51 protein-coding genes and 3 pseudogenes (2 of these 54 only partly in view) are annotated in these 57,671 nt (G+C 43.8%); 19 read left to right on the top strand and 35 right to left on the bottom strand.

Annotated elements, in window-relative coordinates; all coding sequences use genetic code 11:
• Positions 1–1,043, bottom strand: partial view of a molecular chaperone HtpG gene (gene htpG, locus ACTID9_RS07380; protein WP_441070563.1) — the 5' portion only. The gene continues 838 nt to the left of window position 1, outside the view; the window shows 1,043 of its 1,881 coding nt (coding positions 1–1,043); the start codon lies at positions 1,041–1,043; its stop codon lies beyond the left edge, outside the window.
• A 138-nt stretch (positions 1,044–1,181) separates the two neighbouring features.
• Positions 1,182–2,342: a PstS family phosphate ABC transporter substrate-binding protein gene (locus ACTID9_RS07375; RefSeq protein ID WP_441070562.1), complete on the bottom strand. Its 1,161-nt coding sequence runs from the start codon at positions 2,340–2,342 to the stop codon at positions 1,182–1,184.
• Positions 2,343–2,736: 394 nt separating this feature from the next.
• Between ACTID9_RS07375 and ACTID9_RS07370 the strand changes: the two genes are divergently transcribed.
• Positions 2,737–3,663, top strand: a complete 927-nt coding sequence (locus ACTID9_RS07370; RefSeq protein ID WP_441070561.1) for a DUF4180 domain-containing protein — start codon at positions 2,737–2,739, stop codon at positions 3,661–3,663.
• Between the two features lie 64 nt (positions 3,664–3,727).
• Here ACTID9_RS07370 and ACTID9_RS07365 read toward each other — a convergent pair whose 3' ends face one another.
• Positions 3,728–4,288, bottom strand: coding sequence for a CGNR zinc finger domain-containing protein (locus ACTID9_RS07365; protein ID WP_441070560.1), 561 nt, complete (start codon positions 4,286–4,288; stop codon positions 3,728–3,730).
• 119 nt (positions 4,289–4,407) lie between these two features.
• On the opposite strand from ACTID9_RS07365, the gene ACTID9_RS07360 reads away from it, so the two are divergent.
• Complete coding sequence (locus ACTID9_RS07360; RefSeq protein ID WP_441070559.1) at positions 4,408–4,860, top strand: pyridoxamine 5'-phosphate oxidase family protein; 453 nt, start codon at positions 4,408–4,410, stop codon at positions 4,858–4,860.
• Positions 4,861–4,884: 24 nt separating this feature from the next.
• On the top strand, positions 4,885–5,322 hold the full coding sequence (locus ACTID9_RS07355) for a VOC family protein (protein ID WP_441070558.1): 438 nt from the start codon (positions 4,885–4,887) through the stop codon (positions 5,320–5,322).
• 207 nt (positions 5,323–5,529) lie between these two features.
• Here ACTID9_RS07355 and ACTID9_RS07350 read toward each other — a convergent pair whose 3' ends face one another.
• Complete coding sequence (locus tag ACTID9_RS07350; protein ID WP_122917751.1) at positions 5,530–5,739, bottom strand: hypothetical protein; 210 nt, start codon at positions 5,737–5,739, stop codon at positions 5,530–5,532.
• 202 nt (positions 5,740–5,941) lie between these two features.
• On the opposite strand from ACTID9_RS07350, the gene ACTID9_RS07345 reads away from it, so the two are divergent.
• A complete protein-coding gene (locus tag ACTID9_RS07345) occupies positions 5,942–6,100 on the top strand; it encodes a hypothetical protein (RefSeq protein ID WP_441070557.1) in 159 nt (52 codons plus the stop codon).
• Between the two features lie 100 nt (positions 6,101–6,200).
• Here the strand turns inward: ACTID9_RS07345 and ACTID9_RS07340 are convergent, their stop codons facing one another.
• The gene (locus tag ACTID9_RS07340; RefSeq protein WP_441070556.1) at positions 6,201–6,758 is read right to left on the bottom strand and encodes a GNAT family N-acetyltransferase; all 558 of its coding nucleotides are present in this window, start codon (positions 6,756–6,758) and stop codon (positions 6,201–6,203) included.
• Between the two features lie 197 nt (positions 6,759–6,955).
• On the opposite strand from ACTID9_RS07340, the gene ACTID9_RS07335 reads away from it, so the two are divergent.
• Both ACTID9_RS07335 and ACTID9_RS07330 read left to right on the top strand, forming a co-directional pair.
• Positions 6,956–8,425 carry a flavin monoamine oxidase family protein gene (locus ACTID9_RS07335; RefSeq protein ID WP_441070555.1) on the top strand — a complete coding sequence of 490 codons (1,470 nt, stop codon included), beginning with the start codon at positions 6,956–6,958 and terminating at the stop codon, positions 8,423–8,425.
• 301 nt (positions 8,426–8,726) lie between these two features.
• Positions 8,727–9,257 (top strand): ECF transporter S component, encoded by a 531-nt coding sequence (locus ACTID9_RS07330; protein ID WP_441070554.1) that lies wholly within the window; start codon positions 8,727–8,729, stop codon positions 9,255–9,257.
• Between the two features lie 429 nt (positions 9,258–9,686).
• Here the strand turns inward: ACTID9_RS07330 and ACTID9_RS07325 are convergent, their stop codons facing one another.
• Positions 9,687–14,705 carry a fibronectin type III domain-containing protein gene (locus tag ACTID9_RS07325; RefSeq protein WP_441070553.1) on the bottom strand — a complete coding sequence of 1,673 codons (5,019 nt, stop codon included), beginning with the start codon at positions 14,703–14,705 and terminating at the stop codon, positions 9,687–9,689.
• A 1,559-nt stretch (positions 14,706–16,264) separates the two neighbouring features.
• Between ACTID9_RS07325 and ACTID9_RS07320 the strand changes: the two genes are divergently transcribed.
• Together ACTID9_RS07320 and ACTID9_RS07315 are read left to right on the top strand one after the other, a co-directional pair.
• Positions 16,265–16,534, top strand: coding sequence for a YunG family protein (locus ACTID9_RS07320; protein WP_441072477.1), 270 nt, complete (start codon positions 16,265–16,267; stop codon positions 16,532–16,534).
• A 75-nt stretch (positions 16,535–16,609) separates the two neighbouring features.
• Positions 16,610–16,939 carry a hypothetical protein gene (locus ACTID9_RS07315; RefSeq protein ID WP_441070552.1) on the top strand — a complete coding sequence of 110 codons (330 nt, stop codon included), beginning with the start codon at positions 16,610–16,612 and terminating at the stop codon, positions 16,937–16,939.
• Between the two features lie 74 nt (positions 16,940–17,013).
• Here the strand turns inward: ACTID9_RS07315 and ACTID9_RS07310 are convergent.
• The 9 genes and pseudogenes from ACTID9_RS07310 to ACTID9_RS07270 form a co-directional block, all read right to left on the bottom strand.
• A pseudogene (locus tag ACTID9_RS07310) lies at positions 17,014–17,682 on the bottom strand (NAD(P)-dependent alcohol dehydrogenase); the annotation flags it as partial.
• A 100-nt stretch (positions 17,683–17,782) separates the two neighbouring features.
• On the bottom strand, positions 17,783–18,874 hold the full coding sequence (gene tnpB / locus ACTID9_RS07305; protein ID WP_441070551.1) for an IS200/IS605 family element RNA-guided endonuclease TnpB: 1,092 nt from the start codon (positions 18,872–18,874) through the stop codon (positions 17,783–17,785).
• A gap of 195 nt (positions 18,875–19,069) precedes the next feature.
• A pseudogene (locus tag ACTID9_RS07300) lies at positions 19,070–19,171 on the bottom strand (NAD(P)-dependent alcohol dehydrogenase); the annotation flags it as partial.
• Positions 19,172–19,378: 207 nt separating this feature from the next.
• On the bottom strand, positions 19,379–20,197 hold the full coding sequence (locus tag ACTID9_RS07295; protein WP_441070550.1) for an alpha/beta hydrolase family protein: 819 nt from the start codon (positions 20,195–20,197) through the stop codon (positions 19,379–19,381).
• A gap of 47 nt (positions 20,198–20,244) precedes the next feature.
• Positions 20,245–21,234 (bottom strand): DMT family transporter, encoded by a 990-nt coding sequence (locus ACTID9_RS07290; protein WP_441070549.1) that lies wholly within the window; start codon positions 21,232–21,234, stop codon positions 20,245–20,247.
• A gap of 49 nt (positions 21,235–21,283) precedes the next feature.
• A complete protein-coding gene (locus tag ACTID9_RS07285) occupies positions 21,284–22,402 on the bottom strand; it encodes an FAD-dependent oxidoreductase (protein ID WP_441070548.1) in 1,119 nt (372 codons plus the stop codon).
• A gap of 101 nt (positions 22,403–22,503) precedes the next feature.
• Positions 22,504–23,331, bottom strand: coding sequence for an alpha/beta fold hydrolase (locus ACTID9_RS07280; RefSeq protein ID WP_441070547.1), 828 nt, complete (start codon positions 23,329–23,331; stop codon positions 22,504–22,506).
• A 298-nt stretch (positions 23,332–23,629) separates the two neighbouring features.
• Complete coding sequence (locus ACTID9_RS07275; RefSeq protein ID WP_441070546.1) at positions 23,630–23,983, bottom strand: Na-translocating system protein MpsC family protein; 354 nt, start codon at positions 23,981–23,983, stop codon at positions 23,630–23,632.
• Between the two features lie 50 nt (positions 23,984–24,033).
• Positions 24,034–25,467 (bottom strand): tetratricopeptide repeat protein, encoded by a 1,434-nt coding sequence (locus ACTID9_RS07270; RefSeq protein WP_441070545.1) that lies wholly within the window; start codon positions 25,465–25,467, stop codon positions 24,034–24,036.
• Positions 25,468–25,703: 236 nt separating this feature from the next.
• Between ACTID9_RS07270 and ACTID9_RS07265 the strand changes: the two genes are divergently transcribed.
• The 4 genes and pseudogenes from ACTID9_RS07265 (at position 25,704) to ACTID9_RS07250 (ending at position 30,923) form a co-directional block, all read left to right on the top strand.
• Positions 25,704–25,904 (top strand): hypothetical protein, encoded by a 201-nt coding sequence (locus tag ACTID9_RS07265; protein ID WP_441070544.1) that lies wholly within the window; start codon positions 25,704–25,706, stop codon positions 25,902–25,904.
• A 176-nt stretch (positions 25,905–26,080) separates the two neighbouring features.
• Positions 26,081–29,464 (top strand): restriction endonuclease, encoded by a 3,384-nt coding sequence (locus ACTID9_RS07260; protein WP_441070543.1) that lies wholly within the window; start codon positions 26,081–26,083, stop codon positions 29,462–29,464.
• A gap of 84 nt (positions 29,465–29,548) precedes the next feature.
• Positions 29,549–30,247: pseudogene (locus ACTID9_RS07255) on the top strand (IS5 family transposase); the annotation flags it as partial.
• A 295-nt stretch (positions 30,248–30,542) separates the two neighbouring features.
• Positions 30,543–30,923, top strand: coding sequence for an N-acetyltransferase family protein (locus tag ACTID9_RS07250; protein WP_441070542.1), 381 nt, complete (start codon positions 30,543–30,545; stop codon positions 30,921–30,923).
• On the opposite strand, the gene ACTID9_RS07245 is transcribed toward ACTID9_RS07250, so the two are convergent.
• From ACTID9_RS07245 to ACTID9_RS07215, 7 genes are all read right to left on the bottom strand, one after another.
• On the bottom strand, positions 30,877–31,176 hold the full coding sequence (locus ACTID9_RS07245) for an SDR family oxidoreductase (protein ID WP_441070541.1): 300 nt from the start codon (positions 31,174–31,176) through the stop codon (positions 30,877–30,879). The genes ACTID9_RS07250 and ACTID9_RS07245 overlap by 47 nt on opposite strands.
• Entirely contained in the window at positions 31,169–31,474 is a 306-nt protein-coding gene (locus ACTID9_RS07240) for an SDR family oxidoreductase (RefSeq protein ID WP_441070540.1), read from the bottom strand. Before ACTID9_RS07240 ends, ACTID9_RS07245 begins: the two co-directional genes overlap by 8 nt.
• 34 nt (positions 31,475–31,508) lie before the next feature.
• Positions 31,509–32,675, bottom strand: coding sequence for an SMP-30/gluconolactonase/LRE family protein (locus ACTID9_RS07235; RefSeq protein ID WP_441070539.1), 1,167 nt, complete (start codon positions 32,673–32,675; stop codon positions 31,509–31,511).
• A gap of 33 nt (positions 32,676–32,708) precedes the next feature.
• Positions 32,709–32,843: a zinc-binding dehydrogenase gene (locus tag ACTID9_RS07230; RefSeq protein ID WP_441070538.1), complete on the bottom strand. Its 135-nt coding sequence runs from the start codon at positions 32,841–32,843 to the stop codon at positions 32,709–32,711.
• Positions 32,840–33,178: a zinc-binding dehydrogenase gene (locus ACTID9_RS07225; RefSeq protein ID WP_441072475.1), complete on the bottom strand. Its 339-nt coding sequence runs from the start codon at positions 33,176–33,178 to the stop codon at positions 32,840–32,842. The genes ACTID9_RS07230 and ACTID9_RS07225 overlap by 4 nt, the downstream gene beginning before the upstream one ends.
• Positions 33,150–33,596 carry an alcohol dehydrogenase catalytic domain-containing protein gene (locus tag ACTID9_RS07220; protein WP_441070537.1) on the bottom strand — a complete coding sequence of 149 codons (447 nt, stop codon included), beginning with the start codon at positions 33,594–33,596 and terminating at the stop codon, positions 33,150–33,152. The genes ACTID9_RS07225 and ACTID9_RS07220 overlap by 29 nt, the downstream gene beginning before the upstream one ends.
• Before the next feature lie 89 nt (positions 33,597–33,685).
• Positions 33,686–34,528 (bottom strand): SDR family NAD(P)-dependent oxidoreductase, encoded by an 843-nt coding sequence (locus ACTID9_RS07215; RefSeq protein WP_441070536.1) that lies wholly within the window; start codon positions 34,526–34,528, stop codon positions 33,686–33,688.
• Positions 34,529–34,809: 281 nt separating this feature from the next.
• Here ACTID9_RS07215 and ACTID9_RS07210 point away from each other — a divergent pair, with 281 nt between their 5' ends.
• Positions 34,810–35,469 (top strand): TetR/AcrR family transcriptional regulator, encoded by a 660-nt coding sequence (locus tag ACTID9_RS07210; protein WP_441070535.1) that lies wholly within the window; start codon positions 34,810–34,812, stop codon positions 35,467–35,469.
• 1,187 nt (positions 35,470–36,656) lie between these two features.
• Here the strand turns inward: ACTID9_RS07210 and ACTID9_RS07205 are convergent.
• From ACTID9_RS07205 to ACTID9_RS07170, 8 genes are all read right to left on the bottom strand, one after another.
• Positions 36,657–37,511 carry an IS3 family transposase gene (locus ACTID9_RS07205; RefSeq protein ID WP_441072473.1) on the bottom strand — a complete coding sequence of 285 codons (855 nt, stop codon included), beginning with the start codon at positions 37,509–37,511 and terminating at the stop codon, positions 36,657–36,659.
• Positions 37,512–37,546: 35 nt separating this feature from the next.
• Positions 37,547–38,227: a helix-turn-helix domain-containing protein gene (locus tag ACTID9_RS07200; RefSeq protein ID WP_441070534.1), complete on the bottom strand. Its 681-nt coding sequence runs from the start codon at positions 38,225–38,227 to the stop codon at positions 37,547–37,549.
• Between the two features lie 98 nt (positions 38,228–38,325).
• Complete coding sequence (locus tag ACTID9_RS07195; protein ID WP_340963400.1) at positions 38,326–39,678, bottom strand: hypothetical protein; 1,353 nt, start codon at positions 39,676–39,678, stop codon at positions 38,326–38,328.
• Positions 39,679–39,741: 63 nt separating this feature from the next.
• Positions 39,742–41,058, bottom strand: coding sequence for a hypothetical protein (locus ACTID9_RS07190; RefSeq protein ID WP_340963399.1), 1,317 nt, complete (start codon positions 41,056–41,058; stop codon positions 39,742–39,744).
• A 179-nt stretch (positions 41,059–41,237) separates the two neighbouring features.
• Positions 41,238–42,188 carry a hypothetical protein gene (locus ACTID9_RS07185; RefSeq protein ID WP_340963396.1) on the bottom strand — a complete coding sequence of 317 codons (951 nt, stop codon included), beginning with the start codon at positions 42,186–42,188 and terminating at the stop codon, positions 41,238–41,240.
• Between the two features lie 105 nt (positions 42,189–42,293).
• Entirely contained in the window at positions 42,294–44,240 is a 1,947-nt protein-coding gene (locus tag ACTID9_RS07180; protein WP_340963394.1) for a DUF3732 domain-containing protein, read from the bottom strand.
• A complete protein-coding gene (locus tag ACTID9_RS07175; protein WP_340963393.1) occupies positions 44,237–44,719 on the bottom strand; it encodes a three component ABC system middle component in 483 nt (160 codons plus the stop codon). The genes ACTID9_RS07180 and ACTID9_RS07175 overlap by 4 nt, the downstream gene beginning before the upstream one ends.
• Positions 44,716–45,903: an ABC-three component system protein gene (locus ACTID9_RS07170; protein ID WP_340963391.1), complete on the bottom strand. Its 1,188-nt coding sequence runs from the start codon at positions 45,901–45,903 to the stop codon at positions 44,716–44,718. The genes ACTID9_RS07175 and ACTID9_RS07170 overlap by 4 nt, the downstream gene beginning before the upstream one ends.
• A gap of 258 nt (positions 45,904–46,161) precedes the next feature.
• On the opposite strand from ACTID9_RS07170, the gene radC reads away from it, so the two are divergent.
• The 4 genes from radC to ACTID9_RS07150 all read left to right on the top strand — a co-directional run bounded on the left by radC (position 46,162) and on the right by ACTID9_RS07150 (position 48,743).
• Entirely contained in the window at positions 46,162–46,770 is a 609-nt protein-coding gene (gene radC / locus ACTID9_RS07165) for a RadC family protein (RefSeq protein ID WP_340963389.1), read from the top strand.
• A 135-nt stretch (positions 46,771–46,905) separates the two neighbouring features.
• Positions 46,906–47,358 carry a helix-turn-helix domain-containing protein gene (locus ACTID9_RS07160; RefSeq protein ID WP_340963387.1) on the top strand — a complete coding sequence of 151 codons (453 nt, stop codon included), beginning with the start codon at positions 46,906–46,908 and terminating at the stop codon, positions 47,356–47,358.
• Positions 47,301–48,236: a hypothetical protein gene (locus tag ACTID9_RS07155; RefSeq protein ID WP_340963386.1), complete on the top strand. Its 936-nt coding sequence runs from the start codon at positions 47,301–47,303 to the stop codon at positions 48,234–48,236. The genes ACTID9_RS07160 and ACTID9_RS07155 overlap by 58 nt, the downstream gene beginning before the upstream one ends.
• A gap of 57 nt (positions 48,237–48,293) precedes the next feature.
• Positions 48,294–48,743, top strand: coding sequence for a hypothetical protein (locus tag ACTID9_RS07150; protein WP_340963385.1), 450 nt, complete (start codon positions 48,294–48,296; stop codon positions 48,741–48,743).
• Between the two features lie 72 nt (positions 48,744–48,815).
• On the opposite strand, the gene ACTID9_RS07145 is transcribed toward ACTID9_RS07150, so the two are convergent.
• Positions 48,816–49,898, bottom strand: a complete 1,083-nt coding sequence (locus ACTID9_RS07145) for a hypothetical protein (protein WP_441070533.1) — start codon at positions 49,896–49,898, stop codon at positions 48,816–48,818.
• A 276-nt stretch (positions 49,899–50,174) separates the two neighbouring features.
• Positions 50,175–52,130 (bottom strand): hypothetical protein, encoded by a 1,956-nt coding sequence (locus tag ACTID9_RS07140; RefSeq protein WP_340963380.1) that lies wholly within the window; start codon positions 52,128–52,130, stop codon positions 50,175–50,177.
• Between the two features lie 405 nt (positions 52,131–52,535).
• On the opposite strand from ACTID9_RS07140, the gene ACTID9_RS07135 reads away from it, so the two are divergent.
• Complete coding sequence (locus ACTID9_RS07135; RefSeq protein WP_340963378.1) at positions 52,536–52,745, top strand: helix-turn-helix domain-containing protein; 210 nt, start codon at positions 52,536–52,538, stop codon at positions 52,743–52,745.
• A 169-nt stretch (positions 52,746–52,914) separates the two neighbouring features.
• Complete coding sequence (locus ACTID9_RS07130) at positions 52,915–54,030, top strand: site-specific integrase (RefSeq protein WP_340963376.1); 1,116 nt, start codon at positions 52,915–52,917, stop codon at positions 54,028–54,030.
• Between the two features lie 534 nt (positions 54,031–54,564).
• Here the strand turns inward: ACTID9_RS07130 and ACTID9_RS07125 are convergent.
• The 3 genes from ACTID9_RS07125 to ACTID9_RS07115 all read right to left on the bottom strand — a co-directional run.
• The gene (locus tag ACTID9_RS07125) at positions 54,565–55,785 is read right to left on the bottom strand and encodes an IS256 family transposase (protein ID WP_441070532.1); all 1,221 of its coding nucleotides are present in this window, start codon (positions 55,783–55,785) and stop codon (positions 54,565–54,567) included.
• Between the two features lie 149 nt (positions 55,786–55,934).
• The gene (darG, locus tag ACTID9_RS07120; RefSeq protein ID WP_441070531.1) at positions 55,935–56,984 is read right to left on the bottom strand and encodes a type II toxin-antitoxin system antitoxin DNA ADP-ribosyl glycohydrolase DarG; all 1,050 of its coding nucleotides are present in this window, start codon (positions 56,982–56,984) and stop codon (positions 55,935–55,937) included.
• Between the two features lie 277 nt (positions 56,985–57,261).
• Positions 57,262–57,671 carry the 3' portion of a DarT ssDNA thymidine ADP-ribosyltransferase family protein gene (locus ACTID9_RS07115; protein ID WP_441070530.1) on the bottom strand. The gene runs 166 nt beyond the window's last position, so 410 of the gene's 576 nt are visible here — the last part of the coding sequence; the start codon falls outside the window, past its right edge; it ends in the stop codon at positions 57,262–57,264.

The following is a 57,671-nucleotide window of genomic DNA, read 5'->3' as shown; positions in this document are numbered from 1 at the left end:
CGGTCATGCTGCAGCATTTCGCGGGAAATGTTGAGCGACAGGCTCTCCGAATCGACCATCCCTTTGACGAAGCTGAAGTAGTCCGGCAACAGATCGGCGCATTTGTTCATGATGAGAACGCCGTTCGCGTAAAGCTCCAGCCCTTTTTCATACTCTTTGGAGTAATAGTCAAACGGGATGTTTTCCGGGATGAACAGGATCGCCTGATAGACGACAGCCCCATCCGCGCTGATATGGATATGCTTGAGCGGCTTGTCGAAGCCGTAATGTTTTTCCTGGTAAAAATTCTCGTAATCCGCGTCGGTCAGCTCGCTTTTGTTTTTTCGCCAGATCGGCACCATGCTGTTGATGCGCTGCTCTTCCACATAATCTTCGAACTCGTTGTCGCTGCCTTCCTTCGGCCGTCTTCCGGTCACGTCCATTTTGATCGGATAGCGGATGAAGTCGGAGTATTTTTTGATAATCGACTTCAGGCGGTACTGCTCCAAAAACTCGTCATAGCTTTCTTCTTCCGTGTTTTCCTTGATTTTCAGAATGATGTCCGTGCCCACGGCGTCTTTTTCCGCCGGTTCGATCGTATAGCCGTCCGCGCCGGTCGACTCCCATTTGTACGCCGTGTCGCTGCCGAGCGCTTTGCTGATCACAGTCACGACATCGGCAACCATGAAGGCGGAGTAAAAGCCGACACCGAACTGGCCGATGATGTTGTGGCCGTCCTTCGCTTCATTTTCGGTTTTGAACGCCAGCGATCCGCTCTTGGCGATGACGCCGAGGTGGTTTTCCAGCTCTTCCTTGGTCATCCCGATCCCGGTATCGCGGATGGTCAGCGTGCGGTTCTCTTTATCCGCAACAACTTTGATAAAGTAATTGTCTTTGTCAAAGACCAGGTTTTCGTCCGTCAGCGCTTTGTAATAAATTTTGTCAATGGCATCGCTCGCATTGGAAATCAGCTCACGCAAAAAAATCTCTTTTTGCGTGTAAATGGAATTGATCATCATTTCGAGAAGCCGTTTGGACTCCGCCTGAAACTGCTTTTTTTCCATGAGATAGTCTTCCTTTCCGTCTGTGAATGTACTGCAGGCAGCGCCGCCCGTTTCGGAGACGCTGTTAGCACTCTCAATCGACGAGTGCTATCCAATTCCTTTTATAACAGCAGGCAAATTTTATGTCAATATCCAGCCTTATCGATGAAGCGGCGTGTAGCCGGTCTTCTCGACCAGCTCTTGCCCCTGGGGCGACAAAATCCATTCGATCAAAGGGGCGACATGCGGGTTTTTGCTTCCTGCCGTCACGGCATAAAACTCGGCCGCAAACGGATACGTCTTGTTCGCAATCGTGCTAATGTCAGGCGTCACGCCGTCGATTGCGAGCAGGCGAATATCGCCGTTTCGCACCATTTCCGTGGCGAAATAAAGGAAGGAGTAACCGATCGCATTTTGGTAATTGCGGTAATCCGACGTTTTCGCGATGATCCCGCCCATGCCGGAGACGACATCTTCTTGCGGCGGCTTCATCAGCGTGCGGCCTGCCATGATTTTTTCAAGCATGGTCTGGCTTCCGCTGTTCTCCGGACGCTGAAACGCGCGAATCTCCTCATCACGCCCGCCGACCTGCTGCCAGTTGGTCACGTTCCCGGCGTAAATCTCCTGGATTTGCGCGCTGGACAGACCCGTGACCGGATTGGCTGCGTTGACAAAAAAGACGAAAGCTTCCCGGCCGATCGGCGTCAGCTTCAGCTCGACCCCTTTTTCTTTCGCCGCCTCCAGCTGCGCATCGGACGGGCCCGCCGCAAAAATGAGGTCTACCTTCCCCTCAATCAGGTTTTCGTAGGCAGTCGGCGTCGTGTTGACCATCACCTCGCTGTCATAGCGGTCGTACTGCTTTTGTGGATAAACAGCCTGGGCAAAAGCCGCATACAGCGGATAAAGTGCCGTCGCACCGTCCATTTTCGGCAAATCGGACGACAGCGCAAGCGTTGCAGGCTTATCCAGCACAGCCAGCCGCCCGCCAGGCTGAAACGGGCGGTAGGCATCCAAATCGACATCTTGCTCGCTGACTTTCGGAATGCTGTTTACATACGCTCGATTGATCTCATAGCCCGCTATGGTCAGGCCGATCAGCAAAGAGCAGGCCGCGAGCGCTCGGAACTGCACGCGAGGCCGAATCGGCACGAACGTTCGCACAATGACGAAAAGAGCCAGCAGCACCGCACTGCCCATCGTGACAAACGGATAAAACCGTCCGCCGCCAAAAAGCGGGGTCACCAGCATCATGAAGAACCCGATGAACAAGATGGCGGCCACAACCGCCAGACATCCAAAAATTTTTCCCAACAGCTCCATGTATTCGTTCCCCCTTCCCGTTTTTCTCCTTTCTTTACGTTACCAAAAGTTTCTTGAAATTGAAAATGTTGCTCTCGTGAACAAAACGAAAAGCCCTCAGGATGTCTCCCGAAGGCTTTTTGCCCTTTCGCCGGACGTGTTGAAAATGATCGAGAAGGTCGATCGTAACGAAAGTTAGCTGTCGGGCAAATTTTTTGAAAAAGGGGATTTCAGGGAATTTGCCCAATTAGGATGCCAGCACATCATGAAGTGGGGCGCGTATGAGGACGTGGTTTACTACGGGATGGTGAAATCGGATTTTGTCGAGACCACTAAAATCAATTGAAATGATTTTGCAATTACCAATAACGTATGTTACTGTTAACATACGTTATGAAAAACAGGAGTGACCAACATGTCGATCAAGCTCGCCATCTTAGGCATTCTCAGCTGGAAGCCCTCGACCGGCTATGACATCAAAAAAATCATGGAGGAGTCATCCTTTATGTACTGGTCGGGCAACAACAATCAGATTTACAAGTCGCTGGTACAGCTGCTTGACGAAGGCTTCGTCACCAATGAGGTGCTCCACCATGATAGCTCCCCTACCCGCAAGATTTACACGATCACCGATGCGGGCCTTGCGGAGCTGAAAGAATGGGTCAAATCCGATCCGCTGCCGCCGGAGCACAAAAACAGCTTCTTGACGCAGCTCGCGTGGGCCGATCTGCTGAGCCCCGCCGAATTGAACGATTTGTTGACCCGTTATGAGAACGAAATCAGCCTGCAAGTTTTGCTGCAGCAAGAAAAAAAGCGGCGCGGCTTGCTCGCTCCCAAGCGCTCGCCGCGCGAAAGCTTCCTCTGGGAGGCGATCCATGACAACATCATCGCAACCTACAAAAACGAGTGGCACTGGATTCAAACCGTCCGCAAACAGCTTGATGCCCAACCATTTTCCGAGGAGGCGAACCAAATGAAATACCGCGTATGCGAAAGCGGCGACATCCGCTATATCGAGTGCCAATCTGCACAGCCACCGCTCGCAACCGAACAAGATGCGCTCGATCTGATTGCCGCGTGCATCGAAAACGACACGAACCTGCTGCTGCTTCAAGCCGCTGCCCTTTCCGACGATTTTTTTAACCTGCGCACCGGCGCTGCGGGCGCGATTTTGCAAAAGTTCGTGAACTACCATGTCAAAACGGCAGCCGTTCTCCCCGACCAGCTGGAGCGAAAAGGCAGGTTCAAGGAAATGGTGCTGGAAGCCAACAAAGGCAGCCAGTTCAGAGTTTTTGCCACAGATGCCGAAGCGATTGCGTGGCTGCTCGGCTCGAATGGATGAGCAACCCGCGTGAACAAAATGAGCCAGCTTGCGAAAGCCTCCACATTTCCCAAGCTGGCCCCCTTCATTTTTGCAGCTTTTTTCGCGCATAAAACTCTGCGGCCTTTTGCCGGTTCCCGCATGTCTCCATGCTGCACCAGCGTCGTTTTCCCGATTTGGAAGTATCAATAAAATGAAGAATGCACTCCTCATGCTCGCATGAGCGAATCCGTTCCCGCGAAACGTGCTGCAGCGTATGAATGATGGAGTGGACGACCTGATACCGCACCTCATCGGTCATTGTGACTCCCCGGCAGATCAGTTCGAGCTTGTCTTCCGCGTGCGAAAGCGACAGGCGGACCTGCACGTTTTCCACAATGGACTGAAGCTGCAGGGTCCGTTTCGGGTCAACCTCTCCTCGCTCCAGGTCTGCCAATATCTCGAGGCAATGTGCACGAAGCGAACGCAGCTCTGCGATGATGCCTTGCAGCCCGTCCCCGCCCTTCTCCTTCGCCAGCAGATCATTTGCCAGCAGCCACTGCTCCGCTTTTTCGTCGTCATCCAGAAGGTCGACACCCCGTTTATTGACGGTATTCGCCAGGTTGATCCACAAGGCTCCCCCTAACACATAGCGCGTGTTTTCCATAAGATTTTCACCTCAAGAATAATTATAACCATAAAAACACCATTTACAAGTTAGAAGGTTCGATGTATGATATAACCATTAAACAATTAATTTAAAGGTTATAAAAGAGGTGAAGTTTGATGGAAGCAAGCGGCGAGCAATTTCTGCGGAGCAAGTTTCAGACGAATGGCATCCGGATCGGGCACAAGCTGTCTGATTTATTGAGCCGGTATGTGGAATCCATGGAATTTTTCTTCCTCGCGACAGCAGATCGCGCCGGCAATTGCGACTGCAGTTTTCGCGGGGGCGTCCCTTGTGTCAAAGTTCTCGATGACACCACGCTGATCTTCCCCGATTATCCGGGAAACGGCGCATTCCAAAGCTTGGGGAACATCGTGGAGAATCCGCATGTCGGCATGCTCTTCATCGATTTCACCCATCAGCAGCGGCTGCGGATCAACGGACAGGCGGAACTGCTGGATGACCCGGAGCTGTGCGCTTTGTTCCCGGGCAGCATCCAGGTGGTCAAAGTTTTTGTCGAGCAAGTGTACCGGAACTGCTCGGCACGGATTCCCAAGTTAACCAAACAATAAAATGAAAAGAAAGCTGGTGGACGTATGGCACTGACAAAAGGCGTGAACCATGTGGGGTTGAGCGTAACCAATCTGGAGGCTTCCAAACGATTTTTTACCGACATTCTGGAATTTGAGCTGTTGAAAGATGTGGAAGGTGATCATGCCTTTGTGACGGACGGCACGACGATGATCACCTTATGGCAGACAGCCGAACAAGCAGCGACCGTGAAAACAGCCGGCCTGCACCATCTCGCCTTGCAGGTGGAGTCCGTTGCCGTACTGCGCCAACTGGAAGCACGCATGAAACAAAACGGGATTCGCCTGCAATTCGACGGAATCGGCGTACGCGGCCAGGAAGGCGGCTTCCTCGCGCTTTTCTGCTACGACCCGAGCGGCATTCGCATCGAGCTTGCGACCTTGGAAAAAGATTTGACCGGCGGGGTGCCGATTATCGGGGGCTGCGGTGTGGTGGAGGAGTAACCGGTTCCTCTTTTGGGACACTATCGCAAAATGATTTTCATCAAGCGCTCTACGTCCTGCTGCCAGTAGCCCGGAACCGTTTGGCCCGCTTGCAGCATCAATCCGGTTTAGACCGAAAAGTACAAAAATAACAACCGCTCATGGTAAAAACGACATTCCGCAGCTGGAATGTCGTTTTGCGTCCTTTCCGATGCCTGACGCACGCCGCTAGCGCACACGGTTATCCTGTACAACAGGATTCGCTCCATTTGCGTCCGTCACTTTCACCAGCTCCTGCAAGCTGTTGACGATGCTCGCGACACGCTGAAGTTCGTTTTGAAGCCCATCCGGGTTGTTCACATGGCTTTTCATCGAGACCGCGACACCCTCCAGCTGGTCGGCGAGCCTGTGCACCAATGATACGTCAAATTGGGTCATCCCCATCCCTCCTTCCCTTATACTGTTCGGAAAAATGGAAGGATTTATTCCCGGGCGGATACTGTTTATTCCATGCCGATTGGCTGATGATCGAACTTTGCGTCTTTTAATAGCGGAAGTTTCCCCTCGATATATGGCCACCCCAAATTGCATAAGCACGCTCCCGATTCCACACTCTAATCCTGAAAGGAGGTGGGGAAAAATGGACGCGAAAGAACATGCTGCGAAAGAAGAGCCAACCGTGGCACCGAGCATGAACGGACACGATCCGCTCGAGGAAAAAGCCACTCCAGAAGAGGTGGAAAAAGGCGATTATACGTCTGTCACCAGGCTCTTTCTGGATCGCACGCCGGAAGATTAGATACGGGTACATGCCCGTTTCTTTTTTGTTCCTGCATACTGAAAAAATAAAACCGCTCACTGTCGGCAGCGGCGGTCATTCATCTCGTCATTCTTTATGTTCAGTTTTCCAAGACGGGCAGAACCGGATAGGCAGAGTCGGGCATCTCCGCTTGCACCCGCTCGAAAACATCCCGGTAAATTCCAAAAATCTCATGTTCGTCCGTAATGCCCGCATACAAATTTTGCAGGCGCGTTCGTTCTTCGACCGGCATTGCGCACGCATACGGGAGCTTGCTAACCGCCTTCAGCGATCGCGGATTGGTTTTGCGTACCAATACGATGGCGCACTCCAGCCCTTGCCGAAACACCTCCGCAAGAAAAGCTGCTTTCGCCCGCTGATTGTAGCCTTTTCCCCAATGCTCCTCAGCGATAATCGTGGCGAGAAACCCTTCCCGCGCAAACCGGTTGTAATTCCAAATCGCAATAAACCCGACAGGCTCATCCGCATCGTCCACGATGACACGCACAATGGAATCCGCTGCTTCCCTTTTCTCCATCAAGCTGAACCACAGTTCTTCAGGAGAGGCAGGCTTGATTCGCGAGTACATCCCCACCGCCGGATTGAGCAGGTACTCGAACAGTTTGAGCGCGTCTTTTTTCTCAGGCATACGAATCATCGAATCGCCACACCTCCAGTTGCTGTACAGAGATGTCTTCATCATCACATAGCAGCCAGCGGGGAATATACGCGCTCTTTTTGGATTTCTTTTTAAATTTTGATGAATGTGCGAATGGTGTCGGAACAAACCATACGATCACATCCGGGCGCTCTCATGAATAGAATAGGACGAATCGAGTTGGAAAGGAGGATACGATGCCACAGTCTTCCCCCCTTTCGGAACCGTCGATGGTCTCTATCATCCGAAACGGTTTGCAGAAAACAACTGCCCCAAAGCACATTGTCATTGTCGGTGCAGGGATGGCCGGACTGGTTTGTGCTTCTCTGCTGAAAGAAGCCGGTCATCAGGTCACGATACTGGAAGCGTCCGACCGGATCGGCGGACGAGTTTTTACGCTGCGTTCCCCTTTTTACGATGGACAATATGTGGAAGCGGGGGCCATGCGAATCCCGAGCACCCATCTTTTGACACTCGCGTACATATCGAAATTTCGCTTGCCCCTGAATGAATTCATCAACATGACGCCGAACGATCTGCTTTCTGTAAACGGTGTAAAGACGCGCCGGTGGATTTATCAGCAAAACCCCGACATTCTCCGTTTTCCTTTGGCCCCGCATGAACGGGGAAAAACCGCAGATGAATTGGCGCTCCTCGCTGTCAAACCTGTTATTGATTTTATCAACCAAGACCCTGCGAGCCATTGGCCGATTGTGACGAAGCAGTTTGACATGTATTCCATGGATTTGTTTATGCGGCACAATCCTGTTGGGCAGTCGTTGTCGGAGGCAGCGGTCAATATGTTCAAGGTACTGTCCGGCTTTGAAGGGTTCCCTGAACTTTCCTTTCTGGAAATTTTGCGAGACTTCATCCTCTTCACGCCGACCACCCGGTTTTATGAAATTTCCGGAGGTTTTGACCAACTTCCCTGTGCCTTCCTTCCGCAGGTGAAAGAATGCCTTCACACCAATTGCAAAATGACGGAAATCGCCCAACACGGTGACAAGGTTACGATAGCGGGTGTAAAAACGACATCGTCAGAGCCATTTCACGTAACCGCCGACTACACCATCATTACCGTTCCGTTTACCGTGTTGCAATTCGTCAGGGTGGAACCGAATCACCTGTTCTCCTACCATAAATGGAATGCGATCCGCCAGCTTCACTACGTTTCCTCGACCAAAATAGGCTTGCAATTTTCACGCAGGTTCTGGGAAGAAGAAGGCCTGTATGGCGGCCAGAGCGTCACGGATTTGCCCATTCGACTCTCCTATTTCCCCAGCCACGGTTTCGGCGGGAAAGGCGGAGTGGTGCTGGCCAGCTATACATGGGAAGATGACGCACTCCCGTGGATCAGCAGATCAAAAGACGAGCAGATCATGATAGCGCTCCGAATTATGGCCGACATTCACGGCGAGCAAGTATACAAGACGTTCCTCTCGGGAGCTGTCCTGAATTGGGATCTGAATCCTTTTTCTGCAGGCGCATTCACCATGTTTAAGCCCTTTCAGGAAACAGACCTTGGTCCTTACATTTCAACACCGGAAGGCAGGGTTTATTTCGCTGGGGAGCATGGTTCCGATTACCACGGCTGGATTCAAGGGGCCATCCAATCCGCCATCCGCACCGCCCATGCCCTGAACGAAGCCTCCCTTCAAGACGGGTGAGCTGAGCTTCTGCGGCACCTGCATGTGCTCCTTTTTGTCTCATGGCAAATTGATCTCACAAGAAACCCTTAGTCCGATGGAACTGATCAGACTGGAGGTTTCTATTTTTTATTGTCCGCTTGTCCATCATTTGATGGTGCACAACCAAAACGAAAAATTCATCGGGCAAGCTGCAAAACCGTCCTTTTTGTACATCTGTCCCGAATGCAATTCTGTACCTGTGCAAAATCATGAAATTAAGTGTTTATTAAGTAACAGATTCGGTGTATGATAAAGAAAAAACACAGAAAGAGGCAATCATATGGATTCTACATTCGCAACCAGAGAAGCATCGAAAACAAAAACGCTTGTCATCAATGCCCTTTTCATCGCTTTTACCCTTGCAGCCACCATGTTCATCAACCTGCGACTCCCGATCATGGGGAACGGCGGCCTCATCCACTTAGGGAACGTGCCTCTTTTTATCGCCGCTTTTGTGTACGGCAGAAAAACCGGAGCCATCGCAGGCGCTTTCGGTATGGGCCTCTTCGACCTGATCTCCGGTTGGACGGCTTGGGCACCGTTTACCTTCATCATCGTCGGTACAATGGGCTATTTGGCTGGTCTCATCTCCGAAAAAGTACCTGGCAAAAAAATGCTGGTCAACACATTGGCTGTTGCCGTCGCACTGGTGATCAAAATCGTCGGTTATTATTTTGCGGAAGTCATCCTGTACGGGAACTGGATTCAACCATTCGGCTCCATCCCTGGAAACGTGCTGCAGGTTGTGTTCGCGGGAATCATTGTGGTACCGCTCGCAGGACGTTTGAAAAAAATGATTGGGCAGCGATAGGCCTATCTTGAAACGAAGAAAAGTACCCTCTGGATGATTTTGCGCTAGAGGGTACTTTATTTTTTCGCTTCATTTACGGACTGCAGTCCCTCGAACTTGCCCCAGATTTTCCCTGAAATAAATCGTATGCAAATCCGGTATCCTTTTCTCAGACCCAGCGAAATGAGGAATTGTGATGACTCGCAAAGAAAAAACGTCGCATTATAATTGGTATGATCTATTTATCGAGATCTTCGCCCAGCTCTTATTTGAAATCATATGGGCTTCTTTGCGCGCCGTTTTTCGCCTCGCTGTCAGAGGGGTCAGTTCGCTTGTTCATTTGATTTCCTCTTGAAAAGCATGTTCCATCAAACAGAAGAGCGGCTCCTCAAGTAGCAGGATCTACTCTCGGAACAGCCCTTCTGAAGGTTTGTTACCACTCTACAGAATTTAGTTTTTGCTGCCTATCAACCGCTGGATCAGGATCGTCATCTCTTTTTGTGTGATTCCTTGATCAGGATGAAACGATCCGTCCGCATATCCTTTCATAATCCCCTGTTTCCTCACTTGCTCAATGATATTTGCCGCCCAATGCCCTCTTGTATCCGAAAACGTAATGGCTTCATTGTCAGATACCGAACTTTGTTTCCATTTGGCCATGATCGTTGCCATCTCGGCCCGGGTTACCTTGAGGTCCGGGTGGAATTGACCATGCCCATCTCCTACCATCAGCCCTGCACTGCTCACTTGCTGGATGGCATCGATCGCCCAATGCGTCTCTTGAACATCTGTAAATGAGAGGGCGGCTTGATGTTCTTTCTGATTTACGAGTTTCGCGAGTTCATAGGCAACTTCCGCTCTGGTCAAAATTCGATCCGGATCGGCGGAGGCCATTCCATTTATGGAGAGAATGGCAAAGGTACTGAATTTGTCAATTACGATCTCAATACCGACCAGTTTGCCTTTTTCATCGTATTTGAGCTGTCCGCGTTTGAGTTCTTTGTCTCCGTCCGTATGCTCGACGAAAACTGCCAAGGAAGCGAGGAATGAATCCAACTCCTGCGGTTGCTTCGGCAACGTGTTTTCGTCTAGCGGGAATACGACCTTTGTCGGGATGTTTCGATAGTTTGTTTCAATGGCCACAGGATTCCCGATAATCTGGAAAGCTTGGCCGTTCGCTGCTTGCCGGACTTCTGCTGCATTGCCTACTCGCTCGGCAACATCCGCTACTTCCCCAGAATTTTTCATGGGGACAATTTCAAAGTAGAGAGCATCTTCCGACAAGTTTGCCACCATTTCCTTGGGAATCGTGACCGTCGCCTTCGCTGTCTTGAACTCGAGAGATACGTCCTGCTTTTTCAGCCGATCAAGTGCGGTCTTGGAGAGTTTCACCTCGACTTTGTCTGCCGGATCATTTGGCAGGTCATCCACCACAATGCGGACAATGTCTTTTCCGTGTTGGGATGCTTCACGAAGGATTTCTTCTGCTTTATTGTTGTCGAGAAGCACCGAATCTACTTTTTCGCCGCTTGCGCTGATTTCTCTCGTGATCTCAATTTGTTCTTGCAAGGAGTTGTCGCTTCCTGCCTCCAGTATCGCTTGGCGGGTTGCAGCATGGTGCTCGTTTCCTCCCTGATTTGCCGCTGGAGAATCTCCCGAATGCTCAGTTTCAGATCCTCCACCCCCGCCGCTATCGTTGTCACGACCATCATCTTCACGATGTGCTTTATCGACGGTGACACTCACCTGTACCGTTTTGTTGTGGCTGTTCGTTATGTCAGCAGGCAGGTTCGTCAAGCTGCCATCGACGGTAAACTTTTGTCTCTTATTCACGTCGGGATCATAGTCCGCTCCATCTACGTCCCAGCTGACCGGCACCAGGATGAAGCTCTCATCATCCAGAATCGCTCTCACCTTTTTCGGCAATTCAAGTGCATTTGCTGTTTTGGCTGTCCCATTTTTCAAGCCTGTTATCGCTTCCGGATTGATCACATCTACAATATCTCGTTTTTCTTGACCATCTTCTGCGTTGACGGTGACGTAAATTTTCGCCGACTTTCCTCTTGTATTGGTAATTTCCTCAGGCAATGTGAGAATACCGTTGACAATGAAGCTTTGCGCTTCCTTGTTTGCTGGATCGTAGCTGGCACCTTCTACGTCCCACTTCACCCGTACTTGCATCGTACTGTCGTCATTAAGCGTCACTTCTACCGTCTCTGGTAGCCCGAGTGCCCCGGCTGTTTTCGGTGCCCCGTTTGGAAGATCGGTGATAGGGGACGGATCGGTTACTGCAACGATATTTCTCGTTCCTTCCACGGCAGCTTTTACAGTAACATGAATTTTTGCAGTAAGATTTTTCGGATTGTCGATCCCTGCAGGCAATTCAAGATTCCCTGTAATGCTGAAGGCTTGTGCTTTCTTAGCATCTGGATCATAATCCGATCCATCGACATCCCATTTGACGCTCACTTCTCTCGTGCTGTTGTCACGAAGTGTCACTTCCACACGCTCAGGAAGACCGAGCGCCCTGGCCGTTTTCGGTGTGCCATTTTCCACGTCTACGATGGGGGCTGGCTGCGAGATTGCTACAATTTCGATGCTCGCTTTTCCGTTCACGCTTACCTTGATGCTAGCACGCAGACTTCGGGAGTTGCTTACTCCGGTTGGCAAATGGTTGAGTGCTCCGTAAACCGTAAAAGTTTGGGGCTCCTCTTTGGCTGGTTCATAGTCTGCACTCGAAAGATCCCAATCGACAGCTGTCTGAATGCTGCGGCCATCGCTGAGTGTAATCGCTACCTTGTCAGGCAGGCCAAGTGCTGCGGCTGTTTTGGCTGTTCCATGCGGGACACCGGTAAATGGGGCCAGATGTTCAACAGCAGCAATATCCAATTGAGTCGGAGGCGCAGCCGTCGTCGCTTGGCTTACTCCGCTGTACAGCGCCTTGTTGCCCGCTTCATCTTTTACCAGCACGTTGAAGTAATAGGTCGTGCTGGGGGTAAGCCCGCTTGCCGTCGCGCTGGTCACATTCGCTGTCCAGTTTTGCGCCACCGTGCCATTTGCTTCGGCATTTGCTACAGTATCCAGGTTGTTGGTGGTCGAGTAGACCACTTTGTATTGCAGGTTCCCCGCATCTGTCACTGTATCCGTAGCGGCTGTCCAGCTAAGGTCCACACTGGTTGGGGTGGCTTGGCTCGCCGTGACGGTTCCGCCGTTTCCAACCACGGGTGCTGTCGTGTCTGGAGCAGCCGTCGTCGCTTGGCTTACTCCACTGTACAGCGACTTGTTGCCTGCTTCATCTTTTACCAGCACATTGAAGTAGTAGGTCGTGCTGGGGGTAAGCCCGCTTGCCGTCGCGCTGGTCACATTTGCTGTCCAGTTTTGCGCTACCGTGCCATTCGCTTCGGCATTCGCCACGGTATCCAGATTGTTGCTGGTCGAGTAGACCACTTTGTATTGCAGGTTCCCCGTACTCGTCACCGCATCCGTGGCGGCCGTCCAGTTGAGATCCACGCTGGTTGGGGTTGCTTGGCTCGCCGTCACGGTTCCGTTGTTTCCGACCACGGGTGCTGTCGTGTCTGGGGCAGCCGTCGTCGCTTGGCTTACCCCGCTGTACAGCGACTTGTTGCCTGCTTCATCTTTTACCAGCACATTGAAGTAGTAGGTCGTGCTGGGGGTAAGTCCGCTTGCTGTCGCGCTGGTCACATTCGCTGTCCAGTTTTGTGCCACCGTGCCATTCGCTTCGGCATTTGCTACAGTATCCAGATTGTTGCTGGTCGAATACACCACTTTGTATTGCAGATTCCCTGGACTTGTCACCGCATCTGTGGCGGCTGTCCAGTTGAGATCCACGCTGGTTGGGGTTGCTTGGCTCGCCGTGACGGTTCCGCCGTTTCCAACCACGGGTGCCGTCATGTCCGGAGCAGCCGTCGTTGCTTGGCTTACTCCGCTGTACAGCGCCTTGTTGCCCGCTTCATCTTTTACCAGCACGTTGAAGTAATAGGTCGTGCTGGGGGTAAGCCCGCTTGCCGTCGCGCTGGTCACATTCGCTGTCCAGTTTTGCGCCACCGTGCCATTTGCTTCGGCATTTGCCACGGTATCCAGATTGTTGCTGGTCGAATACACCACTTTGTATTGCAGATTCCCCGGACTTGTCACCGCATCTGTGGCAGCCGTCCAGTTGAGATCCACGCTGGTTGGGGTGGCTTGGCTCGCCGTGACGGTTCCGCTGTTTCCGACCACGGGTGCTGTCGTGTCTGGAGCAGCCGTCGTCGCTTGGCTTACTCCGCTGTACAGCGACTTATTTCCTGCTTCATCTTTTACCAGCACGTTGAAGTAATAGGTCGTGCTGGGGGTAAGCCCGCTTGCCGTCGCGCTGGTCACATTCGCTGTCCAGTCTTGCGCCACCGTGCCGTTTGCTTCGGCATTTGCCACGGTATCCAGATTGTTGCTGGTCGAATACACCACTTTGTATTGCAGATTCCCTGGACTTGTCACCGCATCTGTGGCAGCCGTCCAGTTGAGATCCACGCTGGTTGGGGTTGCTTGGCTTGCCGTCACGGTTCCGCCGTTTCCGACCACGGGTGCTGTCGTGTCTGGAGCAGCCGTCGTTTCTTGGCTTACTCCACTGTACAGCGACTTGTTGCCCGCTTCATCTTTTACCAGCACATTGAAGTAATAGGTCGTGTTGGGGGTAAGCCCGCTTGCCGTCGCGCTGGTCACATTTGCTGTCCAGTTTTGTGCCACCGTGCCATTTGTTTCGGCATTTGCTACAGTATCCAGGTTGTTGCTGGTCGAGTACACCACTTTGTATTGCAGGTTCCCCGCATCTGTCACTGTATCCGTAGCGGCTGTCCAGCTAAGGTCCACACTGGTTGGGGTGGCTTGGCTCGCCGTAACGGTTCCGCTGTTTCCGACCACGGGTGCCGTCGTATCTGGAGCAGCCGTCGTCGCTTGGCTTACCCCGCTGTAAAGCGACTTGTTGCCTGCTTCATCTTTTACCAGCACGTTGAAATAGTAGGTCGTGCTGGGGGTAAGCCCGCTTGCCGTCGCGCTGGTCACATTCGCTGTCCAGTTTTGCGCTACCGTGCCATTTGCTTCGGCATTTGCCACGGTATCCAGATTGTTGCTAGTCGAGTACACCACTTTGTATTGCAGGTTCCCCGTACTCGTCACCGCATCTGTGGCAGCCGTCCAGTTAAGGTCCACACTGCTGCTGGTTGCATGGCTCGCCGTCACGGTTCCGCTGCTTCCAACCACGGGTGCCGTCGTATCAGCATTAACGGCAGCACGAGTAGCTGAAATATCACCGACAGCTACAAATTGGCCGTTTGCAACATTTACAGTATAAAAATAGCCCGATCCTGCTGCACTTAACCCGTCTTTATTCCAGCTTCCTTTCAAATTGGTTGTGGAGTATAACGTCGCTTCATCCGCCCCTACCCCTACATATTCGCCATTCGTATATGCCAAAGCATATATATCATAGGGAGTAGCCGTTTTGTCCCAGGTTGTGGCTCCGTTCGCTTGTGTCAACAATGTTCCATTAGTTGACATAGCAACGAATTTCTGGTTATCGTATACCAACGCCCAAAAATCATCCACGGAATTTGAAGTCTCTCCATTCCAAGTAACTCCATCTGTAGAACTGTAGATCACCCCGCCTTTGCCCACAACGACGAATTTGCCATTGCCATAACTAACTTTAAACAAAGCATGACCGCTATCTGTCAATTTGTTGGACCAAGTTGCTCCTCCATCCGTCGAAGAACAGATTCTTCCTCCATCCCTTGAATTAACTCCGCCTACAGCTACGTATATGTTCTGATGATTGGTTACGGAATAAAAATTACCTCCCCCGTTATTACGGGGAACAATACAATTCGGGATTACGGTCCAATTCAACCCATTCATAGATGTAGCAATAAATCCGTCCATTTCGGACCCAAGGCTGTCCCCAGTCTCTCCTGTTAAAAAATAGGTGTGACTATCAGGAGAGTAATAAAGGCTTTGCCAATAAAATTTTGAAGAACCTCCAGAGATTGTAGTAGGTTGAGCAGACCACTTACCAGTGGCCCGATCCCGTTTATAAATATGATTTACCCCAGAACCAGAATCGCTCCCGACTGCCCACCAGTCTGCTCCATCATACGTTGCATCCATCAGCGTTTCGCTTGCACCAGATGGACTGATTACTTGCCATGTAGTATTACCTGAAGCAAATACCGTCTGATTTCCTTGATACATACAAGAAAAAATAACCATCACAATAAGAAAACAGGAAAGAAATCGGGACCCACGCTTATGCCGCATATCATTGCTCCCTCTCGTAAAATCGCTGACGGACTTGCTCTCTACTTTCATGAAAAAACTAATAAAACGAACGAATCCAGCTATTGAGCCACGTAATAGAGAGAATATTCACTGGCTCAATTTCGAAATCAGATGGCCCCATAGTTGCTCTTCCGAACAGACCGACCGTCGGTTTGTTCAGAGCAAACGTTCTCCTCCTTTCTGACTTTCCCCCTTGTGATTCAAGTTAGAATCTTCCGCCAAACAGTCCAGCAGATTTTCACTTTCTTGAATCGCATTAACCTGGCTACGCCATGCTTTTGGCTTAAGCCCCTGTTGCCCTTATACCGGATGAAAACTCATAAAATTCTTATCCGCATGAAAAAAGGGACAATTTCTTACCATGAACTCCATAGCGCAGGGAAAGGCAGGTCGTTTGTACGATATGATTGCAATAAAGATTATAGACAGATTCAAAATGCAAGTAAAGAGGCAGATTAGTCGCAAGTTTCATCACATCCCCTCTCTTAGTCTTGCATCAGCACTTGATTACAGATGCCATTCGGATTCTCTATTACCATTCTAAGGTATGGAAGGAACTGAATCGTTTGAAGGAGAGATGTTGCCACTGTCCACTACATCGTTAAGCCTCTTGATGCAAATACTTGGCCGGATTTTGCACGGCTGGTTGAGAAAAAGCAACGGAATATGGGGCGGCTGTTGGTGTATGGCTTTTCACGATCTCAATTTTTGAGCATCATGGATTTCAACGAACGCGCAGGCTCGGAAAGAACCACCGGGTAACAGCTTTGGTAATACAAGATATTTTGGGTGGGGAGATCATGAAAACGGAGACTCCGGATGGTTGGCACTACTACAACTTCATCAATGGGGTACGTCGCGATTTCCCGGAGTCTCCATTTGCTGAAAAACTGAACTACCAAAACATTCTCTCGGATAGGGACGAGGCTTTCAGCGATACCAATGAAGAGCAGTATGGCACTTTTTAAAATCGCTGTTTTCGTAAAGTTTGCTGCGAAAATGGTACAATATTCCGAAAGAATAGTATGAATAGGAGAACCTCCATGAACAACTTTACTCAACGCCTTAAACCGAAAGTAGTTACTCTATGTGGTTCAACAAAGTTCAAGAAACAATTCCAAGAAGCAGAAGCTAACTTGACCTTGAAAGGCAGGATTGTGCTTAGTCTTGGTTTTTTTGAGCAAAGCGATCATATCGAAGTAACCGAAGAGCAAGTTAAACTCTTTGAATGGCTACACTTTCACAAAATCGATATGTCAGATGAAATTTTTGTTATCAATGTAAATGGATACATTGGCGAAAGCACAAGAAAAGAAATTGAATACGCTACACAGCAGGGCAAAAAAGTAACGTATCTTGAGCCAATTACATAGATTTTTTATGCACTTCCTCTGGATTGCTGAACGGTCAGAACGCTAGCCGAACACAATCTTGCCGCTCCTTTTCTTCAGCGTGTCGTATCGCTCTTCACAGAAATGACCACATTCCCCCGTTTGTGCCCCGTTTCCACATAGCGATGCGCCTCGGCAATCTGTTCCAATGGATAGCGTCTATCGATGACCGATTTTACCTTTCCGGCCTCAATCAGCTCTTTGAGGAATCGTAAATCTTCAGCGCTGTCGATACTTGCATTGCCGCCTATGACCTTCTTGCTCGTAGTTAAAGACGTCCACAGCCCACGAATGACCGGTGACAGCTCCATGTGGACCGCCCTCAAATAGAACCCGTTTTGCGCAAGAGATTGTACGCAGCCTGAAAACGGACTTTTGCCTACGGTATCAAAAATAATATCGTAGGTCTCACCGTTTTCGGCAAAATCCTCCTTCGTGTAATCTATGACGTGATCCGCCCCTAGCGCCCTCACCATCTCCAGGTTCGCGGTGCTGCATACCCCGGTAACTTCCGCCCCAAAGCTTTTGGCAAGCTGCACCGCAAACGTGCCTACGCTTCCAGAGGCGCCGTAGATCAGGACTTTTTGGCCGCTGCGGATTTTTCCTTTTTTGAGAAAATGCAATGCTGTCATTGCCCCAATCGGAACGGCGGCCGCCTCCTCATCGGTCATATTCGCAGGTTTGATTGCCACTGCACCGTCTTCGGGCAGACACTTGTACTCGGCTTGACACTCCCCATGCCTAAAGGCAGGGGATTCTTGGGTAGTCACTCTTTCCAGAGTGAAATTTACCAAGCTATCCCTGTGTGTCCCACAGTTCAGTTGGCTATGCCAACAGCCGAAGTCCTTCTTGCTCAATATTGATGGCAGCGTTTTGGTCACGATCATGTTGCACACCGCAGTTTGGACATGTCCATTGTCGCATGTTCAGGTTTTTCACGTCTTTGTTTCGGTAGCCACAGCTAGGGGTGGAACAGAGTTGGCTGGAAGGAAACTGCTTCCCGACAATCGAGATTGTTCTGCCATACCATTGCGCCTTGTACGCCAGCATCGCCCGAAACTTAGACCACGATGCATCTGCAATGGATTTTGCTAACTTATGGTTTTTTACCATATTTTCCACCTGCAAGTCCTCCAAACAGATCACTTGGTTTTCGTTGATAAGCTTGGTTGACAATTTATGCAGGAAGTCATTGCGGGTATTTGCGATTTTTTCATGGAGTCGTGCTACTTTGATACGTGCTTTGTCACGGTTTTTACTGCCTTTTTGTCTGCGGGATTGAATCCGTTGCATCTTGGCCAATTGTTTTTCATACTTGCGATAGTATTTGGGATTTCCCACTTTCTCACCAGTAGAGAGAATCGCAAAATCCTTGATACCAAGATCAACTCCGACTGTCTGTTCGATTTCTGGTAATGGCTGAACCTCTGTTTCACACAGAACAGATACAAAGTATTTCCCTGCGGGACTGCGTCTGATCGTAGCGGAAAGGATGCGCCCTTCCACTTCTCTGGACTTGGCAAATGAAACCCATCCAAGTTTCGGGAGTTTGATACGATTTCCTTCCACTTTGATGTTCATCTTGCATGTGTACGATTGCTTTGGATTCTTCTTGCTTTTGAATTTGGGATAGCCTTTTTTCTCTTTGAAAAATTTTTTGTAGGAGGAATCCAAGTCTTTTAAGGTTGATTGCAGGGCAGTCGAATCCACTTCTTTCAACCATTCGATTTCCTTTTTGAGTTGTGTGAGTAGAGCGGAACAGTCGTTGTAATTCAGCGTTTTCTTTTCTTGTTCGTAAGCCTCTTTTCGTTTCACAAGAAAGTGATTGAATACAAAGCGCGTGCATCCGATTGTTTTGTTAATGAGTGTCGTTTGTTCTTTGTTTGGATATAGACGAAACTTGTACGCTCTGTGCATATTCAATCACCCCTTTCTTTTTGAGATATTTGGTTCTTTCACCTTTTTCGATACTTTGGACAACGTGATCGTTACAGCCAAATACGATATTGTGGTTCCTTACCACTGATTTAGCAAAACCAACACTTATGATTAATGATACCACTTGGCTTAGAAAAAGGCATTTTATCTCACACAAGCATTCAAAAAAACATAAATTTTTACCAGGATTTCATTGCCTTGTGGCGTCGGCTTTTCTACCTCTTTGAGTTGAAGAACATCAGGTGGCCCGTATTTTGTGTATACGATTGCCTTCATGCGTTCTCTCCTTTCTCCACGGTGATTTCCAGTCTTGGCTTTGACCCGCCGCGGAAACATTCACAATGATGTATACGGAGATAAAGTTCGGAAGTTTCCGACCATTCACACGGTTGAAAGTCTGCTCACGAATCATTCATGAAAGCTCTGTCGCACGGGGCTTGACCATCTGTCTTATACAAAAAACTGCCGAGAAGATCCCGGCAGTCAAGTATTCAGCAAGCCCAGGATCGTTTCCATTACCACCGGCCATGCCTCTGCATGCGGATCGATGATGGTAAAATGCTCCGCGCTGGAAATCGTTTGGATGATGACATCGTCACCTGCGGCCTTGGCTGCTTGTTCAAACTGCTGACTAAGCCCGATCGGCACATTGCAATCAAGGGAACCATGAATAAGCGCAAGGGGCACTCCAATCGGCAAAAGAGCCATCGGTGATCCTTCCTGGTAACGTTCTTTACAATCCTGCGGCATACCGCCAATCAGATCGCGTGTCGGATTATCCTTGATTCCCATCTTCACCTCTCTTAGTTGATGGATGTTATACATGACGTCCAGATCACAAACGCCTGCGAGGCTAATGGCTCCTTTCACGTGCAAAGGATTTTCGTCGCCTTTTATGATGCTTGTCGCGGGAAGTCGATGTCGTGCGGCAATCCATAAGGCGAGATGTCCGCCGGCTGAATGCCCGACCGTGATGATGCGCTGCAAATCAAGCGGATAATCAGCAGCAAGCGTTCGCACAAAATCGGAAGCTTGGGCAGCATCAACAAAAGTCCCCGGCCACCCTCCACCTTCTTGCCCAACCCGGCGGTATTCGATGTTCCATGTAGCGATCCCCTGCGCCGTCAATGCTTCTGCGAATGAATCCATCTGGTCGAGCTTGAATTTTTCTCTCCAAAAGCCCCCGTGAATCACAATCGCAACGGGAAACGGGCCGTTACCGTCCGGCAGCCGCAGCTCGCCAAATTGGTTTTCATTTTCCCCATAGCAGATTCTGAGATTTTTCCCTATTGAAGACCCCATCCGCTTCCTCCTTTATCTGCTGATTTTTTACCGACATGCCGTCAATCTCATGAAGGAATATCTACGGTTTGGTTTGCGTGTTCCACGGAAGATGCACCGACAGGTTCCGGGGTCCGCTGCAAAATAACGGCAGCGCTGAGAATCAATACACCACCAATGATTTGGACGAAAGAAAGGGTTTGCCCCAATAAAATCGCTGCAAGCACGGAACCGGAAACCGGTTCAAAAATAGCCAAAATGGAAGCGCGTGAGGCCCCGATCATGCGAATTCCGGTCAACAGCATCATGGTTGGAATGGCTGCTGCCCCAACCCCTGCGAAAAGCAGCATGGGCCAGAGCGAAACGTTTTGGAAAGGCTGTAGCAATGACTCCTTTTCTCCGAAAGCGAGGCCAATTCCGGCAAATGCGGCAGCCCCAGCCAATAAAAATATGGTTGTCGCGTAAGAAGCAGGAATGCTTGGATAGCCGCCCCGGCCGACAAGAAAATAAATCGACATCCCTACCGCTGACCCAAGTCCCAGCAAAATCCCGATGGTATCAAAGCGAACGGCTTCTCCTCCAATCATTTGCCCAACAATCGCCAGCGTGCTTCCCCCCAAAGCAAAGAGCAACGCGATCACTTTCGGTGCGTTAAACATTTCTCGCCCTGTGACAGCGCTGATCAATGTCACCAATGCCGGATAGATGTAAAACAGCAGAAAAGCTAACGCAACGGTTAAGTGAACGAATGCATAAAAAATCGCAAGGCTGTACGACATGAAGGCAACAGCAGCGATGCACAGATTCCGCCACTGCCACCCGGGAATCTGGGAGAAAGGTTTGCGTTCAGACCCCGCCGGACGTCCAACTCCAAACAAAAGAAGAACGAGCATGGCAAGTGCACCGATTGTTTCACGCCACGTCGCGAAAGCCACCGGGCTCATCCCGGCTTCATAAGCAAAGTTGGTTAAAACCCCCAGATTTGAAAAAAGAGCGGAAGCAACTAAAACAATCAGGATTCCGGTGAGTTGAGACTTTCCTTGTTTCCCATCTTTCACAGTCATCGCCCCTTTTCGATCGGTTTTTGAACATCGCTAGCGATTCATCTCATCGTCCTGTTACATGCCTGGCTGCCAGGCTCATCATCGACTCGATGTTTTCCGAATGAATGGCTTTTCGGATCACTTCTGAGCGCACATGCAACAACTCTTTCGGCCAGTTTGATGCCGCTGCCCCATAGATCCTCGACCAGATCTGCGTCTTCTCCGCCGCAGGCTTCATCAGACTTTCCCATCTTCTGAGGGCCGTGTCGACATCGTATTGGTCAAGTTGTTTGGCTAACTCCAACGCACTCGTGATGCTTACCCCTGCCCCTTGCCCCAAATTGGGTTCCATCCCGTGTGCCGCATCGCCAAGTAATGCCACACGTCCGATCGACCAAGCGTGTAAATAAATATAATAAAAATGGCGGTCTAACCTTGAATGGTCGATACGTTCGATGACAGATTCCAGGTGAGGGAATGAAGAGAGCCACACCTCTTTATTGATCGGATCTGAAAGTCCTTCGACATCTGCGGAAGGCGCCGTCAAGTAAACATACCGATATTGATCGGTAGATGGTGCAATGCCAATGCGCCGATAGCCGGACCAATGCTCCCTGGCAATCCCTTTTTCATCCTCATCGATTCGGGGGATCAGGGCTCGTAAGGCACCATTGCCCATCTTCTCCATCGTTTGAGCAATAGGGAGCGATTGACGAATGTTGGAATATATCCCATCTGCCGCAACAACCAGATCAGCCTTGTATGTTTTCCCGTTTTCCAAGGTCAGGGAGCCAGAAGGATCAGCGGAAACTGCACAGGCATTGGTTTCTATGGTTACCCCGGCGTTCCTTGCTGCTCCAACCAACGCGCTGTGGATCTGTTTGCGAGGAATCACACAAAAACGGTTGCTCTCCGAAAACAGGGTGGAATGGATCAACTCCCGATTTTCGTCCATCATGTGCAAGCTGGTGATAAATTCTACCTGCTGACACGCCTCTTCAAAAACGTTGATCTCTTCTAGTACCTTCAATCCATTTTCCCACGTATACAGGCCAGCCCCGATTTCTCGCAGCTCCGACGACCTTTCCAACAAGTGAACATCCCATCCACGTTGGGCAAGTGCAGTTCCTAACGTCAAACCAGATAATCCGGCACCAGCAATGATCACTTTTTTATTCCCCAATGCAATCAACCTCCTGTTTTTGGGATGAACGTGCTGTAGCCAGGCAAAAGCCCCCATGTTCCAAGGCAAACGGATAAAGAAAATGGGGGCATTGAACAGCATTACCGAAGCTGTGAAACAAAATCGCTGATCAGATTCGCTACGGCATCCGGTGACTCCAGGGTAGGAAAGTGTGTCTTTCCGGGGATATGTTTGAAATCAAACCACGGATGCTTCTCTTTGAATGTCTGTTGCATCTCTTCATATCCGTCCGCGGCCGCCTGAGAATAAATGTGCACGATCGGCCGTTTCGGGTCCAGCGCAGCCATCCGCTCAAGTGGCGACCCCCACGTTTTATATGCGTTCTCGATGACGCGGCATGACCTTTCCCACATATCAAAGCCGAAGCTGGCCATTTCCTTGTTCATATGATCGATGACCGCGCGATCGGTACTGATGCCGAGCCAATGGTCGAACAAGCTCTGCCGTCCAGCCACCCACCGTTCAGGATTCTGAATATCTTGCAAATCTTTGATGAACGCTGCGCCAGCCTCGATTAAAATCCAGTCAATCACCACCGTTTGCGGCGCTCTTGCCGTTCCAAGCCGTTGGCAAATCTCCATGTTGGCCCATCCCCCATGCGAGGTAGACACAGGGATCACTTTCTGGACATCCAATGCATTCAACACCGCGATGACGTCATCAGCCTGCTCGCTAACCCCAAAATCTCCAGGCGGCCGCTCGGGATCGGAATGTCCACGCCAGTTCAAACGAATGACTTTGTGTTGCTCGGCTAGCGGTTTGACAATATGGTCGAACAATCGGTGATCTTGACACCAGCCGCTCACTAGCAGCAATGCTGGCCCCTCTGCCTCACCGTGAATATCATAGGTAAACCGGTGCCCGTTGATCGTAATCGAGCGAAGTTGGCTATTTTCTTGGTTCATCATGAAATCATCTCCATTCTTTTTTTGTGCAAATGAGAACGCTGCGGCCATCCAATTGCTGTCCAATGATTGCTGCCGATCCCCCCCTTTTTTGAAAACGCAAAAAAGGGCAAACCACAACTTATAAAACTAATAAATTAGTTTTAATAAGCTATGGTCTGCCCTTGATTTCACGTATCAAGAAACCACCCAATGCTTTTCACATGAGCAAAGATTCCTCACCTTTGCTTTCACTATTCATTTTTCTTTGTATTCATAATTATAAATAAATTTAGAACAAAAGCAAGCGCTTTCATGCAACTCAACAGATTTTTTTCTCAAATACAAGGACACCAACCGCTGAATCATTTTCCAAATCCCACGCCTCATAATTTTGGATCACTTTTGATTCCACAATTTTTTCAAACGTCTTGATGTATTCATCGTTGGTACTTTCGACAAATAGCTGCCTTCCCTTCAAAACGATATTTTTTCCTTCCGGGGTTTTTAAAATGTTTTTTTCCATCTGTGTGAGAATCCCTTTAATAAAGAAAATCAATACGTTATCCGTTATTTTGATTTCGGTATCCCGCGGCCCTCTGCCTAACGTTTCTTTAATATAATAACTGATAAAGTTGGATACTTCTCTTTCCAGCGTAACCCGGGTTTTATTCATTTACACACTTCCACCTTTCTTTCATGTGATGAGAACATGATACGATCCGGCTACAACGAATACTTCCGAAACAGCGTATCGATACTGCCTTGCAGCGGAATGCCTAACTCCTGTTCCATATACTTCACGCCGCGTTCTGACACCTCTCTTGCATTCGAGAAAAACTTGGCTTGCAAAAGCCGCTCAACATACTCCACATACACATTTTCCAGATACGGATCTTTTTCCAGCAGCTTCTCATAATAGTTCATGCCGGTCGGATAGTCATTGCAATCCCAATAGTAGCCGGCAAGTTCCCGCATGAGTTTCAGATAGACCCGACGCAACTTTTCCCGCTCCGTTTCCAGATAGCTCTCATATGGATACTCTTCCAAAAAGTCGCCGCAATAGAGCTGCTCCGCTTGCCGCAAGCGCTCGATCCGTTCCGCTTTCCCTTCATTGGGTTGCTCTGCTGACAGCTGCAAAAAGCGGTCAGCATCCAGCATCAATTCTTTCGTGCTAAACGTATAGTGTTCTCCCGACTGGATGAAGAAACGAGATTGCCTTCCTGATCGCAGCATCGGTTCGAGTGCCTTACTGAGTGTCGAAAGCGCCACGTAAAACTGATTGTTGATCGCTTGAAACGAACCAGCGGGAAAAACCTGATCGAGGATGCTGTCCCGGGTCAGCTTTCTTTCCCGAGTCGCAATGAAATAGAGCAAGAGCCGCAAGCTCGACTTCCGCTGTATGCGGATCGCTTGTCCCCCATACGCCATCGCAAAGGGACCTAATGTACGGATTGTCAGAACCTCTGGCTCCCTTTGCAGCACCTTGCCAGAAGGCTCGTCGTTTCTGCTTTGAAGTTTTTCAATCTCCGCGTTGAGATACAAATGAAGCTGCCGTTTGAGCTTCTCTTCCGCTTTCTTTAAATACGTTTTCGCCTCTTGCGTCTGTCTGTTTGCAAAATACGTAAGCCCCAGCTGCATGTAGACCCAGCCAATGTCCGGTTCGATCTTGAATTTGTCCGCGTGCTGCAGCGCATCGACTGCCCATTCAAGTGCCTGTGCGTGCTTCCCGCGCAGACGCAGCAGTTTCACCATCGAGCAGTACGGAAATACTTTGGCTGCTTCATCACATTGGCTGGAAACGGTAATCGTTTGCCAAATGATTGGCTCAGCCTTGTCGAGATCGTTTTGGGCCAAATAGGTTTCGGACAGCACCCAGAGCGAATGCATTTGACAATGGGAGATGCCATGCGGTTCTGAATAAGATAACGAACGTTTGATAATGTGAAACGCCCTCTCAAAATCATGCAAGAAGAAATACACCTGGCCGAGCATGCTTAAATTGATCGCGATCAAACCGTAATCGTTCGTCGACAGAGATGCCTCCAAAGACTCAAGGTAAAGTTTCTCCGATTGGGCAAGGTCCCCCCGATAAAACTGGATTGTCCCAAGCCGATGCTGATAGTGGGCGATCGTCAGCGGATTTTGCTTTTGATTCAAGGCAGCGATTCTCTTCTCCAATGGCGCTGTTTTGGCATAGTGGATCCGCTCCTTCGTTTCTCTCTATTCTACTAGACCTTATTTTTCCTGTCTAACTTAGTGTAGCCGATCCACTATCTTTCGGATTCCAGGCTGACACCCCGCCACTTTTACAAAGGGCTACTAGAACAACTCGAGTGCGAATTCAAGTTTTATCGCTGCAACGCCAAGTGTCAATTGCACCATAAGATTAACTCATGCAGGGGATTCACCGTCTGCAGCAAGTCATTGTGGTTGATGAGGCACACCTTATAAGACTGGGAGATGCTAGATTTTTTCTCAAAGTAAGGATGGATCCAAAAAGTCCAATGGCGCTCATTCTGGTTGGTCAGAGCGGATTGTGGGAACGACTCCAATTGCAGACATATGCTGCGATCCGTCAACGAATCGATTTGTAACGTAAACTCACTCATTGTGACCGTGCTCAGGTGGTAGATAAGGCAGCTCTTTCTCATATTAAAAGCCACTAGCACTATAACAATATTAGTAATAAAATGTGATAGATTCTAATTTTCATTTACTAAAACTATATTATGGTTAAATTAGAAAATGAGAAAATCAGGGAGGATAAACCATGTCCAATTATGATTTTCACATGCTACTCGAACCTCTAGAATTTGAAAAATTAGTATGTGACATTATCCATCAACGCGATGGTTTTTTTTTGAAGATGTATAAGGAAGGGCGCGATTTGGGTATTGATGGCTCATTTACAGATATCTCTAATAAAGTAATTGTTCAGGTCAAACGCTATAAACCTGACTTCAATAAGCTGTATCGTGATTTGGAGCATCTAGAACTACCCAAAGTTCGAAAATTAAAACCCGCTAGATACATTTTAGGTGTTTCTATGGACTTTTCTCCTGACGATGAAAATAAGATCATGGAATTGTTCAAAGGGTATATTGTCAATCCTAAGGATATTATAAGTAAAATGGATATGAACCGACTCCTAGAAGAACCGGCATACAAACAAACGTTACTTAAATATCCGAAACTATGGTATCCCAATCTTAATGTATTAGAAAAAGTATTAACTGAATCTGTGTATCGTGCTATTTACAAAGAATCCGCTGAGGAGCTAAAAGAAGCTTGCAAAACAGTTAAAACTTATGTCCCTACCCAAATTTACCATGATGCCTTACAAAAATGGTCCGAAAATAATGTGATTATTCTCTCGGGAGAACCCGGTGTGGGTAAAACTACAATGGCCTATATTCTGGCATTGGCATTTCTTCAACCAAATAATCTAAATGGATTTGTATGGGCGAATTCTATAGAAGATGTGTACGCGTTGCTAGAAAATGGACAAAAACAAGTAATTATATTGGATGATTTCTGGGGTAGCATTTTTTGGAGAGAGCACACACGTAGAAATGATGAGACCAGACTGAATAAACTCATCAGACGTATAATAGAGTTTTCTGGAGAAAAGCGATTAATCCTGACTACACGGGAGTATATTTTGCAGCAAGGCTTTCAAAAACATCCCTTACTGAAAAAGACGCTGGAACAGTATTCTTTAATTTGTACTATGGAAGAGTACGCTGACCATGAAAAAGCTAGTATTTTGTTCAGCCATCTCTATGCATCGAGACTTGAATATGAGTATGTCAATTACTTATATCTCAAAACCGATTCGATTGTGCATCATGAAAACTACAATCCAAGAGTCCTTGCGCTTTTTCTGAGTAATAATAAACCAAATGAAGGTTGCTTACCTGAAGAATATTACGAAGAAATGTGTGACTTTTTTGATAATCCAGGGGAATTTTGGATGGACATCTTTTTGGAACTATCCACTGAAGCACAAATTGTTGCCATGCTTTTGCTAATTTCGTCAACTCCCATGCACTTGGAGAGTATGGGGCGTTGCTATCGAAAATATATCCAAAATTGTACAGTTCAAATGACAGTAAAAAATTTAAGTGATTGTTTCGCAGAACTTGAAAAAACAATGATTAAATCAGTTTATATCGAGGAATACGACGATGTTTTACTGAAATTCAGTATGCCGGCTGTGCAGGACTTCTTATTTGCACACTTAAAAAGAAATTGCGAACAATTTGTACCGCAACTATTAGAATGCTGCGCATATTACAACCAATTGCAATTTATACTAGATTATCTATCAGTACATTGTAGTAACAAACTCAATGATTTAATTGTCCAAAAATGTATCAAGCACTACCACAACTATGAAAGCTGTGTTATGTACGATGAGAGCTGGGATTGGGATATCGACTTTTTTAAAGAAGAAGGTCATTTAGACAGGTTTTTTAATCTGCTTCGTTACTATGAACGGGAAAGGCATCGTACATTGTATCTTTTTTTAGAATCCGAAATAAAAGACTATTGCGTAACTATGGGCCGTGGCGATCTAAGGGCACAATATAAAGACTTACATAACTTACCTAATATTATAGTCCGTTGTATAAAAAATGGGATGGCATTCACAGGGAGAGATATTATTAAACATTATTGCGAAGAGGCTTTTAGTGTACACCATTACATAGCAATGCAACAATTCCAAGAAGTATTTCCAGAAGAATATACACTGTTTCATCGCTCTTATTACAAGAAAATAAAAAGTATCTTAAAAAGTACTTTACTCGCTGAATTAAAATTTCTTAATGACTACGATATGGTCGTAGAATTTGATATGCTAATCGATAATATTCCCGACATTCTAGAAAAATTCGGATTATTATATAGTAAAGAATTCGGACGAAAACTATTATCCGTTTGCGGAAGAGAACCTTTATCAATTCAAAAGAAGGATGTAATACCATATAAACCATCTGATTATAAAAATGATCCAAGTATACAAACACTAAAAACAGTAAAAGAAGATGCCGCAAAATGGCTTCTAGGGCCTACTGAGACGTATTTAGATGATGAGCAAATTGCTGAGTATTTTTCAAGAAGCAATCTTTATCCAGCATTGAAAGAAGAATTTAAACAAGTATTGGATACGACTAATCCTCGATATGTCTATGACTTTTTTCAAACGAAAGAAGCTATTGAACTACTACTTGCAGCAGTGCATAATGGCGGAGCATATATTAAAGAAGGAGAAAGCAACTTTCTCATGTCAATATTGATGCATATTGTGCAAAGAGATCAGGTATTGATGCAACAGCTTATGATTTTTTGTGCGGATAGCTTTACAATGTTTATGTACCAAGATGTACCAGTACTACGAATAAATCACTTTTTAACAAGTGACGCTTATACAACTTACTTAAAAAATAATTCGCAACTCAGTGAAATCGTATTTCAGCATTTGATTATAAAGGATGACCAATGGGTGCGTTTTCTGCATATCCCACTATACATCTACTGTTATGCTATTATTATTTGTTATAGCGAAGATGATACGGGGTTGGTAGCATTCTATTCGTATCTATGGGGAAATGACTTAAATAAAACAGAGCATGATACCTGGTATGATTCGTATATAGATTATGAGTGGGGAGGGTGTATATATAGATTGTTTGAAGAACTAAAGCCCGACCATTTTAACAAAAACTATGTAGAGCCTACGCTAAAGAGATATCTTGATAAATTGGGGGGTGGAGACGATACTAGTAGAGTTTTTAATCACCTTTTCCTTAGCAGATTACAGTTTGAATATAAAGAATCAGGTGATTTTTCTTGTTTCATAAACACAATAAGTGAAGAACTTAGTATGATCGAGCAACTGGCGATTGCAGAAATCTGGGATAGCGATTTCCCTCCGAAGTTAACAATTAGAAAATTAAAAGATTTACAAAAAAGAGAGATAGTACGTAAGGAGGGTGATAAATGGATAGTTTTGGTATACAAAATAATGGATGTAGAACTGCTTAAGGAATTTGGTGTTTATGAGGCATCAATAAAATTTTTGAATGAGGTTGAAAGTACATACTCTCGATTTATTAATGGTAATTACTCGCAAATAAAGAGGTCTTTTTGAGTTGGATATTATTTTTCTTTATGAGTGTAACTAGGGCGTGTATACAAACTATAAAAATGAGATAAAACATGGTAAATTAAGGGCATGAAAAGACGATACGAAATACGTGACGATCAATGGGATCGAATTAAAGATTTGCTGCCAGCAGAACGAAAACCTCAAGGAGGAAGACCTCCGAAAGACCATCGGAAAATGTTGAATGCCATGCTTTGGGTCGCTCGAACAGGAGCGCCATGGCGAGACTTGCCTGAATATTACGGTTCCTGGTCCTCAGCTTACAGTCGCTTTCGTCGCTGGGAGAAAGCGGGGATCTGGGACCAAATTCTAGAGCATGTTTCGATTGAACCTGACTTCGAGAATGTGATGATCGACGCAACGATTGTGCGCGTTCATCAGCATGGAGCCGGGGCAAAAGGGGGCAGCATTTTCAGGCAATGGGACGATCCAGAGGTGGACTGACGACTAAAATCCATACAGTCGTGGACGCTTGAGGCCATCCCCTTCGCTTTGAACTGACGGCTGGACAAGACCACGATTCCGTCAAGGGCTACGAGATGCTGAAGTCGATCGATTTAACCCGTACACAAGTTTTGGCGGATCGGGCTTACGATACGGATCACCCTGAACCTGCTGGAAGAGCAAGAGGCGCTGCCCGTCATTCCGAGTAAAAAAAATCGCCGCGTGCAGCGCCAACGGGACAAGGACATCTACAAAGAACGGCACTTGGTAGAATGTTTCTGTAACAAGGTGAAAAACTACCGCCGTCTGGCGACTCGCTTTGACTAATTGGCCTGTACATTCAAGGCTTTTTTGACGCTGGCCTCTATTTTGGTCTGGCTGGCTTAGGTTTGCATACACGCCCTAGGAGAGTCCGTCAAGAAATTTCGTATTATGAGGTTAGCCAACTAAAAACTGGCTGACCTCTTTTTATTAACGCTGTTTTCGTAAATATTGTTGCTGATACGCATAAAACAGTTATGAACAAAATCCTTTAAGACAAACTACTTATTTCGGCGGTATAATCAATATAAAACCCAAATATTGTATGTTTATACAAATAAAGTTAACCGTTCGCAAAATGCGACCAAGCGATATTCAACACGTCCAAATTTGTGCAAAAACAAGCTGGAATGCAACCTACAATGGCATAATACCAATTGAGGTTCAAGAACGTTTCCTGAAGTCTGCTTACAATGAAGAAATGATGCTTAGACGCATAGAACGTTCACATGTTTACGTTGCCGAACTTAACGCAAAAATAGTTGGATTCGCCAATTTTTCATTTGTAAGAGAAGATGGGCAAGTAGAGTTGTTTGCTATTTATCTTTATCCAGAATATCAAGGAAAAGGGATAGGTTCAGCATTGCTACACGAAGGGATTAAAAATTCCCAAGGCATAAAAGAAATTTATATTAATGTTGAAAAGGAAAATGCAATCGTAGTAACGCGAATCCCCTGAGAAATTGTCTCCAAACGTAATGCAGCCGTCTGGCGTAAACACCGTATTTGGTGGCGCTGTATGGGCTTCCTCCGGCAATCACTTCCTTGCCCGCAATGGAGGAGATGATGATGACATCTCCCTTGCCCTGACCTAGAATTGGCGGGAGTCCGTACTGCAACGTCAGCATAAGACCGTGCACATTCGTCCTGTACAGCTCCTCCCATCTTTCCAGATCCACTTCTACCAACTGACTCGATACCGAATCACGCATTGGCGACCACAATGTCAAGACGCCCCCAGCGGTTAATAATGGCATTGACCACTTGTTGTACGTCTTCAGCTTTTTGAATATCAGCAGGTACCGCTACAACCTCGTACAGTTCCTGTTTATGTAAGTCGTGAACCAGCTCATCCAATCGTTCCCGTCGACGTGCCACTACTGCCACATAGGCGCCGCGCTTTGCCAATTTCCTGGCGATTGATGCCCCAATGCCGCTGCTGGCACCTGTCACCAAGGCTACTTTGCCCGCCAGGCTCTCTTTCGCATTCCAAGATAACGCCCAACTCATCCAGTATCATAACGCACTCTCCCAGATTCCAACATTATTTTGTTAAAGGCAGGCGATGAACGCCCTGGCTGCCTCCTGGTGCCGTTCCTATATATAAAAATCCGTTATGGCGTGTAGCCGTAGTTACTCCATATAGTGAGCCTTCCGGATCATGCCAGCTTCCGATAAGCTCCCCCTGTGGGCTGAACTCCGCAGCAAGTCCATGCTTCGCCGGTGCACTTGCGCCGCTAAGCAGCGTCTGCGGCACTTTGGCCATAATACTGGCCAACCAAGGATTGATATGCATCTGATCTACAAAAGCAATGCGAGTCGTGAAGATACCGACCCAGAAATGACCTTGCTCATCGCGCGTAATGTTGTCGGGAAAGCCAGCAAGATTGTCCGCGAAAATATCAGATGTACCCTTCTTTGGACCCTTCAGCCAGTATCTGGTCAACTGATAATGATACGATTCCGCCACAAGCACAAAATCTTCATCTGCAGACAAGGCAACCCCGTTTGCAAAATAGAGACCTTCTAACAGGACGGTCGTCTGCTTGGTCATTGGATCGTACTTTAGCAAACGTCCATGCGGCTTGTTCTCGGCAATTTCTTTGAAAGTCACGCTGCCATAGTTCGAGGTGTCAGAAAAATAAATCGAGCCGTCCCGGGCAATATCAAGCTCGTTAGCTAAATAGATCGGCTTGCCGTCCACTTGATCGGCCAATACCTCTATGCTCCCGGATGGGGTAATAGACAGCAGTCCCTTCTTGATATCAGTAACGATCAAATTTCCATTGGCGTCGAATTTAAGCCCATTAGGTGTGCCTTTGGTGTCTGCAAACACTTGAGCCTTTTGCGGATTGCCATCTGGATTGAAAGCAACCTTGTAAATTTTTCCGTCCGAATCCCCAGTATGCAGTACGCCTTCCTTATCAAATGTAATGAACTCCGGGAATCGGGGAGCATCCGTAACAAGCTGAGCCGAGCTCAGTTTGTTGTTCTGTTTCCACGGACCTTCCTGCTGAAACGAGGGGGGCGTTGGCGCAGACCATTTGGCCGGTTTAACAGGTGAAGGCGCCAGCAAGAGAACGCTTACTCCAAGCAGCGGTACCGCAAGAAGCGCCAGCCCCCATCTTAGTACTCGTTTACGTGAAGAGCGTTTCCGGCGATTCGTGTCTTTAGCAGTTTTATCAGAGAGAGCTGATGGATGATAGGGCATTAGTGAGTCTCCTTTATCATGTAAGCAAGATTTTTAGATTTGGACTACGATTTTACCGAAATACTGCTTTCCTTCAGCCAAGAGCGCGAATGCTTCTCCAATTCGATCCAGTGGGAACACACGGTCGATGACGGGATGTAAAGATTGATGAGCAATCTCCCGGTTCATCCGCTCAAAGTGATCGCGGTTACCGACTTGACTGCCGCGAATTGTTGCGGCTTTCTGCAAAATGCCAGTGACATCACATCATATTCTGGAATGGTCAAGCCCGATAAGAACCCGACCAAGCTTAAGGTTCCTCCAATGCGAAGCGCATTTATGGATTTTTCCATCGTTGCAGCTCCTCCAACATCCAGAACATGATCGACACCGCAGCCAGTCAGCTCTAAGACTGCCTTATCCCAATCGGGAACTTCCGAATAGTTGATCGTTTGCCATGCGCCGAGAACTTTCGCCCGTTCCAGCTTTGTGTTGCTACTCGAGGTAAAGATTAACCCGCGCACCTGCCATAACAGAGAATTGAAGCCCAAAGATGGAAACACCGCCTGTTCCTTGCAGCAATACGGTGTCACCAGCTTGCAAACCACCGTATTCGATGAGCATGCTCCACGCGGTTAATGCTGCGATTGGCAAGGTCGAGGCTTCCTCCCAAGAGAGGTGATCCGGAATAGGGACAATTCCGTTTTCCGAGAGAACGACATACTCGGTCGCTACTCCGTTCAACGAACCTCCCATACTTTCTCCTAACACATCCGGTCTTGGGTTGCCTGCAATGAAGCGCTGCTGCAGATTACCCGTTACCCGGTCTCCAACCTGAAACCTTGTTACTCCCTGGCCAACGGCTACAACTTCTCCCGCTCCATCTGATAATGGAATGAAGGGAAATTTGATTTCGACTGGCATGAATCCATTCAGGATCATCAGACCCGGTAATCCGGCGGTGGTATTTCGAGTTCCGTCAAGGCCAAATTATTTAAACCGAAGCCATTCATTTGTCAGTTGTATAGCTTTCATCGAGTTATTCCCCCTGCAAGATCAGATTGATTTCCCGGATTCTTGTAATTACCGGTTCCTTCGTGCGAACGAAGCATGCTTCCCAAAAGCCGGAGGCCTTGCTTTCGTGTCATGAATCGCGATAGCTGCGCTCCGAAATAATTCTGTACACCCGGAACGACATACAGTTTTCCTTCCTTCAACGCACGAAGTGCAACTTCTACTACTCTTTTCGGACTGTCTTTCTTTCCGACGGAGGCTGCTTCCGTTCCTACGACATTAAAAAATTGTGTGTCCGTCGAACCGGGACAAAGTGCGAAGAATTTTATGCCACGGTTGCGGTTTTCCATCCATAACGCTTGAGTAAACGACAAGACGAAAGCTTTCGTCGCCCCATATACGGCCATATAAGGAAGCGGTTGAAATCCGGCGGTTGAAGCAACATTAATTACTGCGCCTGAGCTTTTGCGTAACATGTCTGGCAAGAACAGGTGGGTCATATCTACAACAGCGGTAACATTGAGCATAACTTCTTCATGTTGACGCACGCCTGACACTTGTTCAAACAAACCATGTGTTGCAAAGCCTGCATTGTTGACCAATAGTTCGATATCCACTTTCAAAAGTTGGCATTGCTGATATAACTCGCTAAGCGCGCCCTCCTTCGCAAGATCCATAGAGATAACCACGGCTTTAATCCCATACAGCTTTTGGAGCTCGGATGCCAGGCTCTCAAGCTTGCTCTTTGATCGAGCCACGAGTACCAAATTGCTACCTTGTTTGGCCAATTGTCTCGCAAATTGCTCTCCAATACCGGAAGAAGCACCCGTAACAAGTGCCCATTTTCCTTGAATTGTCATAGCACTATTCTCCTTTTAGATACTATGTATTAATATGGAAACACCGTTACTGAATGATCAAAAATAAGTCCCAACTTCCAAGAAAGTTAAGAATCATCGCGCCTTAAAGGTAACAGTGTTTCCGTTGGAAATCATTGTAATCCCCCTTTTCTAGAAAGTCAATATGATCTTTGAACATCCATCGTCAAATTGACAACTGCCCAACAACTATATAAAATTCCTGATAAGAGAATCGGAAACTTTGTTTCCTAACGAAAACGTGATAACCAAAGGTGATGATTATGAGCGACCAAGCTATCTCCTCCAATGAGAACATACGAATGTTGAAAACCTACCAGGAAGCTCGCTTGCAAAATATTGAAAATCTCCGCAAGCTCGTTGTTGATGCTGCGGCAACACTCTTGCAAGAAGAAGGCCCGGAAGCCGTTACCGTGCGTAAAGTAGCGAAGAAAATGGATTGCTCGACAAAAATCATATATAGCTTGTTTGTCAATAAAGAGGGCTTGGCTCAGCAGTTGTATCTGGATGGTTGTAAGCTTCTCGCTAACCAATTAGAGGGGGCGCCGCAAGCTGCTGATCCGTCACAGCAATTATTGAATTTGGGGGAAGCCTTTTGGCAATTCGGGCAGCGTTATTCCAGCTATTATAAGTTGATGTTCGGAGGAGCCTTCGCAGATTTCAAACCAGACGAGAAAAGCATGTATGGCACCGTAACAGCCATGCAACAATTATTGACCGTGATCAAAAATGCGAAAGAGCGAGGACTGATTCCCGACCAGTATGACGCGGAATCTGTTGTGCGTATGTTCTGGGCCTCACTCCACGGCGTTATTCATCTTTACATTGGTGGACACTTGGGAGATGTACAATCCGCCTATGCGGTTTACAGTCAAACGTTGTCTTTGATTGTCAGCTCGTTGTTGCCAGATCATAACGCCTAAGGGCTTCAGAAAACCCTGTGCATCCCATAGGGCGATGAGCGAATTTTGATCTAAATGTAAACAATTCATACTCGCGAGGGGCTTTTAACGGTAGATTCAGATGCCGTGCTCCTGCGTAAACGTCAAATAGCCCCCAACTATTGAAAAAAGATAGGGGCTATTTAACGTTTGCCAGATTCTATTAAGGATTAGAAGTTTCAAACGAGCTGATAGTTTACTTGTTATTTTTTCTATTGCCTTGCCGCTAGAATTAAAACCAATTACTCCATCAAATTTCACATGAAATAAATGAAAGCAAATATTATTTATATGATGGTTGTTAAGCATTGTAAACCGAGACGTCGTGCTCCCACCATTATCAATTTCACTACCCAACTATTCTGCCACCATGCCATTTTTCCAAGCAGGGGTATCGGAACTGGTTACGGCTGGATGTTCTTTACGAGAAGGATGGTTCTACCACGTACTGGCACAATGGGGCAACTTATGGATCAAGCAGTTTTGTAACGTTTAACCGTGATAAAGGAATTAGATTGATTATTCTATCCAATAACGGTATAGATATTTGGAGTCAATTGCCGCTCATAGGCATATGGAAGATGAATGTTGATAAATTGGCCTACACTCTGTCTAACAGGTTGTTTAAAGGTTAATTACGTGTGTTCGGTTCCACTATAACAAAAAAACGCAGCCATTTCCGCTACGTTGCTTTTAAGTATGGTGGACCCTATCGGGATCGAACCGACGACCTCTACACTGCCAGTGTGGGGAGAGGCTTTTGAATGTAAAGGAATTTGTGTAGGAAAACCTTATGTGGCAAGTCTTTATTTGATTTTATGGTTCTCCGTTCGGAGTTTCCGAGAAGGTCAATAATGCAAAAGTGTGACCAAAACTGTGACCACCGTAACATAATTCAAGTTCTGTTTAATAATTGTGTTGAGCAGCTGTTTTCAAATTTTTGACCTCCATATGTCAATGATGTGTTCTTACAACTTTATCAAGATTTGAAGGGGGCACCTTTTCTATGCTTAAAACCCTTGAGCCAGTAGGGCTCTGATTTTTATAATTAATTTACTTATATAAAAGAGAAAAACCTCTAATTCAAATTTTGAACTGCCCCCTGTCAAGTAGACAGTGGAAAAACAAAAAGTTATGGCACCAGCTATTCATACAGTTGGTGTCCTTTTTTATGCTGAACGTTGAAGGTATTCTCTGTACTCCAAAGGTGTCATACAGTTTAACCTTTTCTGGTAACGATTGTTGTTGTAGTAATGTATGTATTCCATAATTGCTGCTACGAGTTCTTCGTATGTTTGGAATTTATGGAGATAGTACATTTCCGATTTCATTATTCCCCAAAAGGATTCCATTGGGCCGTTGTCTATACACCTAGATACCCTCGACATGCTTTGTGTCATTCCTACATCGGCTAGTTTCTTATTAAATATTTTGTTCGTATATTGGAAGCCTCGGTCGCTATGAAAGATGGGTTTAGCATCAGGATATGTCTCATGTGCGATATCAAAAGTTCGAAAAACAAGTTCATTGTTGTTGGAGTGCCCTACCACAAAAGAAACAATACTTTTATCTGACAAATCAAGGATTGCACTCAAATAAGCCTTGCTTTGAAGGCCATACTTCATTTCCGTCACGTCTGTGAGCCATTTTGTGCCGAATCCATCGGATTCGAAATTTCTGTTCAAGACATTTTCTGCCGTAATTTCCGGTGTTGAAGGAATGAAATTCTTTTTCTTTCTACGACATACGGATTTTAGTTGTAAGATACCCATGAGCCTGTAAATCCGTTTATGATTAACCGTAAGATTGTGCTGTCGATTTAGTTTGATTGTCATCTGTCGGTATCCAAGGATCCCATTTCTTTCTTCGTAGGCATCCTTAATCAGGGAAAGCAATTCTTTATTGAATTTCTCGTTATCACTTTCTTTTCTGTTTAGCCATTTATAATAGGATGAACGTTGAATCCCCATGGTTTCACAGAGTTGACTAATGGGATATGAATGTTTGCTATGTAGATCGCGTATGACAAGATATACGGACTCATAACGGACTTGGCTTACTATCGCCCCCTTTGGATTTCGTCTAGCTTTTTTAGTAAATCAATCTCCATTTGTTTTCTTCTATTCTCAGCCTGGAGTAGCTTATTCTGTGCCCTCAGCTTCTCCACTTCGGACATCTCATCCTCTGATTTTCGTTTTCCACGTTTGTCCTGTAGTGCATCTACACCCGATTTAATGTATTTATTTGTCCAAGAGTAAACTTGTTGATAGGATACCTGAAATTCTTGTGCAGTTTGAGCATAGTTGTGTTGATGTTCGATACAGAATCTTACGATTTCAATTCTTTCATCGTAAGTAGTTGCTCGTCCTTTTGTCATGATTCGCGTTCCTCCTGTTCCGGAAGCTTTCAACTCTTCATGACCATTATACTTTAGGATCCAGTTACGTAGCTGGCGTGTTGATTTAATACCGTATGTTCTACATATATCCATGTGAGAACCACTACCAGCCAGATAATCCTTGACAGCTGATATCTTTAATTCAGAGGAATAGACCGTGTTCTTGGATGTACTAAGAAGTCCGTTAGGACCCAACGATTGATAAGTTTGGAGCCACTGTTTGAAAGATGAGGAGGAAACACAAAGAAGCTTTGCTAAATGATTTAGCGAAGCTTCTCCACGAAGATATCTTTCAATAGCTGTGATCTTTTCTGGTCCTGATATTTTTGCATTGTGAGACATAAAGATGATCCTCCTTGTAGGAAACAGTTTTATTATTTCAACTGTCTACTACAAGGGGAGCATATCATTTCAAGTAAGAGGTTTTTTCTGAGTACATTTTAAATTAATTGAAAAAATGAACGCGGAACATTAGTAACCTGACAAATAAAGTGAACTAAAGTCTTAGCACCGACGAGTAATTCATCATAATTTTTGAAGAGAGTCCGCAATTCATTCTCATTAATACTTTTGGATTGATGATCATACTCCATAAGAGTAAAATCTAAAAATCGTAATAAATCATAAAAATTCATTGGATTATTTGTTATCCTATAGATCAAATCCACAAAAGCATCGGAATAGCTGGGTGGTGTAATGTTAAATGAAGGCATAGTCGATGGCAATTTGAAGTCAGGAATTTGAGTTTTAACCATACTATACGCTACCCTAAATGCAGAATCAAATATTTCTTTCCGTTTTCTATTAGGGATATCTCCTGAACTCAGCCCTTCTAAAATCGTTTCGCGTTTTTCGCTATCATTAAAATAATATAGCTCTTTTGCTATATCAAGTACGGCTAATAAAAACAAATTAGTTAGTTCAAAGATTGCCCACTGTATGACTTTATTCTGCTCCGCATTAAAACTCTCATTATTAAATAGTGACAAATCTCTAATTCCCGAAAGTGTTTTCTTCACTTTAGAGTAATTATCATCAATTGCCCAGTAATCAGATGAAATATATTTTGCAATTCTTTTATATAAATCATTTGTTGGAATACTGAACTTAGCTAATTGGTTAATTTTATTATGTTGTGTGTCTGGATTCCAGGATCCCCTCCAATCATTCTCATTGATATTATAATCCGCCTCAAGTTTATCAAGTATCCTTAAATCTAGTAGTTGAATACCTGCTTTTCTCGCATATTGCTTTACTGATGTACGAGCACCATTTACTACAAAAATCATATCGTTTACTGCTACTTCTCCCATTATCCCTTTTATCCATGTAATCCTATCATGTATCTGAACGGAACCTGATTTACAATCTACCCATATGGTCTTACGTGCAAAGTTACGATGGACATATATACCATAAACATCTAAGTCGGTAATTTTGTCTGACGAATCATCATAAGTAGTACGGATATCTATTCCAACTTTCGGAAAGTATCCCATGTAAAATAGAAGCCTCTTCATTCGATATTCTAATAGATATCCTTTGGGTAAATTTTCATTCCCACTAGAAAGTTGTTTTTTGTTATGTTGATTACTCCCCCTTTTTTTGTTTCCCTTATTATATCTACCATTCTTTGTGTTATCCTGCTGTTTACTTTGATCAGTCGCAAGGAAGGCACTGTGAGAGCCCTCTTCCTCCTTTTCAATATTTTGCTTATTTACATTCTCATTAGATATTATGCTACCTAATTTTTCAGTACTCACACCTATTGGTTTGCTTACAGGTGTACTCACTGTCTCTTCCTCATTTGTCTTTTTCGGATTATTTATTTCGTTCAAAAGGCGTCACCATCTTCCTTAAATATTTTCTCCTCTAAGTACTCTTAGTGTATATTCTTCTATTTCTTTCATAGGTTCTGGCATTTCCGCCATCCTCATACGTTCCTCTTCTGGAGTAAAAAAGCTTCCAACATCCATCATAGAACCAAAATCTGTAATTTCAGTGTCGTTGTTCATAGTATAGTTTGGATGCTTGATAATGCTCAAGGCTTCCTTCGCGACATCTGTTCTTATCAGTTCAAGACAAGGACCTGTTCTATATGTCCCCCAATAGGAATTATACTTTGTTTTAGTTACTACTCTAACAATACCCTTTTTTTCGAGAAGTGTATAATCCGTTTTATTAGCATCATGTGGTCCAATGTCACCTGAGTCAATTAACTTAGTTAGGAATTTTTCCGGGTCATTTATCGTTGAATATGGAGTGTAATTTTCTCCAAAACGAATTGAAGCTAGAAGTAATTTAACATCATCGAGAATGTCATTATTGTAATTTTCAGGCTGTAACAGGTTAGTACTAAAACCAAAGTCTTTCTGGAGCCCTCTTGTTGAAACAATGGTAGTAGGATTAATCATGCCTGTTTTCTTTGCCAATGACAATAAGCTATTTGCACTCGGATCTATCTTTTCTAGAGGTAATCCCTGAAAATTTTGAATCGCCTCGATGATAGTTTTTAAGGTTTCTTTTTCAAAACCATCTAGACCCGAGACTGCCATAGCAATTTTCTCATGATTATCCCCCCAGACGTATTCATTGCTAATAATCGGCTCTCGATTTTTCATTTTGTCTAATATTCTTATTAGTTTAAAGTTATTCTGCAATGCAAGTGACATAGAAACATCTTTCTCTGAAAACCCTTGTGAAGTTAAAATTTGAACTAAATCCCTTTGCAAATATGGAATTTTTTTAGTCTCGTCCATTGTATTAATTACGATTCTTTCTATCTCCGACGGATTTTGATTTTCGAAAACTTGTCCAGAAATAGCAAGTACAGTAGGATTGTCGTATACATATTCAGCAATTCCAGTAATTCCACCAGTGATATCTTTAATCAATTCAATTCTTTTATCCGAAGCTGCTTCAAGTTCAGGAAGTACAATCTTGTGGAGCTCTTGCTTATTATTTATCCCCACACTATTTGCCATAAGCTCAATCTTATTCATATCAGTTATTTGTCCGTTACCTCTTATGACACCAAGAAATCTACCTACTTTGCCAGTTAAGTTGAGATTACCCAATTGAGACAAACCTGCCGAATCACTTTTAAAGACTTTTAGATGCTTTTGTGTAGAAATTGACCAGTAGCCACTTCTAATATTATTATTTATTGACATTCTAATGTTTCCTCCTTTGAATCTAACCTCTCGGTATTGAACAGTTAATCAATATTAAATCGAAAATTAACGGGGAAAATGTTTTTATACTTCCGATTTTACAGACTGCCCGTTCTACAATTGTTAACTTCACACAACATATTTCTACATATATAAATCTCCAAAAAGGAGTTTATTCTTTATAATAAAGAATTTACGCCTACAAAAGGTTCTGCTTCGATATTGAGCTTACCAATTTTCTTATGCAATAGATCAATTAAAGAAATTTCTTGCGTCAAAACCATTCTCAAATCTAAACCATCCATTAGGAAGATCGATTTATCAGGCTGCTGTTTCATTAATGGAATAACATGACTTGACCATCCATTCACCGAAAGAAACATTCCCATTGTTTGTTTCCCAGAGCGTGCAACTTTTCCATATAAAGAGTCTAATTGTCTTATATCTGTTACTTGATTTGTCCACTTTATTTCTACTATGTAATGCCATCCGTCTATTTTAAAGGCTCCGTCGATTTGTTCTCCTCCTGAATTTCTACGGAAACTCTCCATAAGTGCAATTCCATAGACATTAAAGAGTAAATTCATAACCTCTTCTAGCATTAGACCCCTTTTCTGTGGATTATCCTTCATCAATACAAGCTCATCGTACATCATTAATAAGAGACTAGAACTTTTTTTTATTTCAAGTTGCCTTTCTAACTTGACTCTTTGTTTCTCTTTCTCTAGCCTTATCCGTTCATTTTCACGCTCATTTCTAAGAATCTCTGCGTCTTTTTCCTCCATGATTTCAATTAGATTGAGCACTTCTCTCGCTTTTTGTACAGTTGCCCTTGCTTGCATCTCATTATCTGCTAAATGATATTGCGACCAATTTGCACCAATACTAATGATCTTTCGAATGTTTTTTTGATATTCCGACTTATTATCTAAAGAATCCAGAATTATTGCCCCCATTTCTCTTTTTGTTAGTTGCTTCCCATCTGGATTTCTTCTTTTTAATAATTCTGCGAAGTATTGTTTATTTATACCAGCAGGCTTGAGAATATGCTCGTACATTTGATTTTTTATATTTACTAAATTAGATATTATTTCAATAGCGATTTTTTTTACCTCAATGTTTGTTTGCATAACCATTCTCCTAATCAATGACTCATTTACCAAAAGGATGCAAGCAGTTTAATGCTCCATCTTCTTTATGAAACTCAGATTTCCAATTTTAATATTTCCCGTAATCTAATCTTTCTCAGGCCAGCCAATAGGGATTAAACCATCGATCCCTTTCTTCCATCTCTTCTTAACTGCTTTTTTATACTCAGGATGATTATTAAAATAAGCGTGTTCTATAACTATTATTTGTAATGATTCGCCACGGTTAACCTCTTCAAATAGCAAATTAAAATACTTTAACAATGCACTTGTATCATTGTCACGCTCTTCCCCAATTTCGATGATTTCAGGTTCATCGTCAGAAGGAAAATAGGGACGACTTAATTGATCAAATAATAACACTCCCGGAACAGGTCGATTTAATTCAGCAAAATGTCGATGTAATGCAAGCAAAATTGAAACATGGAGACTTAAATAATTTTCATCTGAACCTACATCTCTCATGTATTCGATACGAGTTGGTAAGGAAACACCTACTTTGAGATCACGAAAGTTTAAATAAATTGGATTATCTTTATATCTGTTCTCAAAGGGAAGTTTAGAAATAATCTCCTTAGCAGTATTTGCAATTCTTCGTTCAGCATTTTCAAGTGCTTCTTTTTTCGATTCAACATCTAGTTCTGAATTTAGTTCCTCAATACGTCTTCGTAATGTAGAAATGTCTGAATAAGTGGTCGATGAAGTTTTCGCAGCTACTTTATTAACTGAGTTAAGATAAAAATTCACAACCCCTACCAATCTATTCCTTCTATCTTTTAAATCTAATCCTGCTTCAATACTTTCGTTTTCCTTTATAAGAGAAGCAATTTCATTCTGAACTATTGATATCTTCTCTTCTGTAGAACCTAAAAGTTCTTTCAAATAGTTAATATATTCATCTAACTTTGGTCTTTCTTTTTCTATATTATTTAAATCCATTTGGACTTTACTTACAGTTTCATTTATAAGTTTAATTGGTTTAATCTCTTTATTGAGATTTTGTTGGCACAGTGGACATGAATCTGGTTCAGCTGGATTTTTAAATATATTTATGACATCTAGTCGTCTTTTCTGGTTACTGATAGTATTTTCAAACTCATCAGCAAAATGAATTGATTTTTTCGTATAATTAATTCGTCTTTTAATCGAAATGGCCTCATTCTGTAGAACACTTAATTGATCATATAACTCAGATAACTTATCTTCTTCAGTGGAAGAATCTACGGTAGGATTCCATTGTGCAATATTATTTAGCATACTGAAAACAGTTTCTTCAGTAGCCCCAAAAGATGGGACTTCACATAGTCCTAGTTGTGCTGCTTGATACAATAAAGTATGAGCTTTTATACTTCCAGAAATTTGCTCATCTTCATTACTATTTTTTTCAATGCGCCTTAGTTGCTTGCTTAATATTTTTAATTCTACTTCCTTTTCCATAGTATCTTCATCAATAATTCCAAGATAATATGGTAATGCATCTATAATTGTTTGTCGTCTTTTATAATCATTAAGTCCTCTTAAGAGCGTAGTTTTATTAATAATAATATTATCGTCTTGCAATAATAAAGGCATTGCACTTCTTATTGTAACTGCCTTGCGATCCCTCGACGTTCCAAAAACTTCACTTTTAACATTTCCCATCCCTACTAATCGTTCAAATTTTCTAAGTGCTCCATCTAAATTAGTGGAAGAAGGGATTTCATTTGCTGTGTTAGGAATATTTACCACTTTTCCTGTAAGATAATGCATTTCATTACTTGATACATAGGGGGCTCTTGGTACCTTTCTAAACATAGCATATTCAGTTTCATCCTTTTTCCATAAGACACCAACCCAAGCTACACTTCTTCTTACATATGTAGGGATATGACACTCACTTGATCCCATGACATAATCGATGATTTCTGGAATTGCTGATTTACCTGTTTGTGAATCTCCAGTTATTATATTCACTTTTTCAAGATCAAAAGTTATTTCATTTCTTCGACCATCATGACTATATAAAAGTATCTGTCGAATATTCCATCTCTTCATAACGTTAACCCCAAACTGTTTAATATACTTGATGTTGAGTTGATTTGTGATAACCAAATCCCCAACTTCTTGGAGACATTTATCATTTCTTTAACCTCATCAGAAGAATTATTTATCCGACCTTTATAAACTCCTTTGTTGTTAGAATGAAGTTTACCATTTTCTCGAATGACTAGTATTTCATTTGTGCAACCAAAAATAATGGCGTTTCTTGTTAAATCACTGCATTTATTTATTCTTAAATCAAGATTGATTAAAACGTTCTGCTTTCTAGTAATCCAAGTATACAATCCAGTTTCCGCATTTGTTCCTTTGAATTCATCTCGTATTGATTTAGATAGTATTAATGGGAGTGGTAAGAAGAGTAAAGGAAAAGAACAACCGCTTTTCTCATTTTCTTCATATCCTTGTAAGAATGACCATATTACCAATGATCCAAGAGCAGGATTAGTAATTGAAAATACATCCGTCGAAATCATCGTTCATCCCTCAACAATTCATCATATCTAGGATGCCAACCAACTTTCAAATCTTCTGATAGTTGCTGGAATGAACCATGAATTAAAAAGTGCTGTTTCCATTCACTTCTAATTGGATGAATGTGTAGATGAGAATCATCATGAATCCAGTCAAGCAACTTTAGACCTCTTTTTTTGCATATATCTTCTGATTCACCTTCTAAATCTTCTTTCATTGGTTCATGTCGATATGTCCAAGTCTCTATTAATTGGCAATCGTATTCCTCAAGCTCCATCGCATTAAGCACATCGTCCTGAATCCATTTTTCCCTTTGATTTCTGGCTCTCCATCTTGCTACCGCTGCCCTTCTTTTTCTACTATCGCCTCCATTAACTAAATCAATCTGCTTCTCCATATAACCACCTAACTCCGATTGAATTGAAGTTGGGGTTAATTTGGAATAATCATCCGATAGATTGTTATCCTGAAATTGAGCAATTAAATTTTGAAGCTGAAACAGAAGTTCAGTTTTGCTAATTCCTAGAGTGGCATTAAGCATCCTATTATCCCACCACTCCAGTAATCGCTGTGCAATGAGCGGACGCACTTTTTTTATTACCATTTGACCTAGTTGATCAATAACTTGGTTATGAATATCAAAAATATTAAAAGTATCGGGGCGAACCGTAATTTTGTCTAACAACTTTTTGCGTTGGTTAGCAGATAATTTTAAAAAAGCTTCACAGCCTTGGAATCTTGTTTCATATGGCAGTTTTTGCTTCCGGTTAGCAACTGCTTGTTTCCTTGCTGAAATAACGGCTTTCGCTTCAGCCTCCATTAAGGTAATGATATCTACTCTATCGGTATCGCCATTTACCAGTTTTATCAACGGATCATTTTGGGCAACAGTATCTCCAGTAACAAAGAACAACTTATAATTTGAAGTGTCAGCATACTGCGACCATATTCTAATAGTTTTCCAAAAACCATCGTTCTTTATCGTAAGAGTTCCGTTTTTTCCAGCGCTATGCTTTAATTGATAAAGCTTAATTTCTTTACCTTTAAGTACAACATCATCATCAGATTCAACACTTACTTGATCGAAATCATCATCTGATTCTTGCCACAATACCATTAGTGCGTAAAGTGGCTGAAATCGATACCCCAGCATTGGTGCTTTCGCGGAGTGAATGTTTGTTGACAAGATTATTCGCCACCTTTAATTAGATTACAAGACTATTGAACTACTCTAGTTTCACGGTTCGTCAAATTAGCACCAATTCCTTCCAAACAAACGTTCTTTTTGTCGTAATATCCCTAATTTTAGTTACATATTATATACCTGTAACCTATTCATATAGATAATCTACTTGAGTAGTGTTAATGCAAAGTGCCGAACACAATCAAACGTGTTCGGCACTTTCTATTTCAATTTTCTTATAAAATTAAGGAGGATTACTCGATGATCGTACACCACAATGAAGATCTGAAAAAATTGATTTCCGAGACATTAAGAGAACGTCAAGATAGTTATGTCATCCAAGAGCTATTTCACCAATTTCCGACACCAACAGAATTAATGGACGCCACTGAACAACAATTGATAGCCATCAAGGGTATTGGAGTTGGAAAGGCAAGACAAATTACTGCACTACTTAAACTTGCAAAGGTTCTTACTATTCCATTGAGCGAACAATACACCATTCGAACCCCAAAGGATGTATATGATCTACTTGAACCCGAAGTAAGGTATCAAGCCAAGGAACATTTTATCTGCTTATTCCTAAATACAAAGAATAGGGTCATATGCAAGGAGATTATCTCTATTGGCTCCCTAAATGCCGCAATCGTCCACCCAAGAGAAGTTTTCCGCGCTGCAATCAAGCGTTGCAGCGCTTCTCTCATATGCGCCCACAATCACCCGAGCGGAGATTCGACTCCATCTACTGAAGACTTGATTTTGACAAAACGCCTTCGGGAAGCTGGCGAAATCATTGGCATAGAAGTACTGGATCACGTCATTATTGGCGGCAACCGGTTCTATAGTCTGAAAGAAAACGGGCATTTCTAATCCCATTGCCCAACGCCTTTATCCGGTAAATCAGTACACTCCGCATCAATTCGAGACTATAGACACTGGCATCCTCACTATATCCTATTGAGAGCACTTTGAAGAAAGTCTATCGTTTTACTAGGGGTGAGAGGCATGGAAAACATGGAAGCTATTGGGGAAAGTATTCGACTCCATCGGCTGAAGAACGGGATGAGTCAAGAGCAGCTTGCTTTGAATGCGGGCGTAAATACGTCTTACATCGGTCAAATCGAACGTGGAGAAAAGAACCCTACGATTAAGGTACTCGAAAAAATTTCATCCGCTCTTGGAATTTCTCTCCTCGCTCTTATATCCTCATACGAATCAACGAGAGGAGGGATGAACCAAGATTGCCGGGGTCATCAACCGCTGGATTTTCTAACCCCTGACGACATCAAGCAGTGCCTCCTTGAAGTGCTCATAGATAATACGAACATCGTTATTACTCATCAGGGAAAGAGTTTAAAAGCATATACTAACACTCAAATAGAAAAGGGGAATTTTCACACATGTCCAAGCAAGAGATCAGTCAATCAATTGGAAGACCAAGAAAAAAACCGCTCCTAAAACGCTGGTGGTTCTGGCTCTTGTCAGTATTTGCTCTCTTTTTGTTTGTTGGAATTTTATCATCTGGTGGCGAATCTACGGCCTATGAATTAACTAAAATGACTACAATGAGCAAGCAACAGATTATCGAGAAGTTCGGAAAACCCTCTGAAATTGTTCGTGAGGATGCAGACGGCTACAGTTTTGGATATGATGCGGGATTTATGGTGAGCGGGACCGAAAAAGGCGCACTAGAAATTTCCATGCAGAATGACATGATGAAATCTCCCTCATCAGATACCTATAAAATCTTTGATGTCACGATTGGTTCGTCCTTTGACGAAAATGTAACCCGGCTTGGTAAGCCAAATTTGAGTACAGTCAAAGATGGAAAGAAAAATGCCATGTATTTGACGAATGAAGATTTCCTTTTACTGTTTTCCACTGATTTTAACTCTGATCAAATATCCAGCATCGATTTCGTTGCCTATAATGGAAGTCTGCAGTCCCAGAGTCTCGACCTTTCCAAGATGCTAGGATTAACAGCCTCGGAAGAAGAAATAAAAAAATTGTTCGAGGTTAAAGACAAAAACACATCTCAGGGTGAAACACTGTACGCCTTGGAAGGCTTTGAACTGGTTGTCGACAATCAAAGTAACATTGTAAAGCAAATTATCATCCCTACAAACAGCATTTATAACATTCAAGGGATACGGACTAACGACAGCTTGGACAAGGCAACTCAAGTATTTGGAAAGCCCCTCCATACAAATGAAGGAGTCAAGAATACAACCCTATATAGTTACAACTTTGCTGGCAGCCAGAGACCGACCATTGTAAATCTGACGGTCAACAATGCTGACAATAAAATCGTGTATATGGAAATCAAGATCAAGTAATGACAACTTGCAAATTCTTGGAAGTAATTCATTCCTATTTCTAAAGGAGGTCTTTATATGTTTTGGGGAACAACTAGGAACATAGCACCATCATATGGTTCAGTTGTGTACACTGAATTAGGCTTTGGTATTGCGGAACATTCAGGTATTTTCGTTGGTCAGAATTCTATCATTCATCTGAATGGACAAGGACTCGTCGAAAGAGTCTCATTAGAAGAATTCACAAATCATATCACTACGTTTAACCATGAAATCTATGTTCCTTGTTATTCTGATAGAGACTGGTCCATCGGCTTCCCTATGGCAGGAGCCCGAGCAAATGACAATCTGGAAGCGATTAGAAAGTACAATGTGCTGCTGGATAATTGCCATCAATTTTGTGCGGGTTGCTTAACGGGTGATTTTGATAATTCCAATAACTTTTTGTGGATGTTGAAAGACTTAGTACGCAAAGAGCACGGGGAATCGGTTAAGTGGCGTAAATGGGATTGGAAAAAGGCTTCTTAGACCAGAAATACAGAGGTAAGTTTTATCTTGACCGTACAACAACAGAAGGGGCGAATAGCTCCTTCTGTTATTTTAAACAGACATAGTAAGCACTCCCAATTCCCTAAGGCTCTTGGCTCCTTTTTCCTCTTTGTCAGCCGTGGCATTGATCTTGTCGTATAAATTCTCTAACCACTCTATTCCCCATTCAGGAGGCAACAGCACAGGATTTATACCTAGATTACGTAGCTGATTGATGCGTTTACTAAATTTGTCAGCAGCTTTGTCAGCGTTCTGTCCTTCAAGGAAGCAATCCTTTGCAGCATGAATACTTCCGCATCTCTCAAGAAGCCGTAGCAGTCTTTCAAGCGCCATACGCTTTGTCTGATTCGAGGTGTTTTGACGTACAATGGTGAGTGCTTTCTCCAGGGAATAATAGTCACCCTTTCCTACAATCAAGTTGTAGAATTTCATAACTTCCTGTTTTAAATAAGTCTGGTTCAGCGTATCCATCACTGATTTCATATTGTCTCTAACCTGAGTCTCAAAACGTAGAATTCCTCTCGTCTCAGAGAAGTCCATATATTGCTTGTTCGATTTCTTAGTTTTTTCCTGCAAAGTCGCGTACCGATTATACCAGTTAACGGTTTTGTTAGCGGACATTAAATAAACATTCGTCACTGAATCCCAATACGTTCTTGTCAGTTTTGCCATCCAAAAATACTCAGGGATATATCCTTTTTTGAAGAGGACGATATATTTCGGGATAAGCTGTTCGTCTACGGCCAGATCAACAGCAGCCTCAACTCTCTTGGCAGTCCAAGCAAAAAAATCGGGGACTGGTAGTGAGAGAAGATCAAGCAACAAATAATTGAATAGAATGTGTATCTGCTCAAATTGCCGGATGGATGTCAGTTGATAATACCCTTGTTGGTTTATTAGCAGCTGCGGGCGAAAGCGTATCTCCATCGTATTTGCCCAACACCCCTTCCGCAATCGGATTTCTTGAAAACCCCATTTTGCCAACCCATTCGTCACGAGAGCAGTTTTATCAAATCGATCTTTGCGAAGCTTATGTGAATGGAAATTCTTATCCAAGTATTGATTCAATCGTTCTCTGCACGTTTTATACTCAGTGGCAGATAGCCGACAGGTAATGTACATCATGTCAATCATTCTCCGTACCTCGCCTTATTCCCCGAAGTACCGCTATTTGCAGGTAGTGTCAGACTCTGCTGGCGGAGGGGGAGTATTATTTAAGTCGAGGTACTGTTACTTGGCAAATAAAAAACTACACGGAGTGTCAATCAAGTGCTGACCGTGTAGTTTTTCTTTTATTGAGACTCGGAATTAGTCTGTAGATAGTTCTTCAATCAAGCCTTGGAACTAGCAAGGCCTCGCAGTTTATGACATCGTTTCGCTTTGTCTATACGCCTTCTGATACTGAATCATTCAATTCTTTAAAGAGTTTAGATACTCTTCTGCTCTCCGTCTGTCCATTTTGAAAACTGAACACGGCTTGCGCGTCCCGATAGCTCTATTCCCTGTGTAATCGTCTTTTTCGGTAGTCCCAATTTTAATAGTACTATTTTGTGGGTCACCATTCTTAGGCAAAATAACGGAAATTTCATTGGAACGCAGCATTTCGTAAATCCTGGTCTTATATTTAGTAATGGTCGATCTTCGCTCATCTTCATCTAGTTCTTCAAACTTGCTGTAGATAGATAACAAAATCGTTTGAAAAACGGAATTCTTAATCCAAATAATGTTTTCGTCCTTTTTATCCGTCCAAGTAAATATATCAGGATTGTCGTTTTTATCTTGAAAACGTGGTATTGGCGTTGGCAGCAATTCAAACAGTTTTTCAAGAAAAACAATATGTTCATCCTTTATCGGCTGTCCGTTATTCTCGGTTGTCATTTTACTCTCGATCACAGCAGCCGTATCTTCAGTTGTACACTCTTGTTGGAAAAGCTGCACCGCTTCGTCCATATATGCCTGTACTTTTTCGTCACCTATGTTGTGACTAAACACGAGCAAATCATTTTTTACTGGATTAAGTAATAGATCAAGCCCTATCAGCAGGCACGAATACATGTGTAATTTATCTTCGTCCTGCCGAGTATCGTCCTTCTCAAGAAGCTTCCGGAAGTACTTATATCGTTTGCGTAGATACCCTTCCATTTTCTTTAGAGTAGAAGTGTCTGCGAGTTGAAACGATCTTCTAAAGAACTCAATAGCATGAAAGACCGATGACGCTAGTAAATCAGTATTTTGCCGCTGGTACTCTAAATGGGAGGAATTAATGTCAACTTCGCTTATATCAAGATTCAATACAAACTCTTTATCTAACCTTTTTTCATTTAGGATCAGCAGCATGTTCTCAGCATTGAGGTTTTGCATCCCTCGTATTGACCGCTCAATAAGTTTTGGGCGTGTATTGGCATTAATGATCAGAATGCCATCCCTAATTTTGGAGAACTTCTTTTCAATTGTATTTTTGTCCATGTCCGAGTTAATGTGATACACAGAATTTAAGCTGAAAATATTCATTTTTCTGTCATACAAGTTACAAAACAGGTTGGCAAAACCTTGTTGATTCAGTAACTCATTGTTACCCGAAATGCAGATTGTAAATTTGGGAAAATCATCTGCATTATAGTTCATTAAGCTTGTAATCAGAGACAAAAAAGTGTAAGACAAAAGCGGCAATGTTATTCTCTTGTCCGCAATGTCTAACATACTCCATGTTTGCCGGAATGCCTCCTGGCTGGTTAAATGTCTAGCTGGACTCATTTTATACTTTGAGTTTAATGACTCACTGTAGAGCAAGTCACATTCGTCACTAGGAGAAACAGGGACGTAGAACCAGTTATGACCCCCTTCGACCCAACCGTTTTGAGTTGTATAAACAATATGTGGTCTCTTTTCTAATTGACCGGAAATCTTGTTACACACAGATATATATGTGGGGTACATCTTGCGAATATTATTACTAATATACTTATTTCCGAAGAATTCTTGTGCCTTAGACCAACTTCCGACCTTTTCATATTGCTTGCTTGCAATATCAAATACGTGGCATTTTATTCCACGCTTTCCTTCCTTAACAAAGCACATTCTAATTCCCATATCTCGCTTATTAGAGCCATCATCCAAATAGAGTTTAGCGATTGGGAAGAAGAAATATTTATTCAAAATAGGATCGGCGTTCAACTCGTAAGTGGATAGATGATCAGATGGATCACCATAGATAACGGTAAAATCATCATCTACAAAGATTTCAATGTTATTCTCCTCAAAAGCTTGATTAAAGGTCGCTCTCATTTTCTCAATTTCATGAATGCCATAGAGAGAGTCACTACTTATATGATAAGAGTCAGTAAACAGCTTCATACCTTTAAACATTTATCATTCTCCATCTGCAATCATTTGGACTATTAGGAAGTAAGGAAGCAAGGTAGTTAGATAGAAAACCCATGATTATAGGCTTTCTATAACTGTACAATTTGTTGTTTCTGTATGAAGTATTCATTGGCAGCAACTATTTGAACACTGTTAAGATCCAAATAAAAAATCATGGTCACACCTAGCAGGATTATTTTACCACACCTCTCTGATTTCGTGGCATCCATCTTCTAAGTAGCCTGTCTGTCATTGCTCTTAGTATCAGTAGTATTGAACGTCAACTAAATCGAACGAACGACAATCAATTAAAACTAACTTGCACAGAACAATATGATAATTGAACTCGTTGAAATGACTTGCATCTATTTCAAACAAGAGAAAAGCCTGTAAAGAAAGGATGAGACTATGTTTACTCAGTACGATGACATCATGTCAGTTGAGGATGTAATGGAAGCTCTGAATTTAGGCCGCTCCAAAGTATATGATCTGTTGAGGACTGGACGAATAAAGGCGATCAAACTGAAAGGCTATCGAGTACCAAAAGCAGCCGTCATTGATTTTGTTCTCACACAGACGGATATGAAACTGGAGCGTTACAGAGAATTAGCTGATTAAGTTTCGCCTAGATGAGCTGTTATTGGCTTTCATGCAGTTCATTCCAATCTGACAGCATATTACAGTAAAAAATCATTTGTTGAGTAACAGCTTTGTAAATCGGCAGGGGCCAAATGCTCCTGCTTATTTTTGTTTCCTAAATGACTAACCAAGTGGAGGTTATGCGTAAATGAAAGTTAACAAAGACTCAAAGACAGGTACATACTGGTTTGTTGTCAGCGCGGGGAAAGATGAACTCGGCAAGAGAAGACAAATCAAGCGCCGGGGATTTCGTACAGAAAAAGAAGCTTTGAGAGAAATGAGGAAAATTCTGCAACAGGTAGATGAGAATACCTATATCAAAAATACCAAACTGGGATACAGTGAATTTTTAGAAGGTGAATGGCTGGATAGCAAAGCTTTAAAGCTAAAGCCTGTTACACTTGCTACCTACAGACACAACGTCCAGAAACACATCGTCGCATATTTTAAAAAGGTAGAACTCAGAAAAATCACACCACAGATGATCGAAAAATTCTACGCTCACTTGGCAAAAGAAAAAGGATTATCAGAGACCACCATTTTAGATATTCATAAGATCGTCAAGAGCTCTTTGAAGATGGCCGTTAAGCGAAAGTATATTTCTTACAGCCCAGCAGCAGATGTGGAGACTCCCAAGGTCCCTCGAAAGGAAATGCTGGTGTGGAATTTAGAAGAAACCACCCGTTTCCTCAAAGAGACTGAAGGTAGCAATTTATCCATGGCGTATCTTCTCGCCCTGACAACAGGAATGAGGCAAGGAGAAATACTCGGCCTCCGATGGAAGGATATAGATTTAGAGAATGGAACTCTTCAAGTTCGTCAAACATTGAGCCATGACGGAAAGCATTTCTCCAAAGAAACCAAAACCAAATCAAGCACTCGAACCATTACACTTACTGAAAAAACAATCGAGGAACTCAAGGCCCACAAGAAGAGGGTAGCAAAGGAAAAGCTTGCTGCCGGATCAAGCTACCAAGATTACAACCTTGTCGTTTGCACTAAGACGGGAACCCCGATCAATCCCCGAAATTTGCTCCGTGACTTTTATAGGCTAATGAAAAAGGCAAAGGTGCCTAAGATAAAATTCCACGGGCTCCGTCATACTGTTGCCACATTGCTGCTCACCCAAGGAGTAAATCCAAAAGTAGTAAAAGAAATCCTTGGGCATAGCGATATCAGAGTTACTCTTGATACTTATACCCACGTTTTACCAACCGTTCATAAAGAGACCGCTAAACAATTTGGCAATATGTTGTTTGGATAATGACATGAAAACTCGCTCAGTCACAAGATTATGGACTGAGCGAGTTTTTTTAAGATCGAGAATTATTTATCTCTGATTGGTCGATAGGTGCCCTAATAATGAGCAAATAAACCTCTGAAACTACCCAGTGTGACCAACTGTGTGACCACAGCCCAACACAAGAGAATCGATTTCTTATCAGAAAAACAAAAAACGCTCGGAAATTCAAGCGTCTCAAGGTCTTTTTATGGTGGAGCATAGCGGGATCGAACCGCTGACCTCTACACTGCCAGTGTAGCGCTCTCCCACGGATGGTCATTTACACAGCCATAAAAGAAACATGACAGCTCATCAATTTAAAGTTGCCAATTAGGGAACTGTGGAGTCTGTCAAGAAATTTGTGTAACCTTCCAAAACCGAATCTAGCAACTGTAGTTATCATGGCTTGACTTGGAGCCTCTGTGGGCATGGCTTCCATACGATACGGCGAGTGTGTGAAACACTTCCTCGCATCGGCAAACAGCCTACCATGCCCCCCTCCAAGTAAAGCCTCTTTCAACGCACCTGTACGCGCTCCGGGAAATACACCGTCAACTGCAACAGAATTTGCCCCCAGTTCTGGACACGCCCCGTCCACTTGCGCAGGACATCCATCGTAGCCAGATACAGCATCTTGAGCAGTGATTCATCAGTCGGGAAGATGCTTTTGCCCTTGGTCACTTTCCGTAATTGCCGGTGGTAGCTCTCAATCATGTTCGTCGTATAGATCAGCTTTCGTAATTCAGGCGGATAGTGGAAGAAGGTGGCTAGTTCTCCCCAGTTTTGCTGCCAAGATCGTACAATCAGCGGGTATTTGTCTCCCCATATCGCTTCAAATCGTTCGAGTTCCAACTGGGCAGCTTCCTCCGTTGCGGCTTTGTAAATCGGTTTCAAGTCTGCCGTTACTTTCTTGATGTCTTTGTACGAAACATAACGGATCGAGTTTCGGATTTGGTGAATGATACATTTTTGAATGTCCGTCTGTGGATAGCAGGCGGCAATCGCTTGGGAGAAACCTGTCAGGTTATCCACGCAAGTAATGAGAATGTCCTGTACCCCGCGATTTTTCAATTCATTTAGCACGGTCAACCAGAATTTAGCCGACTCATTTTCGCCAATCCAGATGCCGAGAACATCTTTGTTCCCATCCAGATCAATGCCAATCACCATGTAAGCCGCTTTGTTCACAATATGGCCTTCTTGTTTCACCTTGAAGTGAATCGCGTCAAGAAATACGACGGCGTAGACGCTTTGCAAAGGCCTGTTTTGCCAGTCCTTGATTAGGGGAACAATTTTATTGGTAACATTGGAAATGAGCGTGGGGGACACCTCAACCCCATACAGGTTTTCCAGATGATCCTGAATATCTCGTGTGCTCACACCTTTGGCATAAAGTGCAATGATCTGATCTTCAATCCCCGTCACATTTGTCTGATGCTTTTTGACGACAACGGGGTTGAATTCACCCAATCGGTCACGTGGGACCTGGATCTCCACATCACCATACTCGGAGCTGACGGTTTTCTTTGTATAGCCATTTCGGCTGTTCTTGGTTTGCTTATTTTTCCCATCGTATCGGTCATACCCCAACTGGGTATCCAGTTCGGCTTCCAATGCTTCTTGCAATACGTCTTTGAAAAGCTCCTTGAGCGTTGTCTGAATCTGCTCCGGGGATGTAAAATTATGTTCCTTTACAAACTGTCGTAACTCTTGCTTGGTCCAGAATTTATGGGTCATGTGTTTGTCCTCCAACCAGATCGTTTCTATGATTTCAGTATCTCCAACTTTTACTGGTTTAAGAGGTTACACATTTTATTTTACAGACCCGAACTGTGACACCAGACATAATCAGCTCCCTTACAAGACAATACCTTCATAAAGGTATCTTATTGTTTAAAACTGAAAAGAGAACAACTCATCAAATGAGAATGAAGTTTTTTCACATCAATCTCCCTGTATAGGGCTTCATTAACCGTTTTCCAATTAAATACATTTTTCATGAGTAAGTTTATGTCATTTGGGTTGTCTAAATTCAGAACTTCCCACAGTACTTTTGAAAACAATTCAAGACCAGCTTCACTCCGATAACCTCTAATGCTCTCCAATACTTTACAAGTACTCTCTTGAAAAAGATTATTTATGCTAGCATTATTATAAAGTTCATCTTCTTTTATTCTGATAAGCGATGTTTTATTCGGTTGGCTGAGAACATTAAAATAATAACCATTTAATTTTGATAACACTGGATTCAAACCTTCTGAGAAAAGACCATTAATAGATGGAACAAAAGATAAGTTTAATGAATGACCTGCAGATTGCAGGATAAATGCTAAGTTATGAATTTCATGCACAGAAACCACAAAATTTTCTTTAGTATATGCCAAAAGAAGGTCTAACAAATCCCTTCTACCTTCAGTAAGCTTTGGTTTGTTCTCAATACTAATTTGATTGTTACTTTTAACCTCAACATCGTTATCAATGTAGTTTTCCGGTTCAAATACTAAAATTTCAACATTTTCAAAGCTTTGCAGGGCTCTTATTACCAATGGCTTGACATCTTTCCAATTCAGTCCACCGTTTCCACAGCCTAAAGGTGGCAGGGCAATCGATTTAAACTCATATTTTTTAATTTCTTTAACTAATGCCACTAAACCAAGTTCTATATCCTCAATCTTAGACTTTGCTTTCCAGTGTCTTTTAGTTGGAAAATTGATTATATATTGAATTCCAATTATGCTCTCAGTGGGAACAGTTTGCATAATCCCTGGTTTTAATTCTTTCCTGTCGCACATCATTTTATACTCATCAAATACGCTTGGATATCTTTTCTTTACTTCTAAAGCAATGCCTTTGCCCATGATTCCAACACAATTAACCGTATTCACAATTGCTACAGCATCAGAATCAAACATATTACCTTTCACAAATTTGATCACAGATACACTTCCTTAAAAACAAACAGTTTTATGTTCTGAGCATACCAACCAATTACCAGACCCAATTTTTATTACTCTATCAAAAAAAGTACGTTCACAATGGAAGACTACGATAAATCATGCTATTTTTAATTATACCCAATAGTCAATTAGAAAGCTTCATCCTTTAGCTGAATTTCAAAAAAGGTCCATGTACAAATACATGAACCTTTTTCTTTTGGTTTAAACTAATTACTTAGTATAGCAAGGGGCTCCCTACATTCCAATCATCTTAATCTTAGCTCAAAAACATTTTTGAATTGACGGTTATCATGTAGGGGATACTCTCGTAGTGCTTTAAGGACAACTCCTTTATTAGCTTTTCTTGATCTGCATTTTTTACAAAAATACAATGAAAATCACTCGGATCAATGGATAATGATGAAACGCATTCTGCCATACAAATATTTTTACATAAGGCATCACTATAGTCTCTAATGTCCATCGTATCCCAATCAATTAATTCAAAACCTTCTTCATAAGGATACATTTTAAATTCTTCCATCGAAATTGGATGTTGTGGTATGATCAGAAAATCATTTTCTTTAGCATAGCTTCTTTTCAGACATATATAAACAAATTCTTCATCAGGTCTATCTTTTTGAACTCTACCATCAAAAGGGTTTTTGGCAAAAAAATGAAATGGGA

Source organism: Brevibacillus fluminis (genome assembly GCF_052072235.1).
GTDB classification, from domain to species: Bacteria; Bacillota; Bacilli; order Brevibacillales; family Brevibacillaceae; genus Brevibacillus_D; species Brevibacillus_D fluminis_A.
This window is presented reverse-complemented; position numbering and strand designations above follow the sequence as displayed.

Bases quoted from the DNA above. Each gene is read 5' to 3' on its own strand.
- ACTID9_RS07375 (WP_441070562.1), bottom strand. From the start codon at position 2,342: ATGGAGCTGTTGGGAAAAATTTTTGGATGTCTGGCGGTTGTGGCCGCC.
- ACTID9_RS07370 (WP_441070561.1), top strand. From the start codon at position 2,737: ATGTCGATCAAGCTCGCCATCTTAGGCATTCTCAGCTGGAAGCCCTCG.
- ACTID9_RS07365 (WP_441070560.1), bottom strand. From the start codon at position 4,288: ATGGAAAACACGCGCTATGTGTTAGGGGGAGCCTTGTGGATCAACCTG.
- ACTID9_RS07360 (WP_441070559.1), top strand. From the start codon at position 4,408: ATGGAAGCAAGCGGCGAGCAATTTCTGCGGAGCAAGTTTCAGACGAAT.
- ACTID9_RS07355 (WP_441070558.1), top strand. From the start codon at position 4,885: ATGGCACTGACAAAAGGCGTGAACCATGTGGGGTTGAGCGTAACCAAT.
- ACTID9_RS07350 (WP_122917751.1), bottom strand. From the start codon at position 5,739: ATGACCCAATTTGACGTATCATTGGTGCACAGGCTCGCCGACCAGCTG.
- ACTID9_RS07345 (WP_441070557.1), top strand. From the start codon at position 5,942: ATGGACGCGAAAGAACATGCTGCGAAAGAAGAGCCAACCGTGGCACCG.
- ACTID9_RS07340 (WP_441070556.1), bottom strand. From the start codon at position 6,758: ATGATTCGTATGCCTGAGAAAAAAGACGCGCTCAAACTGTTCGAGTAC.
- ACTID9_RS07335 (WP_441070555.1), top strand. From the start codon at position 6,956: ATGCCACAGTCTTCCCCCCTTTCGGAACCGTCGATGGTCTCTATCATC.
- ACTID9_RS07330 (WP_441070554.1), top strand. From the start codon at position 8,727: ATGGATTCTACATTCGCAACCAGAGAAGCATCGAAAACAAAAACGCTT.
- ACTID9_RS07315 (WP_441070552.1), top strand. From the start codon at position 16,610: ATGAACAACTTTACTCAACGCCTTAAACCGAAAGTAGTTACTCTATGT.
- tnpB (WP_441070551.1), bottom strand. From the start codon at position 18,874: ATGCACAGAGCGTACAAGTTTCGTCTATATCCAAACAAAGAACAAACG.
- ACTID9_RS07295 (WP_441070550.1), bottom strand. From the start codon at position 20,197: ATGGGGTCTTCAATAGGGAAAAATCTCAGAATCTGCTATGGGGAAAAT.
- ACTID9_RS07280 (WP_441070547.1), bottom strand. From the start codon at position 23,331: ATGATGAACCAAGAAAATAGCCAACTTCGCTCGATTACGATCAACGGG.
- ACTID9_RS07275 (WP_441070546.1), bottom strand. From the start codon at position 23,983: ATGAATAAAACCCGGGTTACGCTGGAAAGAGAAGTATCCAACTTTATC.
- ACTID9_RS07265 (WP_441070544.1), top strand. From the start codon at position 25,704: ATGCAGGGGATTCACCGTCTGCAGCAAGTCATTGTGGTTGATGAGGCA.
- ACTID9_RS07260 (WP_441070543.1), top strand. From the start codon at position 26,081: ATGTCCAATTATGATTTTCACATGCTACTCGAACCTCTAGAATTTGAA.
- ACTID9_RS07250 (WP_441070542.1), top strand. From the start codon at position 30,543: ATGCGACCAAGCGATATTCAACACGTCCAAATTTGTGCAAAAACAAGC.
- ACTID9_RS07245 (WP_441070541.1), bottom strand. From the start codon at position 31,176: ATGCGTGATTCGGTATCGAGTCAGTTGGTAGAAGTGGATCTGGAAAGA.
- ACTID9_RS07240 (WP_441070540.1), bottom strand. From the start codon at position 31,474: ATGAGTTGGGCGTTATCTTGGAATGCGAAAGAGAGCCTGGCGGGCAAA.
- ACTID9_RS07235 (WP_441070539.1), bottom strand. From the start codon at position 32,675: ATGCCCTATCATCCATCAGCTCTCTCTGATAAAACTGCTAAAGACACG.
- ACTID9_RS07230 (WP_441070538.1), bottom strand. From the start codon at position 32,843: ATGAACCGGGAGATTGCTCATCAATCTTTACATCCCGTCATCGACCGT.
- ACTID9_RS07220 (WP_441070537.1), bottom strand. From the start codon at position 33,596: ATGATCCTGAATGGATTCATGCCAGTCGAAATCAAATTTCCCTTCATT.
- ACTID9_RS07215 (WP_441070536.1), bottom strand. From the start codon at position 34,528: ATGACAATTCAAGGAAAATGGGCACTTGTTACGGGTGCTTCTTCCGGT.
- ACTID9_RS07210 (WP_441070535.1), top strand. From the start codon at position 34,810: ATGAGCGACCAAGCTATCTCCTCCAATGAGAACATACGAATGTTGAAA.
- ACTID9_RS07200 (WP_441070534.1), bottom strand. From the start codon at position 38,227: ATGTCTCACAATGCAAAAATATCAGGACCAGAAAAGATCACAGCTATT.
- ACTID9_RS07190 (WP_340963399.1), bottom strand. From the start codon at position 41,058: ATGTCAATAAATAATAATATTAGAAGTGGCTACTGGTCAATTTCTACA.
- ACTID9_RS07185 (WP_340963396.1), bottom strand. From the start codon at position 42,188: ATGCAAACAAACATTGAGGTAAAAAAAATCGCTATTGAAATAATATCT.
- ACTID9_RS07180 (WP_340963394.1), bottom strand. From the start codon at position 44,240: ATGAAGAGATGGAATATTCGACAGATACTTTTATATAGTCATGATGGT.
- ACTID9_RS07175 (WP_340963393.1), bottom strand. From the start codon at position 44,719: ATGATTTCGACGGATGTATTTTCAATTACTAATCCTGCTCTTGGATCA.
- radC (WP_340963389.1), top strand. From the start codon at position 46,162: ATGATCGTACACCACAATGAAGATCTGAAAAAATTGATTTCCGAGACA.
- ACTID9_RS07160 (WP_340963387.1), top strand. From the start codon at position 46,906: ATGGAAAACATGGAAGCTATTGGGGAAAGTATTCGACTCCATCGGCTG.
- ACTID9_RS07155 (WP_340963386.1), top strand. From the start codon at position 47,301: ATGTCCAAGCAAGAGATCAGTCAATCAATTGGAAGACCAAGAAAAAAA.
- ACTID9_RS07150 (WP_340963385.1), top strand. From the start codon at position 48,294: ATGTTTTGGGGAACAACTAGGAACATAGCACCATCATATGGTTCAGTT.
- ACTID9_RS07145 (WP_441070533.1), bottom strand. From the start codon at position 49,898: ATGATTGACATGATGTACATTACCTGTCGGCTATCTGCCACTGAGTAT.
- ACTID9_RS07140 (WP_340963380.1), bottom strand. From the start codon at position 52,130: ATGTTTAAAGGTATGAAGCTGTTTACTGACTCTTATCATATAAGTAGT.
- ACTID9_RS07135 (WP_340963378.1), top strand. From the start codon at position 52,536: ATGTTTACTCAGTACGATGACATCATGTCAGTTGAGGATGTAATGGAA.
- ACTID9_RS07130 (WP_340963376.1), top strand. From the start codon at position 52,915: ATGAAAGTTAACAAAGACTCAAAGACAGGTACATACTGGTTTGTTGTC.
- ACTID9_RS07125 (WP_441070532.1), bottom strand. From the start codon at position 55,785: ATGACCCATAAATTCTGGACCAAGCAAGAGTTACGACAGTTTGTAAAG.